Annotated in this window: 58 protein-coding genes and 2 other annotated features (2 of these 60 cut by a window edge); of the genes, 50 read left to right on the top strand and 8 right to left on the bottom strand. The window is 37.1% G+C overall.

The genetic code is table 11. The features are described 5' to 3' along the window. From hemC to ysxE, 6 genes are all read left to right on the top strand, one after another. Positions 1 to 364, top strand: the 3' end of a protein-coding gene (gene hemC, locus J2Z40_RS05755; RefSeq protein WP_066396437.1) for a hydroxymethylbilane synthase. 572 nt of this gene lie to the left of the window's left edge; 364 of the gene's 936 nt are visible here — the last part of the coding sequence; its start codon lies beyond the left edge, outside the window; it ends in the stop codon at positions 362 to 364. Beyond that, a complete protein-coding gene (locus tag J2Z40_RS05750) occupies positions 361 to 1140 on the top strand; it encodes a uroporphyrinogen-III synthase (protein WP_066396434.1) in 780 nt (259 codons plus the stop codon). The genes hemC and J2Z40_RS05750 overlap by 4 nt, the downstream gene beginning before the upstream one ends. 13 nt (positions 1141 to 1153) lie before the next feature. Continuing rightward, on the top strand, positions 1154 to 2131 hold the full coding sequence (gene hemB / locus J2Z40_RS05745; RefSeq protein WP_066396432.1) for a porphobilinogen synthase: 978 nt from the start codon (positions 1154 to 1156) through the stop codon (positions 2129 to 2131). Between the two features lie 223 nt (positions 2132 to 2354). Then, on the top strand, positions 2355 to 3644 hold the full coding sequence (gene hemL, locus J2Z40_RS05740; protein ID WP_066396429.1) for a glutamate-1-semialdehyde 2,1-aminomutase: 1290 nt from the start codon (positions 2355 to 2357) through the stop codon (positions 3642 to 3644). 231 nt (positions 3645 to 3875) lie between these two features. Continuing rightward, positions 3876 to 4979: a stage VI sporulation protein D gene (spoVID, locus tag J2Z40_RS05735; RefSeq protein WP_083953936.1), complete on the top strand. Its 1104-nt coding sequence runs from the start codon at positions 3876 to 3878 to the stop codon at positions 4977 to 4979. A 203-nt stretch (positions 4980 to 5182) separates the two neighbouring features. After that, positions 5183 to 6253 carry a spore coat protein YsxE gene (ysxE, locus tag J2Z40_RS05730; protein ID WP_066396426.1) on the top strand — a complete coding sequence of 357 codons (1071 nt, stop codon included), beginning with the start codon at positions 5183 to 5185 and terminating at the stop codon, positions 6251 to 6253. 16 nt (positions 6254 to 6269) lie between these two features. Here the strand turns inward: ysxE and J2Z40_RS19735 are convergent, their stop codons facing one another. Beyond that, complete coding sequence (locus J2Z40_RS19735; RefSeq protein ID WP_083953935.1) at positions 6270 to 6461, bottom strand: hypothetical protein; 192 nt, start codon at positions 6459 to 6461, stop codon at positions 6270 to 6272. A gap of 242 nt (positions 6462 to 6703) precedes the next feature. Next, positions 6704 to 7071, top strand: a binding site (T-box leader). Between the two features lie 68 nt (positions 7072 to 7139). Between J2Z40_RS19735 and J2Z40_RS05725 the strand changes: the two genes are divergently transcribed. From J2Z40_RS05725 to J2Z40_RS05710, 4 genes are all read left to right on the top strand, one after another. Beyond that, on the top strand, positions 7140 to 9785 hold the full coding sequence (locus J2Z40_RS05725; RefSeq protein ID WP_066396423.1) for a valine--tRNA ligase: 2646 nt from the start codon (positions 7140 to 7142) through the stop codon (positions 9783 to 9785). A 62-nt stretch (positions 9786 to 9847) separates the two neighbouring features. Next, positions 9848 to 11155, top strand: coding sequence for a bifunctional folylpolyglutamate synthase/dihydrofolate synthase (locus J2Z40_RS05720; RefSeq protein ID WP_066396421.1), 1308 nt, complete (start codon positions 9848 to 9850; stop codon positions 11153 to 11155). Between the two features lie 100 nt (positions 11156 to 11255). Continuing rightward, on the top strand, positions 11256 to 12971 hold the full coding sequence (locus J2Z40_RS05715) for a sensor domain-containing diguanylate cyclase (protein ID WP_083953934.1): 1716 nt from the start codon (positions 11256 to 11258) through the stop codon (positions 12969 to 12971). Between the two features lie 159 nt (positions 12972 to 13130). After that, positions 13131 to 15944: a VWA domain-containing protein gene (locus J2Z40_RS05710; RefSeq protein WP_157087839.1), complete on the top strand. Its 2814-nt coding sequence runs from the start codon at positions 13131 to 13133 to the stop codon at positions 15942 to 15944. Between the two features lie 56 nt (positions 15945 to 16000). On the opposite strand, the gene J2Z40_RS05705 is transcribed toward J2Z40_RS05710, so the two are convergent. From J2Z40_RS05705 to J2Z40_RS05695, 3 genes are read right to left on the bottom strand one after another with little or no spacing between them, the layout of a single operon-like run. Further along, complete coding sequence (locus J2Z40_RS05705; RefSeq protein WP_066396419.1) at positions 16001 to 18052, bottom strand: hypothetical protein; 2052 nt, start codon at positions 18050 to 18052, stop codon at positions 16001 to 16003. A gap of 14 nt (positions 18053 to 18066) precedes the next feature. After that, positions 18067 to 18624 carry a hypothetical protein gene (locus J2Z40_RS05700; RefSeq protein ID WP_066396417.1) on the bottom strand — a complete coding sequence of 186 codons (558 nt, stop codon included), beginning with the start codon at positions 18622 to 18624 and terminating at the stop codon, positions 18067 to 18069. Next, on the bottom strand, positions 18608 to 19105 hold the full coding sequence (locus tag J2Z40_RS05695) for a prepilin-type N-terminal cleavage/methylation domain-containing protein (RefSeq protein ID WP_066396415.1): 498 nt from the start codon (positions 19103 to 19105) through the stop codon (positions 18608 to 18610). Before J2Z40_RS05695 ends, J2Z40_RS05700 begins: the two co-directional genes overlap by 17 nt. 156 nt (positions 19106 to 19261) lie before the next feature. Here J2Z40_RS05695 and J2Z40_RS05690 point away from each other — a divergent pair, with 156 nt between their 5' ends. From J2Z40_RS05690 to J2Z40_RS20150, 31 genes are all read left to right on the top strand, one after another. Further along, positions 19262 to 20581 (top strand): hypothetical protein, encoded by a 1320-nt coding sequence (locus tag J2Z40_RS05690; protein ID WP_066396413.1) that lies wholly within the window; start codon positions 19262 to 19264, stop codon positions 20579 to 20581. A gap of 57 nt (positions 20582 to 20638) precedes the next feature. Continuing rightward, the gene (locus J2Z40_RS05685) at positions 20639 to 21403 is read left to right on the top strand and encodes a PRC-barrel domain-containing protein (RefSeq protein WP_066396411.1); all 765 of its coding nucleotides are present in this window, start codon (positions 20639 to 20641) and stop codon (positions 21401 to 21403) included. Positions 21404 to 21421: 18 nt separating this feature from the next. Beyond that, a complete protein-coding gene (locus J2Z40_RS05680) occupies positions 21422 to 22756 on the top strand; it encodes a VanW family protein (RefSeq protein WP_066396407.1) in 1335 nt (444 codons plus the stop codon). Positions 22757 to 22777: 21 nt separating this feature from the next. Further along, positions 22778 to 24439: a GspE/PulE family protein gene (locus J2Z40_RS05675; RefSeq protein ID WP_066396405.1), complete on the top strand. Its 1662-nt coding sequence runs from the start codon at positions 22778 to 22780 to the stop codon at positions 24437 to 24439. Between the two features lie 8 nt (positions 24440 to 24447). Continuing rightward, positions 24448 to 25506, top strand: coding sequence for a type IV pilus twitching motility protein PilT (locus tag J2Z40_RS05670; protein ID WP_245349993.1), 1059 nt, complete (start codon positions 24448 to 24450; stop codon positions 25504 to 25506). After that, positions 25493 to 26698, top strand: coding sequence for a type II secretion system F family protein (locus tag J2Z40_RS05665; protein ID WP_066396403.1), 1206 nt, complete (start codon positions 25493 to 25495; stop codon positions 26696 to 26698). Before J2Z40_RS05670 ends, J2Z40_RS05665 begins: the two co-directional genes overlap by 14 nt. Before the next feature lie 102 nt (positions 26699 to 26800). After that, complete coding sequence (locus tag J2Z40_RS05660) at positions 26801 to 27235, top strand: prepilin-type N-terminal cleavage/methylation domain-containing protein (protein ID WP_066396401.1); 435 nt, start codon at positions 26801 to 26803, stop codon at positions 27233 to 27235. After that, a complete protein-coding gene (locus J2Z40_RS05655; RefSeq protein WP_066396398.1) occupies positions 27235 to 27984 on the top strand; it encodes a prepilin peptidase in 750 nt (249 codons plus the stop codon). The genes J2Z40_RS05660 and J2Z40_RS05655 overlap by 1 nt, the downstream gene beginning before the upstream one ends. Before the next feature lie 12 nt (positions 27985 to 27996). Beyond that, positions 27997 to 28995, top strand: a complete 999-nt coding sequence (pilM, locus tag J2Z40_RS05650) for a type IV pilus biogenesis protein PilM (RefSeq protein ID WP_066396395.1) — start codon at positions 27997 to 27999, stop codon at positions 28993 to 28995. Then, the gene (locus tag J2Z40_RS05645; protein ID WP_157087838.1) at positions 28995 to 29657 is read left to right on the top strand and encodes a PilN domain-containing protein; all 663 of its coding nucleotides are present in this window, start codon (positions 28995 to 28997) and stop codon (positions 29655 to 29657) included. The genes pilM and J2Z40_RS05645 overlap by 1 nt, the downstream gene beginning before the upstream one ends. Continuing rightward, positions 29654 to 30406 carry a pilus assembly protein PilO gene (locus J2Z40_RS05640; RefSeq protein ID WP_066396392.1) on the top strand — a complete coding sequence of 251 codons (753 nt, stop codon included), beginning with the start codon at positions 29654 to 29656 and terminating at the stop codon, positions 30404 to 30406. The genes J2Z40_RS05645 and J2Z40_RS05640 overlap by 4 nt, the downstream gene beginning before the upstream one ends. Before the next feature lie 26 nt (positions 30407 to 30432). After that, positions 30433 to 30885, top strand: coding sequence for a type II secretion system protein (locus tag J2Z40_RS05635; RefSeq protein WP_066396391.1), 453 nt, complete (start codon positions 30433 to 30435; stop codon positions 30883 to 30885). Positions 30886 to 31000: 115 nt separating this feature from the next. Beyond that, complete coding sequence (locus J2Z40_RS05630; RefSeq protein WP_066396388.1) at positions 31001 to 32062, top strand: hypothetical protein; 1062 nt, start codon at positions 31001 to 31003, stop codon at positions 32060 to 32062. 217 nt (positions 32063 to 32279) lie between these two features. Next, positions 32280 to 32852: a Maf family protein gene (locus tag J2Z40_RS05625; protein WP_066396386.1), complete on the top strand. Its 573-nt coding sequence runs from the start codon at positions 32280 to 32282 to the stop codon at positions 32850 to 32852. Positions 32853 to 32903: 51 nt separating this feature from the next. Next, positions 32904 to 33593 carry a RadC family protein gene (gene radC / locus J2Z40_RS05620; protein WP_066396383.1) on the top strand — a complete coding sequence of 230 codons (690 nt, stop codon included), beginning with the start codon at positions 32904 to 32906 and terminating at the stop codon, positions 33591 to 33593. Between the two features lie 145 nt (positions 33594 to 33738). Next, a complete protein-coding gene (locus J2Z40_RS05615) occupies positions 33739 to 34755 on the top strand; it encodes a rod shape-determining protein (protein ID WP_066396381.1) in 1017 nt (338 codons plus the stop codon). 137 nt (positions 34756 to 34892) lie between these two features. After that, complete coding sequence (gene mreC / locus J2Z40_RS05610) at positions 34893 to 35777, top strand: rod shape-determining protein MreC (protein ID WP_066396379.1); 885 nt, start codon at positions 34893 to 34895, stop codon at positions 35775 to 35777. Continuing rightward, positions 35774 to 36289 (top strand): rod shape-determining protein MreD, encoded by a 516-nt coding sequence (mreD, locus tag J2Z40_RS05605; protein ID WP_066396375.1) that lies wholly within the window; start codon positions 35774 to 35776, stop codon positions 36287 to 36289. The genes mreC and mreD overlap by 4 nt, the downstream gene beginning before the upstream one ends. Before the next feature lie 209 nt (positions 36290 to 36498). Next, on the top strand, positions 36499 to 37176 hold the full coding sequence (minC, locus tag J2Z40_RS05600) for a septum site-determining protein MinC (RefSeq protein WP_066396372.1): 678 nt from the start codon (positions 36499 to 36501) through the stop codon (positions 37174 to 37176). A 1-nt stretch (position 37177) separates the two neighbouring features. Next, positions 37178 to 37981, top strand: coding sequence for a septum site-determining protein MinD (gene minD, locus J2Z40_RS05595; RefSeq protein WP_066396370.1), 804 nt, complete (start codon positions 37178 to 37180; stop codon positions 37979 to 37981). A 548-nt stretch (positions 37982 to 38529) separates the two neighbouring features. Beyond that, positions 38530 to 39312, top strand: a complete 783-nt coding sequence (locus J2Z40_RS05590; RefSeq protein ID WP_066396368.1) for a M23 family metallopeptidase — start codon at positions 38530 to 38532, stop codon at positions 39310 to 39312. After that, positions 39305 to 40171, top strand: a complete 867-nt coding sequence (locus J2Z40_RS05585) for a M50 family metallopeptidase (RefSeq protein WP_066396367.1) — start codon at positions 39305 to 39307, stop codon at positions 40169 to 40171. Before J2Z40_RS05590 ends, J2Z40_RS05585 begins: the two co-directional genes overlap by 8 nt. 20 nt (positions 40172 to 40191) lie before the next feature. Continuing rightward, the gene (locus J2Z40_RS05580; protein ID WP_066396366.1) at positions 40192 to 41640 is read left to right on the top strand and encodes an Rne/Rng family ribonuclease; all 1449 of its coding nucleotides are present in this window, start codon (positions 40192 to 40194) and stop codon (positions 41638 to 41640) included. 66 nt (positions 41641 to 41706) lie between these two features. Beyond that, positions 41707 to 41793 (top strand) — a sequence feature (ribosomal protein L21 leader region). A gap of 13 nt (positions 41794 to 41806) precedes the next feature. Continuing rightward, entirely contained in the window at positions 41807 to 42115 is a 309-nt protein-coding gene (rplU, locus tag J2Z40_RS05575; RefSeq protein WP_066396363.1) for a 50S ribosomal protein L21, read from the top strand. A gap of 11 nt (positions 42116 to 42126) precedes the next feature. Beyond that, positions 42127 to 42471 carry a ribosomal-processing cysteine protease Prp gene (locus J2Z40_RS05570; RefSeq protein ID WP_066396360.1) on the top strand — a complete coding sequence of 115 codons (345 nt, stop codon included), beginning with the start codon at positions 42127 to 42129 and terminating at the stop codon, positions 42469 to 42471. Next, positions 42472 to 42765, top strand: coding sequence for a 50S ribosomal protein L27 (rpmA, locus tag J2Z40_RS05565; RefSeq protein WP_066396359.1), 294 nt, complete (start codon positions 42472 to 42474; stop codon positions 42763 to 42765). A gap of 193 nt (positions 42766 to 42958) precedes the next feature. Further along, positions 42959 to 43492: a Spo0B C-terminal domain-containing protein gene (locus tag J2Z40_RS05560; protein WP_066396357.1), complete on the top strand. Its 534-nt coding sequence runs from the start codon at positions 42959 to 42961 to the stop codon at positions 43490 to 43492. Positions 43493 to 43541: 49 nt separating this feature from the next. Continuing rightward, a complete protein-coding gene (obgE, locus tag J2Z40_RS05555) occupies positions 43542 to 44831 on the top strand; it encodes a GTPase ObgE (RefSeq protein ID WP_066396355.1) in 1290 nt (429 codons plus the stop codon). 27 nt (positions 44832 to 44858) lie between these two features. After that, positions 44859 to 45314 (top strand): ACT domain-containing protein, encoded by a 456-nt coding sequence (locus J2Z40_RS05550; protein WP_066396352.1) that lies wholly within the window; start codon positions 44859 to 44861, stop codon positions 45312 to 45314. Positions 45315 to 45639: 325 nt separating this feature from the next. Continuing rightward, positions 45640 to 46548 carry a prephenate dehydratase gene (gene pheA / locus J2Z40_RS05545; protein WP_066396350.1) on the top strand — a complete coding sequence of 303 codons (909 nt, stop codon included), beginning with the start codon at positions 45640 to 45642 and terminating at the stop codon, positions 46546 to 46548. Further along, the gene (locus tag J2Z40_RS20150; RefSeq protein ID WP_083954021.1) at positions 46529 to 46648 is read left to right on the top strand and encodes an LPXTG cell wall anchor domain-containing protein; all 120 of its coding nucleotides are present in this window, start codon (positions 46529 to 46531) and stop codon (positions 46646 to 46648) included. The genes pheA and J2Z40_RS20150 overlap by 20 nt, the downstream gene beginning before the upstream one ends. Before the next feature lie 88 nt (positions 46649 to 46736). Here J2Z40_RS20150 and J2Z40_RS05535 read toward each other — a convergent pair whose 3' ends face one another. Then, complete coding sequence (locus tag J2Z40_RS05535; protein WP_066396349.1) at positions 46737 to 48134, bottom strand: trypsin-like peptidase domain-containing protein; 1398 nt, start codon at positions 48132 to 48134, stop codon at positions 46737 to 46739. 383 nt (positions 48135 to 48517) lie between these two features. On the opposite strand from J2Z40_RS05535, the gene J2Z40_RS05530 reads away from it, so the two are divergent. Further along, positions 48518 to 49240: a 3-ketoacyl-ACP reductase gene (locus tag J2Z40_RS05530; protein ID WP_066396347.1), complete on the top strand. Its 723-nt coding sequence runs from the start codon at positions 48518 to 48520 to the stop codon at positions 49238 to 49240. A gap of 43 nt (positions 49241 to 49283) precedes the next feature. Beyond that, a complete protein-coding gene (locus tag J2Z40_RS20145) occupies positions 49284 to 49427 on the top strand; it encodes a DUF4183 domain-containing protein (RefSeq protein ID WP_157087880.1) in 144 nt (47 codons plus the stop codon). A gap of 163 nt (positions 49428 to 49590) precedes the next feature. Here J2Z40_RS20145 and J2Z40_RS05520 read toward each other — a convergent pair whose 3' ends face one another. Together J2Z40_RS05520 and J2Z40_RS05515 are read right to left on the bottom strand one after the other, a co-directional pair. Next, positions 49591 to 50334: a type II toxin-antitoxin system Phd/YefM family antitoxin gene (locus J2Z40_RS05520; RefSeq protein WP_066396341.1), complete on the bottom strand. Its 744-nt coding sequence runs from the start codon at positions 50332 to 50334 to the stop codon at positions 49591 to 49593. 193 nt (positions 50335 to 50527) lie between these two features. Further along, positions 50528 to 51067, bottom strand: coding sequence for a transcription repressor NadR (locus J2Z40_RS05515; protein ID WP_066396339.1), 540 nt, complete (start codon positions 51065 to 51067; stop codon positions 50528 to 50530). 244 nt (positions 51068 to 51311) lie between these two features. Here J2Z40_RS05515 and safA point away from each other — a divergent pair, with 244 nt between their 5' ends. The 4 genes from safA to J2Z40_RS05495 all read left to right on the top strand — a co-directional run bounded on the left by safA (position 51312) and on the right by J2Z40_RS05495 (position 55237). Then, the gene (gene safA / locus J2Z40_RS05510; protein WP_066396337.1) at positions 51312 to 52778 is read left to right on the top strand and encodes a SafA/ExsA family spore coat assembly protein; all 1467 of its coding nucleotides are present in this window, start codon (positions 51312 to 51314) and stop codon (positions 52776 to 52778) included. Beyond that, positions 52753 to 53742, top strand: a complete 990-nt coding sequence (locus J2Z40_RS05505) for a phosphotransferase (protein WP_066396334.1) — start codon at positions 52753 to 52755, stop codon at positions 53740 to 53742. Before safA ends, J2Z40_RS05505 begins: the two co-directional genes overlap by 26 nt. Before the next feature lie 114 nt (positions 53743 to 53856). Next, positions 53857 to 54531, top strand: a complete 675-nt coding sequence (locus J2Z40_RS05500; RefSeq protein ID WP_066396332.1) for a YhcN/YlaJ family sporulation lipoprotein — start codon at positions 53857 to 53859, stop codon at positions 54529 to 54531. A 184-nt stretch (positions 54532 to 54715) separates the two neighbouring features. Next, positions 54716 to 55237 carry a BofC C-terminal domain-containing protein gene (locus tag J2Z40_RS05495; protein WP_066396330.1) on the top strand — a complete coding sequence of 174 codons (522 nt, stop codon included), beginning with the start codon at positions 54716 to 54718 and terminating at the stop codon, positions 55235 to 55237. Positions 55238 to 55307: 70 nt separating this feature from the next. Here the strand turns inward: J2Z40_RS05495 and J2Z40_RS05490 are convergent, their stop codons facing one another. Then, on the bottom strand, positions 55308 to 55811 hold the full coding sequence (locus tag J2Z40_RS05490; RefSeq protein ID WP_066396328.1) for an endonuclease: 504 nt from the start codon (positions 55809 to 55811) through the stop codon (positions 55308 to 55310). 136 nt (positions 55812 to 55947) lie between these two features. On the opposite strand from J2Z40_RS05490, the gene ruvA reads away from it, so the two are divergent. The 3 genes in view from ruvA to queA are tightly spaced (at most 40 nt apart) and all read left to right on the top strand, a layout consistent with a single transcriptional unit that may run on beyond the window. After that, entirely contained in the window at positions 55948 to 56559 is a 612-nt protein-coding gene (gene ruvA / locus J2Z40_RS05485) for a Holliday junction branch migration protein RuvA (protein WP_066399437.1), read from the top strand. Between the two features lie 40 nt (positions 56560 to 56599). Further along, complete coding sequence (gene ruvB, locus J2Z40_RS05480; RefSeq protein ID WP_066396324.1) at positions 56600 to 57604, top strand: Holliday junction branch migration DNA helicase RuvB; 1005 nt, start codon at positions 56600 to 56602, stop codon at positions 57602 to 57604. A gap of 21 nt (positions 57605 to 57625) precedes the next feature. Continuing rightward, a protein-coding gene (queA, locus tag J2Z40_RS05475; RefSeq protein ID WP_066396321.1) for a tRNA preQ1(34) S-adenosylmethionine ribosyltransferase-isomerase QueA crosses the window boundary here: on the top strand, positions 57626 to 57671 show its 5' portion. The gene runs 983 nt beyond the window's last position; 46 of the gene's 1029 nt are visible here — the first part of the coding sequence; its start codon is at positions 57626 to 57628; its stop codon lies beyond the right edge, outside the window.

Below are 57671 nucleotides of genomic sequence, written 5' to 3'. Positions count from 1 at the left end.
TTTACCTGCAATTGGGCAAGGTGCTTTATCGATTGAATGTCGCGGTGATGATGAGGAATTACTTGGATTATTGAAGAAATTCACATGTGAGACGACAAGTGTAACCGTTACGGCGGAAAGAGCGTTTCTTCATAAAATGGAAGGTGGCTGCCAAGTGCCGATCGCAGGTTATGCGGTCATCAATAGCAAGGGCGAAATCGTGCTTACATCACTTGTCGCATCACCTGATGGGAAAATTATTTACAAGGAACAAACAACAGGAACAGACCCTGAAGCAGTTGGAACGGAAGCTGCTAATGCGTTAATTAGTCTTGGTGGGAAAGAATTAATTGATCAAGTGAAAGCGGAGATGGATGGCGAATGAACGCCTCCGCCTCCCCTCTAAAGGGGAAGAATGTACTTGTACCTAGGAGCAGGGGACAGGCAAAATCATTTTCTGAGTTAATTAAAGGCTATGGCGGGAATCCTATTGAAATCCCGCTTATTGCCTTTAAGCCAGTCCATCCTTCCGAAGAAATCTTAGCAGTTATTCATCAATTGCATACATATGATTGGTTGATTTTCACTAGTAGCATAACGGTTGAATTATTTCTATCATTTGTCTCGCCATTAGAAAGAGGCAAACTTCCGAGAATTGCGGCAATAGGTACGAAAACGGCTAGCTTTATCGAGGCTCAAGGACTTCGTGTTGATTTTGTTCCAGAGAAATATGTTGCTGAGGAATTTGTAGAGGATTTTTTACCCCATGTTAAAAAGGGGATGAAAATACTCATTCCAAAAGGGAGCTTAGCAAGAAATTACATTGCTACTGCTTTTACAGCGCATGGGGCAATTGTTGATGAAATTGTTATATATGAAACGTATTTTCCAGAGGAGAGCAAGAAATTAATTGTTGAAGAGCTTTCTCGAGATAAATTGCATATTCTTACCTTTACGAGTCCATCTACGATTGATCATTTGATGAGTGTCGTGAAAGAGTACAATCTTTATAGGCATCTTGAAGGATGTATCATCGGTTGTATCGGACCAGTAACTAAGGCAAGAATTGAATCCTACGGTTTGCCAGTGCATAGTGCACCGGATGTATTTACTGTGAATCATATGATAAAAAGTATAATCAATTATTTAGAAAATGAATAGCGGAGGGTATGAAATGGATATACAATTCACACGCCATAGACGATTACGCCAGACTGCAAATATGCGTGCACTCGTACGTGAAAATCATTTAAGAACAGATGATTTCATCTATCCAATCTTTGTTGCAGAGGGAAAGGATATTAAGCGTGAAATCCCCTCAATGCCGGGAATTTATAATTTATCTTTAGATCATCTGGAAGAGGAAATGAATGAGGTTGTCGATTTAGGCATTAAATCGGTTCTTCTATTCGGTATTCCTCTAGAGAAAGATGAGTGTGGCGAACAAGCATATCATGATCATGGGATTGTTCAGGAAGCTACACGCTTTATAAAAGCTAAATATCCAGAGATGATCGTCGTTGCTGATACATGTCTTTGTGAATACACAAGCCATGGCCATTGCGGTTTAATTGAAGGGGATCAAGTATTAAATGATGCGTCTCTAGAATTACTTGTTCAAACAGCTGTCAGTCAAGCGAAGGCTGGAGCAGATATCATCGCTCCATCTAATATGATGGACGGATTTGTTGCGGCTATTCGTGCTGGATTAGATGAAGCAGGATTTGAAAATATTCCAATTATGTCTTATGCGGTGAAATACGCTTCAGCATTTTATGGTCCTTTCCGTGATGCAGCGGATAGTACCCCACAATTCGGTGATCGGAAGGCTTATCAAATGGACCCAGCAAACCGGATGGAAGCATTGCGTGAAGCAGAATCTGATTTAATGGAAGGTGCTGACTTCCTGATTGTGAAGCCTGGCATGCCTTATCTGGACATTGTTCGTGATGTGAAAAACAACTTTAATCTTCCGCTTGTTATTTATAATGTGAGCGGTGAGTATTCAATGGTTAAAGCAGCTGCGCAAAATGGCTGGATTGATGAAGAAAGAATTGTCATGGAAATGCTGACTGGTATGAAACGTGCAGGCTGTGACCTAATTATTACATACCACGCAAAAGATGCGGCAAGATGGCTGAAGGAACAGTAAATGTAAGCTTCAAATTTAGGTATGCATTTTAGGTGCGTTAAAAAATTAAGGCTCTTTACTAAAGGTTTGTTGCTTTTGAATCAAATGTTTGAATGAATATGATTGATTAACTAGGTCGGTTGATTGGAGCAACCTGGAGTGGAAATCAACCTTTACCAACTTTATCTTAATAAGCAACAATGTTTGCGAAAACAGCCAAAAATAATGAAAGAGGGGTTCATTCATGCGCTCATATGAGAAATCGATTCAGGCTTTTAAAGAAGCAAAAACATTAATGCCTGGAGGAGTAAATTCACCTGTTCGTGCATTTAAATCGGTAAACATGGATCCAATTTTTATGGAGCGAGGCAAAGGCTCAAAAATTTATGATATCGATGGCAATGAATATATTGACTATGTATTGTCATGGGGTCCACTTATTTTAGGACATACAAATGATCGTGTAGTTGAAGCATTAAAAAAGGTAGCAGAATTAGGTACAAGCTTTGGTGCACCGACGGTTACTGAGAACGAGTTAGCAAAATTAGTTATTGAACGAGTGCCATCGATCGAGATCATCCGCATGGTTTCATCTGGAACGGAAGCAACGATGAGTGCATTAAGATTAGCACGTGGCTATACAGGGCGTGACAAGATTCTAAAGTTTGAAGGCTGTTATCATGGCCATGGGGATTCACTCTTAATTAAAGCTGGATCAGGTGTTGCTACGCTTGGATTACCTGATAGCCCTGGCGTACCAGAAGGAATTGCTAAAAATACAATTACGGTTCCATACAATGATTTGAATAGTGTAAAGTATGCTTTTGAACAATTTGGAGAAGATATTGCCGGAATCATTGTTGAGCCTGTTGCTGGAAATATGGGACTTGTTCCACCACAGCCAGGATTTTTAGAAGGATTACGAGAAATTACGACTCAATATGGTGCGTTATTGATCTTTGATGAGGTTATGACTGGCTTCCGTGTTGGTTATAATTGTGCCCAAGGACATTTTAATGTGACGCCAGATCTTACATGTCTCGGAAAAGTAATTGGCGGTGGGCTTCCTGTCGGTGCTTATGGCGGAAAAGCAGAAATTATGGAGCAGATTGCGCCAAGTGGACCAATCTATCAAGCAGGTACTTTATCTGGAAATCCACTTGCAATGTCAGCAGGCTATGCAACATTAAGCCAGCTTACTCCTGAAAGTTATGTGGAATTTACGCGTTTAGGAGACATGCTTGAAGCTGGAATAAAAGCAAGTGCGGAAAAATATGATATTCCAAATACGTTCAATCGTGCAGGCTCTATGATCGGCTTCTTCTTTACAAATGAAAATGTCATTAACTATGAAAAAGCAAAAACATCAAATCTTGATTATTTTGCTGCATACTACCGTGAAATGGCTAATCAAGGGGTATTCCTGCCACCTTCACAATTTGAAGGCTTATTCTTATCAACAGCCCATACGGATGAAGATATTGAAAAGACACTTCAAGCTGTCGATATTGCTTTTTCAAAACTTAAAGGATAACCAATGTTAAAAACACTCATCTCCAACGGATGGGTGTTTTTTGTTTGTTAGAGACTTTAAAATAGTTGCTATCGATCCTTTCATAAGTCATGACAAATGCACTTTCACCCTCTGTAATCAAAATAGGGAAATTTACGACTTTTCCGGTCATAATTAATTCTATTTTTTCATAAATTGTAAATGACATAGTGATTATGTGTGATGTGTTATGTGATGAAAGGGGGAGTCGCTTTGTCTCAAGGGAATCCATCGTGTTTACGATTTTCATTAGAAGAGTCCGTCTGGTTTCAAAAAGGACAGGAAGTACTTGAGTTAGTATCCATATCGTTAGATCCAGATATTTTGATTCAGGAAAATGATCAATATGTTACGATTCAGGGAGCACTGGAGCTATCAGGTGAATATAAACGCAATGAAGAAGTAGAAGCGGAACAGAACGAAACATTTGCTACACCAAAATTTGTTCAAATCGTTGAGGAAAGAGAAGAAGGAATATGTGAGTTCTCTCACTTTTTTCCAGTAGATATTACGATCCCTAATAATCGAATTCAGAGCATTAATGACATTGATGTACAAGTGGAATCATTTGATTATGTTTTTCCAGAAAGAAGTTGTATGAAGCTTTCAGCGAATTTAATGATTATTGGCTTATACGGTGAACAGCAGCATGTTCCGGCAATGGAAGAAGAAGTCGTAGAAGTAGAACTTGAACCGCAATATCGATCAACATCAACTATTGAAGCAACAGAAAATCCTGTTGAAGTTAATGAACTTGAGAAAGAAGAGGAAAGAACAGAAATATTTGTAAGTCCTGCATTTAATGAAGAGGTAGAGCAGCCAGAGGATGAGGAAGCATATCTTCCATTTGAAGCAGAGGCAAGAAAACAGAATGAAGAGGAAGCGCCAGTAAAGGAAGACATTCAACTGGAACCGGAAATCTCATTTTCTGCGCAAAGAAGTGAGGAGCCACCTCCTTCAGCTAATGATGTTTTTGGCATTCCTGATGAGAGCCCTGCAATTGAAGAGTTGAATGAAATCATAGTAGAAGAAGTAGAAACTCCTGAAGTCGTTGAAGAAACAGCTGAAAAAGGTAGTAAGCCAAAGAAAAAGTCAAAGAAAAGTATGTCATTAACCGAATTTTTTGCCCGTAAGGAAGAATCAGAGAATGTGGCAAAATTGAAGGTATGCATTGTTCAAAATGGTGACACCATTGATCAAATTGCTGAAAGGTACGAAGTGGGTGTGCATCAATTATTAACTGTTAATCAATTGGAACTTAGCCAAGATATTTATGAAGGGCAAGTGCTATATATTCCGGTTGCTGTAGCCCGCTAGAAGAAAGCAAAAACAGGCTGGGCGGGTTGACGAACACCTGCTTAGGCTGTTTTTTCGTTATTGTGGATTGACTTATAAATGACTGAAACTGGCTGATAAGTCACAGGATTTTGCTGATAAACTACTAAATAAGATTAGTAGTGAGGGATCTTCAAGTTTAGCTAAGCTGTACTTCTGTTTTCAATGAAAGAGAGTGGATTCTTATGCCTAAAGAGAATCGTTTGAAAAAAGTGGCACCAATATTAAAGCATTACGCACTTGAACCGCATTTTGTCGAGGAGCTTGGCCGTATTAGAAAAATTTATACAAATAAAGGCATTTTTGCGTTAAAAAAAATTGACCCAAAGCATGGGGGCGATTTCATTCGGCATGTACAGGCATTGTTTCAAAAAGGCTATAACCGAATTGTCCCCATTTTTCCAACAGTTGATGGACGATATGCTGTTTTATATGAGAATGATCTGTATTATTTAATGCCATGGCTAGCAAATGTGGAAAAGGAAAATCGTTTTGAACGGCATCAGCAGCTTTTTCGTGAGTTGGCAAGACTTCACACATTATCAGTTAAAGAGGTCTCCATTAGCAGTGAGGAAAGAAAAGAGCATTATGAAAATACATTGCTTGAATGGGAAAAGGAAAGAGAGTTTTTAGAAGGTTTTATTGAAGTATGTGAGAAAAAAGAGTATTTATCCCCATTTGAATTGTTGTTTGCCCTTTATTACCATGAAATTAATCAGGCATTGCAATTTTCAGAGAAACGTTTAAAGACATGGTATGAAAAAACAAGTGAAGATGAGAAGGCAAGAATCGTAACAATTCATGGAAAAGTCTCAACAGAACATTTCCTGTTTGATGAGAAAGGCCATGGATATTTCACTAATTTTGAAAAATCAAGACAAGGTTCACCACTCCATGATTTATTGCCCTTTCTATCACGATCATTAAAAACCTATCCAAAACAATCAGACGAAAGTGTAGACTGGATTTATACGTATTTGAAATATTTCCCTTTTAAAGAAGAGGAATTATTGCTTTTTCAAAGCTATTTTGCGCATCCAGGAGGGGTCATTCACTCAGCAGAAAAATATTTTAGAGGAGAGAGTAAAGGAGGAGAACGAAAGTCGGTCAAAAACTTTCAGAGGCAATTTTGGCTACTGAAAAATACCGAATATGTCTTAATGAAAATTGAAGAAATTGAAGCAAAAAAAGCACAAGAAAAAGCGATGGCTGAAGCCCAAGCACAGGCTGAGGCACAAGAAGGAGCCCAAAATTAACGTTGATTTTGGGCTCTTATATTACGTTTAGATGCAAAGCTACTGCTAACAAAATTAAAAGAGTAAGTAAAAGTACGTCGAGCGTAAATGGAAATAAAATTGTTCGTATCCCCTGAAAGACACAAATAGGAATAATAAATTGTGCACATGCCCCTCTAACTTTTCTTAACCACGGCGGCAAAGTATATGGACTGTATTTCCTCTTCATTCCGCATGCCCCTTTTCTAAAAATCCCTTTCTACAATAATATGTGTAATCTACAAATATAGTGCCTATAATTTGTATATGCCCTATTAAATTAGTAAGGGTTATACATCTAAAGAGAGATAATGGACGTATTAGCCTGTGTAAAAAATGACACATTCAATATAGAAATGAATAAATTATTAATAATATGGAAATTAATATTGACTATAATCCGTATTCTTCGGTAGTATATGTATAATAAAATAATTAGCTATGATTGGGAAGAGTACAATAGCATTCGCTTTTAGAGAGGAAAACCATTAGCTGAAAGGTTTTCTAAGCAGAACTGTTGGAAGGTCGCCCTTGAGCTTCTTTTGTGAAAGGACTTCTTTGTCCAAGTAGTGAAAGACGGGAAATCCGTTATCTGTTTAAGAGTCAATCATGATGATTAAGAAATGTCCAGCTCCAGCGCCTAGGGACTCGAGGTCATAAGCCAATCTGTCAAGTAGGTTAAAGAGCAACCTTCTCGCCAGCTTGTCTTATGCTTGTCGTCCCTGGGCAAGGCGCTTCCGCTTTTCTTATGTGATTGAAAAAAAGGTGGTACCGCGAAGCAAACTCCATTCGTCCTTTTAAGGCGAATGGGGTTTTTTTATTTTCTTTGTGAATATTGAAAACATTTAATTAGAAAGGGAGATTGACGATGGAAACGAAAGAACTGACAATGCCGACAAAATATAATCCGCAGGCTATTGAGCAAGGACGCTATGATTGGTGGCTAAAGGGAAAATATTTTGAGGCGAAGGATGATCAAAAGAAAGACCCTTATACGATTGTTATTCCACCGCCTAACGTAACAGGAAGATTGCATCTTGGGCATGCCTGGGATACGACACTTCAAGATATTCTTACACGCATGAAGCGGATGCAGGGGTATGATGTATTGTGGCTGCCAGGAATGGACCATGCGGGAATCGCGACACAGGCAAAAGTGGAGGAAAAGCTCCGCAATGAAGGAAAGAGCCGATATGACTTAGGTCGTGAAAAATTTGTCGAAGAAACATGGAAATGGAAAGAGGAATATGCAAGCCATATCCGTCAGCAATGGTCGAAGCTTGGACTAGGTCTAGATTATAGCCGTGAGCGCTTTACGCTTGATGAAGGATTATCAAAGGCAGTTCGTGAAGTATTCGTATCACTATATAATAAAGGCCTTATTTACCGCGGTGAATACATCATTAATTGGGATCCATCAACGAAAACAGCTTTATCAGATATTGAGGTTATTCATAAAGATGTTCAAGGTGCGTTCTATCATATGAGATATCCGCTTGCTGACGGGTCAGGACATATCGAAATTGCAACAACACGTCCTGAAACAATGCTTGGAGATACGGCAGTAGCTGTTCATCCAGAAGATGAGCGCTATAAGCATTTAATTGGTAAAACAGTGAAGCTTCCAATTGTTGGCCGGGAAATTCCAATCGTTGCGGATGATTATGTTGATATGGAATTTGGTTCAGGAGCGGTGAAGATTACTCCAGCACATGATCCGAATGACTTTGAAATTGGCAATCGTCATAATCTTGAACGTGTTCTTGTAATGAATGAAGATGGCTCAATGAATGCAAAGGCTGAAAAATATCAAGGAATGGACCGTTTTGAATGCCGGAAGCAAATTGTGAAAGATCTCCAAGAGCAAGGTGTACTATTTAAAATTGAAGAACATATGCATTCGGTTGGCCACTCTGAGCGAAGCGGCGCAGTTGTTGAACCATATCTTTCTACTCAATGGTTTGTAAAAATGCAGCCGCTAGCAGATGAAGCAGTTGCCCTTCAATCGAAAGAAGATAAAGTAAACTTTGTTCCGAATCGATTTGAAAATACGTATCTTCGCTGGATGGAAAATATCCGCGACTGGTGTATCTCTCGTCAACTTTGGTGGGGACACAGAATTCCTGCTTGGTATCATAAAGAGACAGGTGAAGTTTTTGTAGGCAACGAAGCTCCAGCAGATATTGAAAACTGGGAACAGGATAAGGATGTTTTAGATACTTGGTTCAGTTCTGCATTATGGCCATTTTCAACAATGGGCTGGCCTGATACAGAAGCGGCTGATTACAAGCGTTATTATCCAACAGCTGCTCTAGTTACAGGGTATGACATTATTTTCTTCTGGGTTTCCCGGATGATTTTCCAAGGACTTGAATTTACAGGTGAACGTCCATTCAAAGATGTACTTATTCATGGATTAGTTCGTGATGCAGAAGGACGTAAGATGAGTAAGTCGCTTGGAAACGGTGTTGATCCAATGGATGTTATTGATAAGTATGGTGCGGATTCTCTACGCTACTTCTTATCGACAGGCAGCTCACCAGGCCAAGATTTACGTTTTAGCATGGAGAAGGTTGAAGCAACATGGAATTTCGCTAATAAAATTTGGAATGCTTCTCGTTTTGCTTTAATGAATATGAATGGATTAACGTATGATGAAATTGATTTAAGCGGTGAAAAGTCTGTTGCAGATAAGTGGATTTTAACACGATTAAATGAAACGATTGAAACAGTAACAAGATTATCTGACCGCTATGAATTTGGTGAAGTAGGCCGGGTTCTCTACAACTTCATTTGGGATGATTTCTGTGACTGGTATATTGAAATGGCGAAGCTCCCACTATATGGGGAAGACGAGGCAGCGAAGAAAACAACACGCTCGATCTTAGCATATGTGCTAGATAACACAATGCGCTTATTACATCCGTTCATGCCATTCATTACAGAGGAAATTTGGCAAAACCTACCTCATGCTGGGGAATCGATCACGAACTCAGCATGGCCAATAGTGAATGAAGAATTGACAGATGATCAAGCGGCAGGTGAAATGAAGCTTCTCGTTGAAATCATTCGCTCTGTTCGTAATAGCCGTGCAGAAGTGAATACACCAATGAGTAAGAAAATTAAAATGATATTAAAAGCGAAGGATGAAGAAATCCTTAAGACTCTTGAGAATAACCATGGCTATATTGAGCGTTTCTGTAATCCAGAAGAACTAATCATTGCAATGGAAGTGGAAACACCTGAAAAAGCAATGATAGCTGTTGTAACAGGAGCAGAAATCATCCTGCCACTCGAAGGATTAATTAATATCGAAGAAGAAGTCGCTCGCTTACAAAAAGAATGGGATAAACTGAATAAAGAAGTGGATCGTGTTCAGAAGAAACTGAGCAATGAGGGCTTTGTGAAAAAGGCACCAGAGAAAGTGATTGAAGAAGAAAGAGCGAAAGAAAAGGATTATAGTGAGAAGAGAGCAGCGGTAGAAGCTCGGATTAACGAATTAAAAGGTGAATAAATATGTTGAAGGCGAATTCAGTTAATGGATTCGTCTTCCTCATGTAAGTAGGAGGAGCTCGCATGTTTACAACATATGATGAGGCAATAGACTGGATACATTCTCGCTTGCGTCTTGGGGTTAAGCCAGGTTTGAAACGAATGGAATGGATGATGGAGAAACTGAACCATCCAGAAAGAAGAATAAAAACGATCCATATTGGTGGGACGAATGGAAAAGGTTCAACAGTCACTTACCTTCGCAATATTCTAGAGGAAGCGGGTTGCACGGTAGGAACATTCACTTCTCCTTATTTTGAGCAGTTTAATGAAAGAATTGCCTTAAATGGAGTACCGATAAAAGATGATGAGATTGTTGAATTGGCTAATGCCATTTATCCACTTTCTGAGGAATTAGAAACAACAGAACTTGGAGGTCCGACAGAATTTGAAATTATTACGGCAATGGCTCTCCAATATTTTGGTCATGTAAAGCCAGTAGACCTTGTATTGTTTGAAGTAGGACTTGGAGGAAGATTTGATTCAACAAATATCATTTTTCCGATTATGTCGATCATTACAAATATTGGGTTAGATCACACAAGTATACTCGGTGAAACCTATACTGAAATTGCTGGTGAGAAGGCTGGGATTATAAAACCTGGGACAAGTATAATCACAGCAGTAAAGCAAAACGAAGCAAAACAAGTCATTGAAAATAAGGCGATCGAGATGAAAGCCCCTTTCTATTGTCTTGACGATCAATTTAGTATTGAACATCATCATTCAACAGCAACAGGCGAAGTATTTACACAAAAAACTCCTTTTCAAAAGTGGAGCAACCTGGAGATTTCTATGGCGGGCAGACACCAAATAGAAAATGCCTCATTAGCAATTATGGCTGTAGAGCTTTTAAATAAGTATTATTCCTTTTTAATCGAGGATGGACATGTTTATGAGGGGCTCAAAAATGCCTATTGGCCAGGCCGATTCGAAGTAATAGCTAGTCATCCAACAACCATTATTGATGGTGCACATAATAATGAAGGGATTACAGCTTTAGTTAATGAGTTAAAAAAACGTTATGCTAATAAAAAGATGACAATCATTTTTGCTGCCCTTTCTGATAAAAAATTGGATCAAATGATTATGAAACTAGATGCCATTGCTGATAAGATCATCTTTGTTGAGTTTGATTTTCCAAGAGCTTCAAAAGCAGAGGATTTATTTATTATAAGCAAAAATAGTAATAAGCATTTTTCTAAAGATTGGCAGCGAGCGCTAAAAGCTGAAATGAATACACGATCAGCGGAGGAAATCCTTGTCATTACTGGTTCCCTCTATTTTCTTTCTGAGGCAAAGCCCTTTCTCTTAAATATGGTAAAAAGGTAAATATATGAAATTTTTATATGACAATAGTTGCAAAATTTGGTAAGATAGGAATAATGAACATGACTTATTTCCTAGGGAATAAAGAGGGGAAGGACTATAAATGATAAGTTCTAATAAGAAAAAGATCATTTGGTTACTTTGGATTATTATTTTTCCAATCGGCCTATGGTACACATATCAGCTATATCCCCCCCAACTTTCTGAACGAGGAATCGACTTAGTTATTTTTTTATTAATGACGGCATTTGTTGCTGCAACCCCGCTTGTGATCAATGGAAGTCCTATTTTCTTTATTCAGTGGGTTTCTTGGGCAACCTTTTTAATCTTTGGCCTATTTGTTGAGTTAGTGATGGCACAGCTAGCATTGATTGTGTTATTTACTAGAGTGAAACTGACGAAGGGAAATTATTTCCGCCTTCCATTAAATTCGTTAATGTTTTTCCTTGTTTCATTATTAAGTGGTGTTTTTTATTATATGATGGGTGGAAAGACAGGTTTGGCATTAAGTGATGTAACAGCTACATTTCCACTAGTTGTATCCTATCCAATCATTCATTATCTCTTAAATCATCTGATCATTATTTTGATTAATTATCTCTTCTACAATAATCAAAGAGAGAACTTTGGCAAGGAGTTTGTTTGGGAAACGGTTACAACATTGATCACCTTCCCTATTGGGTTTGTTCTTTATATATTATATGTTGAAGTGGGGCTAATCGCCTTATTATTTGTCGGTATCCCATTTATCAGTCTATCGATCATCTTAAACCTCTATTATTCTAGCGATAAAATTAATAGTTATTTACAAAAAGCTGCGGAAATTGGCCATCAGCTGGCTGAAAAGCTAATTGTAGATGAAGTAATTGATTTATTTATCGAAAAGATTACTGAACTGATTAATGTAGATTTTGCTTATCTTCTTGAAGTTGTTGATGAGAAAGAATTACATCTGCTTCGCTGTATTGAAAAAGGAGAGGTGAAGACGACAAATATTCATCCTCTTAAGAAAAATGAAGGCATCAGTGGGCTTGTATGGGACAAAGGGGAAGCGATGCTTTTCAATACAAAAAAGGAATGGAATCATATTGTTAGAGGGTATATGCCTGATACGATTGAAAGTGTGATTTGTGTGCCTATTGCCCGTAACAATATGATCACCGGCATAATCCTCCTCGCATCAAGCCAAAAAAGAGCTTATGAAAAGTCTCAGCTAGCGATCGTTGATATTCTTTGCTCCCATTTTGCTATTTCTATTGAAAATGCCAAACATTACGAGGAGACGAGGGAAAAAAGCGAACGCTGTGCATTAACAAGCCTTTTTAATTATCGTTATTTTGATCAACTATTGAATGATGAATATCGATTGCTCGAGCTGCACCAAAGAAAGCGCCTATCCCTTATCATTCTTGATATCGATCACTTCAAAAAAGTGAACGACACATATGGTCACCAAAGCGGCAATGAAATTCTAATCCAGCTTGCAAATAAATTAGTACATATAATTGATGACCAGGGCACAGTCGCACGTTTCGGAGGAGAAGAATTTGTCATCCTTCTTCCGGATACAACTAGAGAAGAAGCCCTTTTTATCGCAGAAACAATCAGACTGACAATCGCACAATATTCATTCATCCTTACACAGCATCTAGAACAATCCGAAATGCCAATTTCTGCAAAAATCACTGCTTCCTTCGGTGTTGCAACCGCTCCAGGAGATGGGGAAGACGCAATGAGCCTCATCCGCCATGCTGATCGAGCACTTTATGTTGGTGCGAAGAGAGCTGGACGGAATCGGGTGGCGGAGTATGTCGGGTAATAAAAAGACAAAAGTCTCATAAAAGTGAGGACTTTTGTCTTTTTTAGTAAAATGGAAGAATATTTTAAAGAATTATAGCAAATTACGCTATGGATTAAATAGGAAGATTGGTATAATAGTAGTTATAAAGACGCATAGACTTTTTAAGGAGGAGAGATTTTGAAGAATAAAGGAAAATGGCTTATTGTTTTACTCGCTTTTCATTTCATTTTGCACTTATCTTTTTCCTCATTAACTGTTTCAGCAAATGGTTTAGACACTCCTTCTATAGATTACACAGTTAAGCCTTCACAAAATGAAATCGTAAAGCCACAAAATAGTGATGCTGAGGGTAGTCTAGATTTTCATTTAACACCAAGTGGGAAGACTACAAATGTGAATAGAGATCCGATCGATGTTGTATTTATATTTGATAAATCTGGTTCGATGAAGGATTCAGGAAAATTACAAAGTGCAAAAAATGCAATGACAGAAGCAATTAATTTCTTTAAAGAAAATGCAGGACCTAAAGATAACTTTGCATTTATTCCATTTGGAAGTGATGTTGAAAGTATAGTTAATTTCTGGCCAGCAGATATAAAAAAGGGATTAGACGAAATTAATAAAAAGGCAAATAGTCTTTATGCCGAGGGTGGAACAAACTATACCCAATCTTTTGAAAAAGCACTTGAATTATTTAAAGGAAGTAATAATAACAAATATATCCTATTTATGACAGATGGAGAACCAACCTTTTCTAATAATAAAGAAGTAAGAACCTTCCAAAAAAGCTGTTTTTTTTGTTGGGGAAATAAGACAGTTACCGAAGAGGTACTAGTTAATTATGAGTTGTATGGTAGTAGTCCAAATTTTAGTAGTAGTAAAGTTTATTTTAAGTATGATGGTTCAACTTATAATTTAAATTTACGTATAAATGAAACGATACAAGCAATTAGGCAACACGGTGAAAAAAGAGCACAATTAATAGCAGAACAAAATATTAAGCTATACTCTATCGGTTTTGGCAGTAATAAAGATGTTGATATGGAATATTTACGGAAACTTTCAGCTATTACTGGTGTCAGTGCACGCCAAGCAACTCAGGATAATATTTCATCTATTTTCCGTGAAATTTCTGGAGACATGGACACCCCCTCCATTACTGGAGAGGTTAAAATTAATCTAGATAAATTTAAAGGAAATGTGAAACTGATTGAAGGATCAGATGCTACTTTAATAAATAATAAGGCAAGTATGAAATTTAATTTTAAATTCCCAATCAATCAAGAAGTATCACAGCCAATTGACCTTACGTTGCCTTTAAGTTTTTCTGAGATTGGCAAGTATACATTTGATGATATTACGATGTCATATATAAATCTTGACGGTGAGTTAGTGACGAAAAAACATGGACCAGTAACAATTGAAGTGAAGGCTGATGCTCCTCCTACATTTAGAGGAACGATGAGTTTAGAGGGAGTTATTAATACACCTGATAACCTCATTAAAGTTTCAGGTTCTGCGGAGAAGTCCAATCACTTTAAAGTGAATTATGCGTTAAATCCATTTGGATTAGTTGATAATAAAGTAACTGGTAAATTAACTAATATTAAGATTATTCAGCCGTTGCCAGACGGGGTATCACTTATCCCTTCCTCTGGGATTACAGCAATAACTACACCAGATGGAAAGAATGCGGCACAAATAAATTTATCTCATGAAATTAATTATAGTAGTGGGAAATTTAATCCTAGTCAACTGACTGCCTCTATCCAATTAAAGGGAGAATGGGCTATAAATAATGTGAAAATGCCACTGGCAACCGTCCATTACAAGGATAGCCGATTTGGTGACCATAGCAGTTCAATTGCTGCTTCAAATCAAGTGATCAATTTAAAGGTCAGATTAATGGAAATGCCAAATAATGCTTATGATGGTGAGGCTACTGGAATTATTTCAAAAATTGATTTAAACCAAAATGGAGCAAAACTCGCACAAACTGAGTTCCCGAATAACTATGGCCTAAAAAATAAAGCCATTAAAGACATGGCTTTTACTGGAGAAAAGAATACTGCTATTGAAGTGACTTATTTTGATAATGAGAAGGTAACGATTTATTTACAGCCTGATTACGAAATGATTGGTACGAAAACAGGTAATAAATATAAAAGTGGGGATAAAGCACTTGAAACGATTCATATCAAGCTCTCCAATCTTGTTGCTGGTAAAGGGGTAAAGTACTATTACTCCATTGATAATGATCAGGAAAATATCAGATGGACTGAATTTGATCCATCTCAGCTAATCGAAGTTGCTACATCGGGGTTAAACACGATTAAGGTGAAGGCAATTGGCGGATTTGCACTTGAGGACATTAAGATTACAAAAACGATAAAAATTGAAAAGCCAATTGAGAAAATCACGATTACTCCGAATCCAATTGAAGTAGAAGTAGATAAAACAAAGCCTTTCAAAATTGAAATCGAACCTCTTGACGCAACAAATAAAAAACTAGATATTACTATTGAAAATAGTGATAAAGCAGAATTAATTGATGAAAAAACAATACTTGGAAAAGAGGATGGCGAAACATATTTAATTGTTAAAACGACTGACGGTTCCGAGATTGAAGTGAAAATCAAAATCATTGTAAAAGATCCTTATATTGTATTAAAGGAAATAAAATTTACGAAACCTGTCTATAAGATTGAAAAGGGTAAAAAATTAGCAGTAAAAGACTTACTCATTTTTAACCCAATAAAAGCAACAAAAAGAGAACTAGAGAGTGTAACATCATCGATGCAAGCTCAAGTTGATATTGTTAATGAGAATGGGGAATGGTTTATTGTCGGGAAAGATATTGGCTATTCCACAATAACAGTTGAAGCGGAAGAGCAGAAAGATAAAACACAGCCTAAAGCTTCTGCTTTGTTTGAAATTTACACGGAAAAGGATGGAAATGATAACGGTCCTCCAGGGGGAGGAAAGTGGTAAAATAATATATAGTGAAACAAAAATGGTGCTGAACTTGATCAGCACCATTTTTGACTTTATTTAACTAGTAATTCATCAGAGAAAATTTGTAGATGTTCGACGATCGGCAATGCATCAATTTGTTTTAGCATGACATCTTGATCATAATTAACAATGAAACGGGAGAATTTATCTTCTTGAAATGAGGAGGAAGGAAGTTTATCAATACTATCGACTTCCCCTCGAATAGCATTAATCGTAAGTTTCCCTTTGGCAAATAGTCCACCTTCTATATAGAAAAGAGACCCAACCCCATATAATTCAGCATCTTGCTCCGTATAAAAGAATCCTTTTAAAGGTGTAATTTTATTATCTTCTATCGGTATATAAGGATGACCCTTTTCTTCTAATGAATCAAAATTATTAAATTCATTTATTCTAGTAATAAGTAGATCATTATTTGCTAATAAAATAAGCTGTTTCTTGTTATTGTCTGCCCCTAAAATATTCACATTAGAGATTTCAGCTTTGTTTCCAACATAAACAACAGAATCAAAGATTACCTCATCATCTTCCCCATTATTATCAAATTCATTTCCTTCGATTTTAAAATCGTAATTTGTAAAAATATTTTTATCTATCTCAATGGATGAATTCAGCGGCTTAATTGTAAAGTCTTTTCCTGAGATAATATCTCCTTTTAATTTTAAGCCATGAGAATCAAGTTTATTTTTGTTTTCCACATGCGATTCCGCAGTAATTGAATCTGCAGAAATTAAATTATTCTCTATCTGTAATTTGCCTCCATAATTTAGAAGATGTGTTTTTCCAGAGACATAGACATTACCAGTAATGTTTACATTCTGATTACCTACGATATATAGATCCCCTTCGATTATTACATTTCCATCAACCGAAATATCTGCATTGCTCTCTAAATATAAATCGCCGTCAACAGATAAATCATAAAATGAAACTGGATAAATCGTGCTTGTGACTACTAAATCTCCCTGTATTTCAATCGATCCTAGATTAACGGAGTTTTTATCACTTTTAATACAATTTCCTTCTACTACAGTATTTGAGGATCTATTTTTTTCATGATCCTCATTTTCTTCGTCCTCATTTTCCTCATCGTCTTCTTTGCAATTATTAATCGTTCCCGTAGGTGACTTGAGTCCCCCGATTTCTGCTGCTAAATCTTGTGAAAAGGCTGAATTTGAATCATATCGTTCTGTGCGTAATCCACTGTTAGTCAATACAATATTCGTATTTTCATTCATCGTTTTATTAAATTCTATATTTACAAACTGGCTATCATGCTTGAGTTTAGGAACTGATTCTTTATAAAAATTTTCCCCCTCTAAAATATCTATAATTGTTGCATATTGACTATATAAATCTCCATTAATTGATGGCAATGGCGTATCATTTAATAATAAATTTCCATTCTTTGAATAATATTTAGCATTCTTATCAATTGATAAGGACTTGGCAAAAACATTGCCATAAAAATTAGGTGAACCATTTAATATAAGTTCATCATCTGATCCAGCTGCATATTTCAAAAAGCTAGGTAATGGGGATAATATTATTCTTTTCGTAATTGTACGAGAAATTTTTCCTTCAATTTTAGATGGATTATTCGTCACTAGAACAATATCAAAAACTCTCGTAAAATCTTTATCCTTCTCAATATTGTAATGATCATAATCTGTTAGACTTCCTGCACATTCATCTGATCCATCAATATAACTTGGATTGTCATTGCTAAGATCAATAATGTTGATACACGATAAGGTTAATTTTTGTTCTCTATTTGGTTTAATCAGTATTTCAATTAACTCATTATATAAATCGCTATCAAAACTGCTTGATACTCTTAGATTATTATTGAATCCTGTACGGTAATCTTCCAAAAGGATCCCGTTCAATAGCAAAGCAAGATCTGACGTCATTTGATCAACTAACTTAATAGAATCATAAGTAATCAAAACATCGCTTTCCCTTGTTTCTGTTTTTTTTGCACCGCTTAAGGATGAGGCAACAATAGCCATGCCAAGTACAGCAAAGATGAGAGAGGCTAAGAGAACGGTAATTAAGGTGTTTCCACGATCATTATGAATCATTTCCTATAGCCTCCTTAAAATCCAAATTGGCTTTTCAGTTCTAATGGTTTTTTTAATCGTTGATCATCTAAAATTAATTTTAAGGAAATCATTCCTTCCTCACATTCACTGCATGATAAAGAGAGTTCTGAATTGTTGAGATCGGAGGTGACATCAATTGGCTTGCCGTCGATTAAAAAAGCATTCTGACTTTTGCCGTTTTTTTCAACTTCATCTAACTCAAGTCTAATTATTACTTCTTCTCCCAACTCTTCTTTTTGATTAATATTGTAAAAGTTTTTACCCTCCACTTGATTTATTGCTGTTTTCGTCTGATCTACTAATTCAATACAGTTCGCCTTGCTATCTCCACACTCTTTTACATAATCAAATGGAAAGGAATAAAAAGTATTCATAATCATTGTAGCTGTGTAATCTGCATCATCCCTTAATTGTCCTTCTACTTGAATTTTGTTATACAGCTTTACACCAGAAGAAAAGACACCATAAATAACCGGTAGAACAATCATTGAAATAACTAAGGTGGCTAATAATTCATATAAAGTAATTCCTCTTTCATCGAATATCTTCACTTTTTATAGCACCATCCAATTCTGTGGTATGTTCTTTTCGATTAATTGTCCAGTGAACATTTACTTTTAAAGGGACATAGAATGAATAGGTAGAATCATGCGGATCTAGTATTTTATCAGCCCGAATGCTTACATTATATTTAACATTATTAATTGTAATATCCTCACAGCTGGAATCAATCGGTTTATCTTTCCAAAAGCTTTTATACTTTTGCTCACAAATTTTTATCGTTAATTCTTCATCAGGATTTTTTTCAAATACATCTCTTACTATAATAAAATTTTCCTTTTCGATATACATCAATGCATTTCTCGCCACATTAACAGCAGCTGTTTTCTTTTGATTCATATTCGTATATGTGTAAGCTTGGGAAAAAAATTGCATCGACCCGATGATGATAATACCGAGAATTGTTAGGGATAATAATATTTCAATTAATGTAAATCCTCTAGAATTGGCAAAGATTTTCTTGTAATTCATTATTCTCCCCTTCTTTCAAAATAACTTATCTTATTATACAATATTTTGTAGTCTGTTTTTGCTATAATAGGTCTAAATACGTAGTTTATTGAAAATTGTCATAAAATTTAACAGTGTCATATGGACTATCCATATATAATTGAAAGGGGTGAAACTTTGAATATTTATTTATTTGCGATTGCATCATTAATTTTGGTTGTACCTATTATTTATTTCCTTCCACTCGGTTTAACTAAAAAAGGGAAAATAATTGTTGTTTCTGTGTCCTTTGTCCTATCACTTATTGGGGTATCTGCCAACAGTCTGTTTGAATGGTGGAAGTTAGCTTTACTCGTTTTCGTTCTTGTAATTCTTAGTTCTTATTTACTAGATAGAAAAATGAAAGATTTATTTTTGGTTAGTGAGCATGACAATGCAATAAATCAATTGGATTTTACCTCCCCTCCTGTTGAGATTTCATTGGAAAAGGAAAGGAATGAAATTGAAGAAAGTAATTATCAGGATAATATGGCCAATATGAGTCATTTTGAAGAGGAAATTGAAGAAATAAATGTCGAAAATGAAGATGCTCATTATGTTGAAAGTAGTGAAATTTCTATTATTGATAATCAAGAAGAGGATTTACTGGCAGAATTGTTTTTAGATACTGAAATAATTAAAAAGATGGATGAAGAAAGTGAACATGTATTAATTGAAGAAGAGACTTCTAATCATTCTAGTATAGAAATAGTGGATAACACTGATAATGGATATTTATCTGAACTTGAAAAAATGATGCTAGATGACCCTAAGGAATCCTCTTTCACAATGAGTAAGTTTGAAGAAGCAGAGGAAAAGAATTCATTATTATTTAATGAATTAAAGGAAAACATTCAGGAGCAGGACGCTGATTTGTTAGAAGTTTTTTCTCAGTTTGAGGATAAAGAACAAATAACAGAGATGAATGTGTTGACACAGGAAATGCCGAATATTGAAAGTCAACAGCAGGAGGATACAGAAGATTATCTTGAAGTTCTAACACAATTTGAACTTTCTAAAAATGAGGCTGCAAGTACAAATGAGCAGGCACTAAATATAGAGCCTGATTCTTTAGTAGTCGAGGAGTTAATTGAAGAGGAACAGCAGAGTGAGACTTCGATTCAACCAATTGAAATTCAATCTTTAACGTTTATAAAAAAGGAAAAGAATCACTTACAAAAACAAATAATAAGCACTTTATTGGATCAAGTGAAGTTAGCAAAGGAAACATTAGATCGTAATAAATATGAACAATTATTAAAAGAATGTATGCATCCGAGTATGCCTAAGTTGGAGTATTTTACCTTTGCGAGTTTATTAATCGAGCATTATATTTCAACAAAAGATGTGATTAAGCTACAAAATTTATTAGAAAGCTTAGAAATGAAATATATCGAATATCCAATATTGATGCAACAGATCCAGTTTTTACAAACCGTATATTCAGAAGAATTATGACGAAAAAAGTGAAAAGTATCTTATAATAAGAAAAAATAGTCAGGTGTGGTGGAGAAGATGAAGAAAAGCTCACAAATTACAAATTTACCAATTATTAGTATTGCTAATGGTCAACAGGTAGGAAAAGTGAAATCTTTAGTTATAAATCCAGATAAAGGTTCAATCGAGTTTTTAACAATTGAAAACGAAGAATGGCAAGTAAGTGTGAAAGCTATTCCATTTAAAAGAGTCGTTGGAATTGGCGAATACGCTGTTACAATTGAGAGCGATCATGCAGTAATTGATCTAAATGAGATCCCGGTAGCCAATCAATTAGTTAATAAGAAAATTAAAATTACAAATACAAAAGTAATGACAAGAAAAGGCGAGCTAATAGGTGAAGTAACAGAATTCTATGCTGACGAAGAAACAGGGACGATTCTTGGAATGGATTTGCAACTTGGAAATAAAGCAGTTGTCTTATTATCAAGTTATGTTCTTACATTCGGTAAAGATATAATTATTGTTAAGGAAGATGTTAGTGAAGGATATTTAGAAAATGCTGAACAGCTTGACTCAAACAATAAAGTTGAGGCTGAACAAGCAGAGATTTTCGAAGATCCTATTGCAGAACCTTTCTTCGATCGAACGAAAGATGAAAATTTATTAATTGAGAAACAAATTGAACTATTAACAGGAAAACGCGTATTAAAAGATATAGTAGATCTAAATGGGAATGTGATTATTCCATCAGAAACTGTTTTAACTCGTCATGAGATTGAATTGGCACAGGAAGAAGGACCGAGCGTTGTTGTCGAGTTATCTATGAATGTGGAAGCCTAATCAAAGTAGGTGGGTCGTATGAAAAGTAAAATCAATCTAAAGTTGTACATGCTATTAATTTTATGTACCACATTTATATTTGGTTTTTCATATATTGGAAATGTTGTTTATGGAAAAGCGTTTAATAATAGTGATGATTTTGCCATGAATACTAAAATTGGCTCCATAGATATTTCAGAGATGTCTCGTGTCGAAGCACTTCAACACTTAATAAATGAAAAGAAGAAGTGGGACGAGGAAACAAAAATCACATTGCAATATAAAGAAAAATCAGCACAAATCGATATGATCATATATGATATTCAACTAGATAAATCCATTGAAAGCTCCAAATCTGGTATGGAAAATTCATTAATTGTACAAGTAGATGAGGATAGACTTGAAAACTTCCTTATTGAAATATCATCAGAATTGGCGAATGATGCCTTTGACATTCAACAGTTGAAAATGGATCTTTTAATCTATGCAGAAAGACTGGAGAACGGAAATCATTTATTAAATCTCTTAGACTATTTGCCGTATGAGATGGATGAGGAAATTGTTTCAGAAGCAACAGCTAAGCTAGATGGCGTAGATCATGCAATAACAAAATGGACGAACAAACTGTCTGTAATTGATATTCAGCCACATGCTCAAGTTTCATTACTGGAAATATTAGAAGAACATAAACTCACATCACTTAATCAAAATACGTTAAGTATTATTTCTTCGACCATATATCGAACCTTGCTTTCTACAAACTTTGAAATAACCGAAAGACATATTAGTAGATCGAAGCCAAACGATGTAGAGGCTGGGTACGAAGCGAAGATCGATCAACAGAAAAATATGGATTTTATTTTTATGAATCCAAATGATCAAAAGTATAGTTTAGAATTTAAATATCTTGATAACTTACTATATGTTTCACTGAAAGGATCAAAATTCCTTTATCAGTATAATATTTCAATTACAGATAGTGAGACATTTCAACCGAAGAGAATTGTTCAATATGATGCGAAGCTTCCTCTTAATACTGAAAAAACAGTACGAGAAGGTGTACCTGGTGTGATTGTTAAGGTGTCTCGTGAAATATTGGATGATGCTGGACAACCATTAAAAAAAGAAAGCATTTCTGAAGATTTTTACCTGCCGATTCATGAAGTCATTGTTAGTAGTCTTTATGTTAAAGAGAAGAATGCAAATTCTGCTGATGAGCCATTTGAGAATGGTGCAGATCAAAATAATAATGACGAAGAATCAGATCAAAATCCATCAGACAATGATCAAGATGAAATAGAAGAGCAACTTGGTGATGACGTTCAAGATAATGAATCTGATTTATGGGGAAAGCCGAATGAATCATTAAAATAACTCATAAAAGCAGGGATTAATATGAATCAAATTCGAAAGCGTCTCGGAGACTTATTAGTTGATGCTGGATTGATTACAGAGGAGCAGCTTCAGCTAGCTTTAAAAGAAAAAAGTGATGGGCAAAGACTTGGGGATGTGTTACTCCAAAGAGGATATATCACAGAGCAGCAATTGATTGAAGTGCTGGAGTTTCAGCTAGGGATTCCCCATGTCAGCCTATATCGATATCCATTTGACGTAAAGCTCTTTTCGATCGTTCCAAAAGAAATGGCAAAACGGAATTTAATTATTCCCTTGAAAAAAGAAGGGGAAAAGCTATTTGTTGCGATGGCGGATCCGATGGACTTCTATACAATCGATGATTTACGTCTTTCCACAGGATTCCATATTGAAACGGCCATTGCGACAAAAGATGATATTCTGCGTGCGATTAATAAGTACTATGATATGGATGAAGGTTTTGAAGAGCTATTTGGTACATCAACCAGTACGGAAAAAGTGGAAGAAAATACGATCGTTGACCAAGATTCACCGATTGTTCGCTTAGTCAATCAAGTGTTAGCAAATGCGGCAACAATTAAGGCAAGTGACGTGCATATTGACCCCCATGAGACAAAAGTTGTGATTAGATATAGAGTGGATGGGGTGTTAAGAACGGAGCGCACACTGCCAAAGCATATGCAATCTGTACTTATAGCAAGAATCAAAATTATGGCAAATCTAGACATTACTGAGCATCGGATCCCACAAGATGGACGCATCAAAATGAATCTAGATTTTCATCCAATTGATTTAAGGGTATCAACTTTACCGACAGTCTTTGGAGAAAAAATCGTTATGCGACTCTTAGATCTTGGAAGTGCATTAAATGACTTGAATAAACTAGGGTTTAATAAAGTGAACTTACATCGGTTTACAGAGATGATTGAAAAACCTACTGGAATTGTGTTACTTACTGGTCCAACTGGTTCAGGGAAATCTTCAACATTATACGCTGCACTTAATCGTTTAAATAGCGAAGAGGTAAATATTATTACCGTAGAAGACCCTGTTGAATATCAGCTAGAAGGAATTAATCAAATTCATGTCAATGCAAATGTTGGGATGACCTTTGCCACAGGGCTAAGGGCGATATTACGTCAGGATCCGAATATTATTATGGTTGGGGAAATTCGTGATAAAGAGACAGCTGAGGTCGCAATTAGGGCTTCTTTAACGGGGCATCTCGTCCTAAGCACGCTGCATACAAATGATTCCCTTGGTTCGATTACTCGTTTAATGGATATGGGTGTTGAACCATTCCTTGTTGCATCTTCAGTTACTGGCATTGTTGCCCAACGACTTGTACGAAGGGTTTGCCGTGATTGTGAACAGGAACAAGAGCCTACTAAAAGAGAAGTAGAAATATTTGCTAGGCGTGGGATGAAGATTGAGCGGATTGTTCGTGGACGAGGGTGTTCATCCTGTAATATGACAGGATATAAAGGCCGTATTGCCATCCATGAAGTGCTTGTAATAGATGATGAGATTAGAAGAGTCATCATGAATGGCGAGTCTTTTTCGAAATTAAGAGAGATCGCTATTCGAAATAAAACGATTTTCTTAATCGATGATGGGCTTTTAAAAGTAAAGCAAGGCATTACAACAACAGAGGAAGTTTTGCGTGTAGCAATCCCTGATTAGGAGTGAGAATGGTGAAAAATAATATTGATCTTCTGCTTAGGGCTGGCTTTGAATTAAAAGCTTCCGATATTCATTTAACTGTTGGTGTGCCACCTGTTATGCGGTTAAATGGCGACTTAAAAAGATATGGGAAGGAAAATCTCCTGCCAGCAGATACGGAAGGCATGGCAAGGGCGATCATTCCAGATCATATGTGGGAAGCATTTAAAGAAAAAGGGGAGCTTGATTTTTCTTATGGGTTGCCAGGTATTTCTAGGTTTCGAGTGAATGCATACTTTCAGCGTTCTTGTATTGCAATGGCCATTCGCGTCATTCCAACGATCATTCCGACATTGGATGACTTAGAACTGCCTGAAGTGTTAAAGAAAATAGCACAGAAGCCTCAGGGGCTTTTTCTTGTAACTGGACCGACTGGAAGTGGGAAATCCACTACATTAGCCGCTATTATTTCTTATATGAATGAAACGATGAGGAAGCATATTATTACGCTTGAGGATCCAATTGAATATCTTCATAAACATGGGAAAAGCATTATTGATCAGAGGGAAGTCGGATTTGATACGAATAATTTTGCCAACGGATTAAGAGCTGCACTTAGACAAGATCCTGACGTCATTCTTGTTGGCGAAATGCGCGATCTTGAAACAATTCAGACTGCGATCACTGCAGCAGAGACAGGACATCTCGTTTTGGGTACCTTGCATACATCAAGTGCACCTGCAACGATTAACCGGATTATCGATGTCTTTCCACCGTCCCAACAAGCCCAAATTCGGATTCAGCTAGCATCCGTACTCGTATCAATTATGTCACAAAGATTATTTCCAATCGTGGATAAGAAAGGCAGAAAAGCAGCAACTGAAATTTTAATTAATAATTCTGCAGTAGCCAATTTAATCCGCAATGAGAAGATTTATCAAATTGTCAATGTGATGCAGACTTCTCGTGCGCAAGGGATGCACACATTAGAAGCAAGTATTAAAGAGCTCGTGCAATCAGGAACGATTTCGAGGGAATTAGGATTGCCTTATCTTCAAGAAAAGGTGATTGAAAATGCCGAGGTATAAGTATAGCGGAAAAGATCGAAGTGGGAATAAGTCAGGAATCATTACAGCTCCCTCCAAACGAGAGGCAGTTATTCAATTAAAGAATAAAGGCATTCGTGTCATGGAATGTAAGGAAATGCCAGAAACCCTTCTCACGAAAGAAATCGTAATCGGGAATCCCGTAAAACTGCAGGATTTCGTTATTTATTTACGTCAATTTTCGACTTTGTTAAGGGCTGGTGTTTCTGTAGTTGATTCAACTGCCATTTTAGCACAGCAAACAGAAAGCAAAGCATTGCGAAAGGCACTGCTTGTCGTCGAACAGGATTTACGTGAAGGGAATCCTTTATCAGATGCAGCATCCAAGCATAAAAAGATCTTTACTCCAATGTTTATTAACATGATTAAGGCAGGTGAGGCTGGCGGAAATATCGATGAAACACTAGAGGAGCTTGCCGTCCATTTTGAGAAACAGCATTTTACAAAGCAAAAGATTGTTTCAGCACTTGCTTATCCAATTGCCGTAGCCATTATAGCGGTTGCTGTTGTTATATTCTTACTTGTTTCCGTTGTCCCAACGTTTGTGGAAATGTTTCAAGATTTCGGCGGAGAATTACCGGCTATTACACAATTTGTCTTAAATTCTAGTGAATTTATGCAGAAGTTCTGGTGGTTTGTTGTACTCGTATTTATTTTACTATTTATTGCGATTGTCTTAATTAGAAATAACAAAAAATCAAAGTATTATTTGGATTATGCCTTATTAAGGATGCCTATTTTCGGCAAAATGCTCCAAAAAGCTGCTTTAGCAAGAATGACCAGAACATTAAGTTCCCTATTTGCAAGCTCAGTACCGATCTTACAGGCGATGAGCATAGTAGAAAAAATTGTCGAGAATGAAGTAGTAGCTAAAGTTGTGAAGAAATCAAGGGATTCCCTCGAACAAGGGAGATCTCTTACTGAACCGATGAGAAGCCATTGGGTCTTTCCTCCTCTCGTTTCCCATATGATTGCGATAGGGGAAGAAACAGGGTCTTTAGATACAATGCTTGCAAAGGTTGCTGACTTTTATGAAAAAGAAGTAGAAAGTGCGACCGATCGTTTGAAGTCATTAATTGAACCACTAATGATTGTCTTCCTGGCAGGCATTGTAGGAACGATTGTCACAGCTATTTTAGTGCCAATGTTCGAGATTTTTCAACATGTTGGCTAATAATTTGCAAAATATTAACAATTTTGTCTTTTACTATTTTAATAATCTTGTATAATTAGAACTAGGTAAAAAATCACAAATAAACAAAAGGAGAGAAATAAAATGTTACAGAAATTAGGAAAAAAACTTAAAAATGAAAAAGGTCTAACATTAATTGAATTACTAGCTGTTATTGTTATTTTAGGAATTATCGCTGCGATTGCGATTCCGAGTATTGGTGGGATTATTCAGAAGTCGAAGGAAGATGCTGTGAGAGCTGATGCGATTCAGATTCTGAATGCTGCTAAGTTGCATGTGTCTTCTACTGGAATTGATGAAGATGAAACATCTGATACATTAACTAAAGCTGTATTGCAACAGTATATGGAGGGTTCTTCATTTAAAGAAGAGTATACAGTAGAAGTTACATTGCCTGCAGATGGAAAAGAAACAGTATTTGCACTAACTGGATCAGCTAAAGCTGGTAAAAAAACAATGACATTTAAAGAGGCAACTCTTGATAACATTAATAAAAATGAGAATATTGAAATTAAATAATGATAATTAATGTAATAACCTTTATTTATGGACTAATCTTTGGCTCCTTCTACAACGTCGTCGGCCTACGCGTCCCGATGAAAGAATCAATCGTCAAACCGCGGTCCCATTGCCCAAAATGCAATCACATATTAGGGCCGCTTGAATTAATTCCAGTCGTATCCTATTTAATACAAGGTGGAAAATGCCGGCGCTGTAAAGCGCCGGTTTCTCCACTATATCCGGTGATGGAACTTGTGACCGGCCTATTATTTGCAGCAGCACCGTTAATTATCGGATGGAGCTATGAGCTCATTATTGCTTGGACGCTTATTTCATTATTGGTCATTATCTTTGTATCAGATTTTTCGTACATGCTTATTCCAGATAAAGTACTGCTAGTTTTTACGGGCCTCTTTTTAGTAGAAAGAATATTTTTGCCACTAAGCCCATGGTGGGATTCAGCAGCTGGTGCAGCTGTTGGTTTTATTCTCCTCTTATTTATTGCCATCATTAGTAAAGGTGGAATGGGTGGCGGGGATATTAAGCTTTTTGCAGTAATTGGTTTTGCTTTAGGGGTCAAACTTGTATTGCTGTCGTTTTTCTTGGCGACTTTATTCGGTGCCCTATTTGGTTTAGTTGGCATGTTACTTGGCAAGGTGAAGAAGGGCAAGCCAATCCCGTTTGGGCCATATATTGCTATTGGTACAATTGTTGCTTATTTTTTTGGTGATGTAATCCTGCAATGGTATCTCTATTCATTTATTTAAGGAGTTTTCAGAATGGCCTTTCGTTTACAGCTTGGAAAGCAACGCGCAATTAATTTAATAATCAAAGACCATGTTATTCGTTTCACAGAGTTCAAGAACTCGGATGGGATTCAAATTCATAGGTGTGAAGAACGATTTTTACCATCAGGTATTATTAAGGAAGGGAAAATAGTCGATCATGAAACGCTTATAATGATCCTTGAAGAATGTGTTTCTGATTGGAAACTTAAGAATCGTATGGTCTCCTTTCTTGTGCCTGATCCGTATATCGTATTAAGAAGAATAAAAGTACCTGCTGAGTTGGAAGAGGACGAAATTAAAGGTTATTTGTTTATGGAATTAGGTTCAAGCATTCATTTGCCTTTCGAAGATCCTGTATTTGACTTTCATCTATTAGAACAAAATAATAGCAATGAAATGGAAATCATTTTATTTGCAGCACCAGAGGATATTGTGACAGATTATACTTCCGTTTTGGAGGAAGTGAAATTAAGACCAGTAGCCGCAGATGTTTCCTCATTAGCACTTTATCGCTTATTTCATAAATTAAATTCAAGTCATATAACGGATAGCCTAATGATGATTCAATTTGATTTAACAACTGTGAATGTAAGTATTTTTGAGAATCATCAGCCAGTATTTATGCGGCATTTAGTTATGGATATCGACCCGACAGATTGGATCATAACAAAAAATGAGCGTAATTCGGGTCAATTACTTGCCTATTCTGGTGAACGGATTGAAGTGTTAAATTCGTTGAAGGACATTTATTCGGAAATTGATAAAGTCATGAATTTTTATCGATACTCGATTAAACAAGGAAAACAGCAAATTACAAAAGTTTTTCTAGATGGGGATCATCCTTGGCTCACTGATATCTATACTGAAATGAAGGAGAGTATGGAAGTTCCAGTCACTCAACTAGACAATCGTACTCTTCAAATGAACGGCGAAATTCATAACCTGTCTTCTTTCCATCTCAATTTTGGACTAGGTTTAAAAGAGGTGTAATGATGCTTGTTGATATAAACCTACTCCCCCAAAAAGAAAAAAAATCGAAACTCTCATTAATCATCATTGGATGTGCCATCTTTCTTTTGCTATTAGGAGCGACCATCTTTTATTTATTTCTGCAAAATAAAAATCAAGAGTTATCGAGTTTAGAAAATCAAATTACACAAACAAATATCATTCTTGAAGCACAGCGGAAAAAATTGAATACGTTTGAGAATTCAACATCTGTAAAGGATCTTGAAAATGCAATAAGATGGGCAAATGAGCAGCCAGTCAATCTCATTTTTGCTTTACAGGAAATCACAAAATTGCTGCCAGAGCGTGGCTTTGTCATCGAGTTTGAGATGGACGAAGAAAATAAGATTAACCAGATTGTCCAATTTGATACGAAAAGTGAGGCTGCCTATTATCTGCACGCATTAATGTCTTTAGAATGGATTGAAGATGCAGTGATTAGCGAAGCAAAATCAACAGCAATTTCAATGGATAAAGATCAAGAGAGTAGCGAGGGAGATGAAAATATTGTTCCTCGTTATGTTGCTCAATATGAGCTAATTATTGATATGCCTTTATTAAAAAAGATCAATAATGATAAATTAGAAGATGATGAGAAAGAGACTAGCACAAGTCAAGATGAGGAAGGGAGCAAATCTCCATGAATCTCCAATTCTCAAAAAAACAAATAAGTATCATTGTGCTAACGATTCTTTTAATTGGAGTTCTTTTTGCAGGTGCCTATTATTTGTTCATACAGCCTGTTGTTGATAAGCTTGATCAAAAGAAAATAGAGCTGAATATGGCCAATCAAGAATTGACTATTATAGAAAACTCTTTAAGGCAGGCCAATGAACAAGTAATCGTAAGTTCGATGGAACTTCAAAAAGAAGTACCTGTAAAACGTCTGCTAGACCAATTATTGCTTGATATAGAAAAAGCTGAGGTCATTTCTGATACGAATATTTTCGAGGTGAAACTTAACGGATCACAGAAAGATGAAGAGGTTAAATTCACAGAAAAAAGTGAGCAGGAAACGGATGAATCAGACGAAGAATCTGGATCAATGAATGAAGAGGTTTTACCGAATGGCATAAAGAAGGTAACAATCGCATTGAATGGGGAAGCTAAAACCTATTTTGAATTAGAGAAGTTCCTTTCGAGCTTGAAGGAGTTAAAGAGAATCGTCAAGGTAGATGAATTAAAATATTCGGGCTTTGATGAAGTTTACTCCGTCGAACAGGATAAGAAATTAGTAGAATTTGAAGTAAAATTGGCTGCCTATTATTTTCCTAAGTTGGAAGATTTACAAGATGAAATTCCGCCATTAGACTCACCTAAAGCTTCTAATAAGAGAAATCCGCTCAGTACTTTTGCTGATGATGTGGAAGATGAGGAGCAGGATCAGCCATAATAGATGGATGAAATGAGGCCTAGTCTATGATTAGGAAAGCTAGCCTAAATGAACGAGGACTTACATTAATAGAATTATTAGCTGTTATCGTTATTCTAGGTGTAATCGCAATGATTGCGATTATTGCAGTTACAAATGTGATTCAAACGATGAAAGATCGGGCATTCATTGGTAATGCAATTGCAATGAAGGAAGCAGCATCTTTTTATATTAGACAAGAAGTGACAAGCGGCAATCCATTACCTGAAAAAATAACATATAAGACTTTAGTTGAATATCAATTTATCGAACCATTTAAGGATCCTGATACGAGCAGTTATTTACCTGCATCAGAAAACACTTATGTTACTGTCAAAGGTACTAATGTAAATGCAGTTTGTTTAATTGCGGATAAGCGAAGTCTTTGCTCGATTGATGGCATTCAAAAACCAATCCCATTTAACGAACTAACGACGGATCATTTAACAAAGAACGAATAAAAAATTTGACGAAAATCCCGCATAACAAGACGACAAAAGTCTTGTTATTTTTTTTTGTCGTTATGATAGGATGGAACAAAATCAGCAATCGATAGAGAAGAGGGGAGGATATTTAGTGGACAGGCAGAACAAAGGAAAAACAATTACAATCAAAATAAATGGCACAAATCAAACTTATCAAGAAACGAAAGCGAAGGAAAAAGAAATAGAAGTAGATCGCTTCGAAGCAAATAATGATCGTTACATCTCTACTAATGAAACTGCCGCTACAAAAGAAGTAGGGGATGATGAAAACTTTGATTGGATATTACCTGATGATTCCACTGATGAAGAAATAGAAATAGAAGAATACAAAATAGCAAAACCATCGAAAAAAAAAGAAACGAAAACATTTGGAGCACTGAGTGTAAACTTTAAAAGGAAGAACCGGAATGGAATGCTTACATCTGTGTTTATAACCGTTTTTTTTGCGATTTTATTAGGGACAAGCTTTGGATTACTTTTGCTGAAGCTTGTGACAACTGAAAATCCTGTAGAAAATGAGCTGCCTGTCGTGGCGGATCCGGTAGTCGAGGAACCTGTTAATCAAACGGATGGGGAAGAAACGCTCACTCTTGAAGCATTATCGACCTTTATTGTTCAGGGAGGAGTGTTTTCAACTAAGGAATCAGCTGAGGGGATGAAAGAAACGACCATTCAATTAGGTGCACCTGCTCAAGTAATAGAAAGCAATGGTCAATTCATTTTGTATTTAAGTGTTGCTGATCGTATTGAATATGCGAAAGAAATAGGTGAGAAACTTAAGAGTCAAGGTTTAGAGGTTTTTGCTAAGCCGATTTCCTTTGATTCCAAGTCATTAGATGGACTCCAGCCTGAAGAAAAAAAAGTAATGGAATCCATACAAAAGTTATATCAATCATTGACAACTGCCGTTTCCGAGGCACAAGTAGCAATGTCCATTTCAGCACCGACATTTGAAAATATTGAAAAAAACAGTGCTGAATTATCAGGAATAGAAAATAGCAAGCTACAAATAGAGGAAATCATTCAATTGAAAGCGGAAGTAGATCAAGCGATCCAACAAGTAAATGCATTGAAGCAATCCCCTGATCAAGCAACTGCAATGAAGCTACAGCAGCGTTTACTAAGTTTCCTTGCAATTTATCAATCGTTATAAAACGATGATTGCTTCGATTCGAATATTTTCTAGGAAATAATACAAAATAATGGAGTCTGTTCGATATTTCTCGACAGGCTCTTTGTCTATTTTAAATCTATTAAAATGGATAAGAAAATTAGCGAATTTAATCGACTAAAAATTGTTTGTCCGATTAATTTTTGGTACGATGAAAGTGTATCTCCCGAAATACAAAAAAGTAAGGTAAGGTGATGAAATGCAAAACCTCATTTTGGCCTCTTCTTCTCCACGACGAAAAGAACTTCTTGAAAACCTTCAATTAACATTTGAAGTTTCCAGCAGTGATGTTGATGAAAGCTTTGATCCAGCACTAACACCAGGGGAAATAGTTATGGAGCTGAGCAGAAGAAAAGCTAGAGCAGTTAGCAAGGACAATGCAGCTTCGTTTGTGATTGGCGCAGATACTGTCGTTGTTCTTGATGGGACTGTATTAGGAAAACCCCTTGACAAAGCAGATGCATTTACGATGCTTAAGGCGCTATCAGGAAAAGAGCATTCGGTTTACACAGGTGTATCGATTATTGCTCAAGGAAAAGAAAAGACTTTTAATGTAAAAACAAATGTGGTGTTTTGGGAGCTGTCAGATGAAGAGATTCATGCTTACATTCACACCGGTGAGCCGTTTGATAAAGCAGGTTCATACGGCATTCAAGGTTTCGGCAGTGTCCTTGTCAAAGAAATTAAAGGAGACTACTTTTCGATTGTCGGTTTGCCTGTTTCAAGAACTGTTCGAGAATTAAGGAATGCGGGGTTTTACTTTCCTGGATAATATTTTTTCATCTTCACTCCCTTACACCGTATAAAGGGAGGAGAAATATTTATGCAAAAGGAATCTTTAATGATTAGGGATTTCCCACAGGATGAGCGCCCACGCGAGCGCTTTATCCAAAATGGTCCACAAAGTTTGTCTACTCATGAACTCATTGCGATTCTACTTCGGACAGGAACAAAAGATGAATCTGTTCTGCAATTAGCCAACCGGCTCATTACACATTTTGAAGGTCTCCGATTATTGAAAGATGCATCATTAGATGAAATCACATCTATTAAAGGAATTGGGAAGGCAAAAGCGATTCAATTGCTAGCAGCAGTTGAAATTGGCAGAAGAATTGCCAATTTATCCTTTGATGAGCGATATGTCATTCGTTCCCCAGAGGATGGAGCAAAATATATGATGCATGAAATGCGATTCCTTTCACAAGAACACTTCATTTGCCTGTACTTAAACACGAAAAACCAAGTGATTCACAAACAAACAATTTTTATCGGGAGCTTAAATGCCTCAATCGTACACCCAAGGGAGGTGTACAAAGAAGCTTTCAGAAGATCAGCAGCTTCCATTATTTGCCTTCATAACCATCCTTCAGGGGATCCATCACCGAGCAAAGAGGACATCGAAGTGACAAAGCGTCTCGTAGAATGTGGGAAAATTATTGGCATTGAAGTACTCGATCATCTCATTATCGGGGATAATAAATATGTGAGTTTGAAGGAAAAAGGTTATTTATAATCCTTTTGTTTTAATAGCTGATAAGCTATAATAATGTTTATGCTTTTTGACATTAAAAATTTAAAAAAATGTATAATGAGCGGTTAAAATTACTATTAAATAATCTTATTTTACTGGATTTTGTATCAGAAAGGGAGATACACTTATGTTTGGAACAAAGGACCTTGGAATTGATTTGGGGACTGCTAATACACTCGTTTATATTAAAGGAAAAGGGATTGTCGTTAGGGAACCATCTGTTGTTGCTTTACAGACGGATACGAAGAACATTGTAGCGGTTGGAAATGACGCGAAGAATATGATCGGACGGACACCTGGAAATATTGTTGCTCTTCGTCCAATGAAGGATGGCGTGATTGCTGATTATGAAACAACTGCTGTCATGATGAAATATTATATTAATCAAGCAATTAAATCGAAGGGACTTTTCTCTGGAAAGCCATATGTCATGGTTTGTGTGCCATCTGGAATTACCGCTGTTGAACAGCGTGCAGTAATAGATGCGACTCGCCAAGCTGGTGCAAGAGATGCCTATCCGATTGAAGAGCCATTTGCAGCAGCAATCGGTGCGAACTTGCCTGTATGGGAGCCAACAGGAAGTATGGTTGTTGATATTGGTGGGGGAACAACGGAAGTAGCAATCATTTCCTTAGGCGGCATTGTGACAAGCCAGTCTGTTCGAGTAGCAGGTAATGAAATGGACGACTCCATCATTAATTATATTCGAAAGCATTATAATTTATTAATTGGGGACCGGACAGCTGAAATTATTAAGATGGAAATTGGATCAGCTGGTGAGCCTGATGGAATTGATAATATTGAAATTCGTGGTCGTGACCTGTTAACTGGATTGCCAAAAACAATCGAAATTACTGCAGAAGAAATAGCAAAAGCATTGCATGATACGGTATACTCTATTGTGGAGGCTGTTAAGGTCACACTTGAAAAAACACCGCCTGAATTAGCAGCAGATATTATGGATCGCGGGATCGTTCTGACGGGTGGAGGCGCATTGTTGCGTAACCTTGACAGAGTGATTAGTGAAGAGACAAACATGCCAGTACTCATTGCTGAAAATCCACTTGATTGTGTGGCAATTGGAACAGGAAAAGCATTAGATCATATTGACTTATTTAAGAATAAATCAAGGGATTCACGTTAATCTAGTGAATCGATCATTAAAATTTTGAGTTTGTGTTATGGGGTATACGGTTTATTTGAAGAAATCGGTGAGTATGCTGATTTCTTCTCATTTTAACATCTAACCTCCATTTAACATTTAGAATCGAGGTGTAAGAAATGCCACAATTCTTTTTGAATAAACGCCTGATTATTTTGCTTGTCAGTATCATTATTCTCGTGGCATTGATTGGTTTTTCTTTAAGTGGGCGTTCTAAATTGACTTGGCCAGAGCAATTTATTAAAGATACAACAGGATGGGTACAGACAGCTGTTTCGAGACCCACGCATTATATTGTAGGTTTTTTTGGAAATCTGAAAGACTTGCAAAATACATACACAGAAAATAAAGAGTTGAAATCTAGACTGGACGAGCTTGCACGTCTAGAATCAGAATTGCAAATGGTAAAGAAGGATAATACAGAACTTCGTGAAATTCTTGATAAAAAGGATGCACTAAGCGCATTTGAACCGAAACAGGCAACCGTTATTGGGAGGAATCCTGATAAGTGGACAGAATTGCTCATTATTAATAAAGGAACGAATAATGGGATTGTAAATAATATGCCTGTAATTACAGCAAATGGGTTAATTGGAAAAGTGAAAAATAGTAACCCATTTACTTCAACGGTTCAGCTATTAAGCTCCATGGACCCGACGAATCGAATATCAGCAGAAATTCAGTCAGAAAATGAAAGTGTTTTTGGTTTTATTGAAGGCTATGATAATGAAAAAGGCCTCTTAATGATGAAACGCATTCCATCTGATGTAAAGGTTGAAAAGGATCAAACGGTTATTAGTTCAGGAAAAGGCGGGGTATTCCCTAAAGGTTTGCTTATTGGCAAGGTAGTAGAGGTCGTTCCTGCTGAATATGGCCTTACCCAAACCGCATATGTTGAACCAGGAGCAAAATTTCATGATATTGAGCATGTAATGGTTGTGAAAAGAAGCTCTATACAACCAGAGTTACAAGATATGATTGATGATCAGGAGGAGGAACTGTGAGAAAATTCCTTCTTCCCCCGCTTATTGTACTCTTTTTTATCATGGAAAGTTTATTTGTTGAATTTGTTCCACCGACTGTCTTTGCTGGCAATTATATTCTTGTCCCACATTTTCTAATAAGTGTGATTCTCCTCTTAACGATCTACGGTCCAAAGAACTATGGTGTTCTTTATGGATTTCTATTTGGTTTAATATTTGATATCGTCTACACGGAGATTATCGGAATTTATTTGCTGTTATTTCCTTTAGTAGCATACATATGCTATCGATTAATGAAAATTCTGCAAAATAATATGATCATTGCCGTACTGATTTCAATAGTTGGGATTGCCCTGCTAGAGCTTGGTGCATATGAAATGAATGTACTTATTAATCGGACGAATATGTCCTTTACTATCTTTAGTGCGGATCGTTTATTGCCAACATTGATCATGAATTTTGCTTTTATTGTCATCGTTGTTTATCCACTGAAAAAACATTTTGAAAAATTAGTATTAAGTTTAGATTCCTAATCACTGAAGTAAAGCTATGAATGTTTGACTAATTTATTTTTTGTAAAGAAGGATTTTTCAATCTTTCTGTCGAAATGTAGTAAAATAAAGCTAAGGGACAAAGGGATTGATAGAAGACTACATATATAGCCATTTCTTCTATCTAACCTCTAACCATGACTTCAGATAAAACGCTTGAGCGTTTTTTCTTATGAGGTGAACATCTTGCTATGAAGAAGACTCAAAATGTAACAATTAAAGGAACGAAGGATGGGTTAACATTACATCTTGATGATTCCTGTTCCTATGAAGAATTAAAGGAAGAAATAGACCATAAACTTTCTGATAGTGCTAGATCTCGTGAAGATCGCCTTCTCTCAGTTCATGTCCAGGTAGGAAATCGTTATTTAACGACTGAACAGGAGGAAGAGATCAAAGAACTAGTGAGACAAAAGAAAAACCTTGTTGTTGATTCGATTAGTTCCAATGTGATAACGAAAGAAGAAGCAGAGCAAATAAAAAAGGAAAATGAAGTTGTTCCGGTTGCTCGAATTATTCGCTCAGGACAAGTTCTGCAAGTACCAGGGGATCTTCTGCTTGTAGGTGATGTTAACCCTGGAGGGACTGTTATTGCGGGCGGAAATATATATATTATGGGCGTTCTAAGAGGCGTTGCACATGCTGGCTTCAATGGGGATAAAGAAGCGATTGTAACAGCGTCTGTGATGAAGCCATCTCAAATTCGGATTAGTGATTGCATTACGAGAGCACCTGATCATTATCAGGATGATGATAAAAGAGAAATGGAATGTGCATACATAAATGATTCAGATCAAATTACCGTTGATAGATTGCAAATGTTAATGCATCTTAGACCGAATATTACTAGATTGGAAGGGGGATACTAGAATGGGTGAAGCGATTGTAATTACATCTGGCAAGGGAGGAGTCGGCAAAACAACGACTAGTGCCAATGTTGGAACAGCGTTAGCTTTACAAGGGAAGAAGGTTTGCCTTGTCGATACAGATATTGGTCTTCGAAATTTAGATGTAGTGATGGGTCTTGAAAATCGCATTATTTATGATTTAGTTGATGTGCTGGAAGGACGCTGTAAAGTACATCAAGCACTCGTGAAAGATAAGCGATTTGAAGACATGCTCTACTTATTGCCTGCTGCCCAAACAAGTGATAAGACAGCGGTAACACCGGAGCAAATGAAAGAATTAATTAGTAATTTGAAGCAGGATTATGATTATATCATTATTGATTGCCCTGCAGGAATTGAACATGGATACCGCAATGCGGTTGCAGGTGCAGATCGAGCAATCGTTGTAACAACACCAGAGGTATCAGCTGTAAGAGATGCGGACCGAATTATTGGCCTCTTGGAAAAAGAGGAAAATGTCGAGTCTCCAAAACTCATTATTAACCGAATCCGCAATCAAATGATGAAAAATGGAGATATGCTTGATGTAGACGAAATTGCTACACATTTATCGATTGATTTGATTGGGATTGTAGCTGATGATGATGAAGTGATCAGAGCTTCTAATCACGGAGAGCCGATTGCATTAAACCCGAACAGCAAGGCAGCCATTGCCTACCGCAACATAGCCCGACGTATACTTGGAGAGTCCATTCCACTCCAGCCACTTGAAGATGAAGCACCAGGTGTTTTTTCCAAACTAAAAAAATTCTTCGGTGTAAAATAAAGCAAAAGTCAGGAGCTCCTGGCTTTTTTTGTTTATAAGATTCTGTTAGTATTCACTGTTGATTTTCGTAAATGTATGAGGCGAAATAAGCGGAGAAATTCCGCTTATTTCATAAAAAGAAGGTTGAAGAAGCCGAAATAAGCGGAGAATTTCCGCTTAACTGGGCTAAATCAGACAAAATCCATAGATTTAAATCAAATAAGCGGAAAAACTCCCCTTATTTTTAAGGAAATAGGGATATTTCCCAATATAGCCGGAATTTCTCCGCTTATTTTTCAAACATATTATTAGGATCGTTATTAAAAACATAGAAATCCTCGTCCTATGCTTGTCGCCCCTGACCAAGCCGTTCCGCTTTTCTATTGTCCAGCTCCAGTGGCTACCCCCTCGAGGTCACAAGCCGATCTGGCTAGAAGGTTAAAGAACAACCTGCCATCCAGCCCGTCTTGTGCTTGTCGGGGGTAAACAAGCCGCTTGCGCTTTTCTTGTCATACTCTAATTGGACAACTCATAAACTTGTACAAAAGACGGTAGAGGAATGGTGAGAGATGAAGACGAGAGCGGATGAGATTCGGAAGCGGGTTGCCCGGAGGAAACGTGAGCGGGAAAGAATGACTAAAAATATCAATCATACTTTATCATGGGCAGAGGATGAAGAACGGTATGGTTATGATAAAATGACGACATATGATGGGAAGAGTGATGAAGGCAGTCATCCTTTATTTCGAAAAGAATGGTTTTTATTTAAGCTGCTTGCGTCTGCCTGTTTATTTCTTATCATTGCCATCATGTTTAAAAATGAGGCCTCTTCCTTTGATCAAGCAAGAAGTTTTGTTCGAACTGCTATGGAGAAGGACTTTCAATTTGTTGCTGTTTCGAATTGGTATGAGGAGCAATTTGGGAAGCCGCTAGCTCTACTGCCAGTGAAAAATGAGAAAAATGAAGATGAAAAGAATGGAAATACGCCAAGCACTATGTATGCCTTGCCAGCTTCAGCGAAAATTCTTGAGGAGTTCGATAAGAATGGACAAAGAATTACGATTGAAACAGAGAAAGATGCAGCCGTTGAAGCAATGAGTGAAGGGCTAGTCACTTTTGCAGGGAAAAAAGAAGGTTTTGGAAAAACCGTAATCATTAAGCATGCCGATAATAGTGAATCCTGGTATGGAAATCTAGCAGATATTCGCGTGAAATTTATGGATTATATTAATAAAGGCGAAGAAGTAGGTGTTTCAACGGATACAGAGGATGGCAATAATGGGCTCTTTTATTTTGCAATTAAAAAGGATGATGATTTCATTGACCCTATCCAGGTGATGCCGTTTGATTAAATTAACGGGATTGATAAAATATATTCATATCCACCCGCTCCTTTGGGTAGTAATTGGATTAGCAGTTATGACTGCTCATTTTATTGAGCTGTCTCTTTTGCTGTTCATTATTTTTATCCATGAACTTGGACATGCAGGAGCTGCATCTTTTTTTTCGTGGCGAATCAAAAGAATTGCCCTTCTGCCATTTGGGGGAGTAGCCGAAATGGAGGAACATGGCAATCGTCCATTAAAGGAAGAGTTAATTGTTATTCTCTCTGGCCCTTTACAGCATCTTTGGATGATGGGATTAGCTTATATTCTCTTTCAATTTTCCATAATACCGGAAGATCTATTTCAGCTTTTTATCCAATTTAACTTAATGGTATTGCTATTCAATCTTTTGCCAATTTGGCCGCTAGATGGAGGAAAGCTTATTTTCCTTTGGCTTTCTATTTATTATGCTTTTCCTGTTGCCCATCGGAAGATTATCCAGATTTCTATAGGCAGCATGCTTGCTTTTATTATCGTGACCCTTCTTACTGCACCAATAAATTTAAATATTTGGGTTGTTGTATCCTTTCTACTCTTTTCGATTTTTCATGAATGGAAGCAAAGCAGGTATATTTTTATGCGGTTTCTCCTTGAAAGATATTATGGGAAAAGCGCTAGCATTCCCATCTTAAAGCCGCTTATTGTAAAAGAAGAGGAAATGGTCATCCATGTGCTTGAAAAATTCCAAAGGGGCTGTAAACACCCAATTATCATTGAAAAAGATGGGAAAGAAAAAGGAACCTTAGATGAAAATGAATTATTACATGCCTATTTTTCGGAAAAAGTGATCACTGCACGCATTGGCGATTTGCTTTATGCTTATTAAATGAGAATAGAGGAAGGTAATTGAAGTCAATTATTATTAACAATACAACCCGTGAACAGCGGTATGCTGTTTTACATGATCAAACAGTTGAAACACTTGTGATTAATCAGCCAAAACAACATTCTACTGTTGGGAATATTTATTTAGGAATTGTCGAAAAGGTACTGCCAGGAATGAATGCTGCATTTGTTGACATTGGGGAGGGGAAGAGTGGCTATTTACATAGAGATAAGCTCGCCTCCTTTCTTGCATCGAATGAAGAAAAGGAAGTAAAGGCCTCACGAAGCATTTCTTCGTATGTCCATCAGGGTGAAAGGATTCTTGTCCAGGTTGAAAAAGATGCTACTGGTACGAAGGGACCGAAGCTTACAGGTGTGATTGAGCTCCAAGGCAATTATTTAATTTATATGCCAAGTGGTCGTTACGTAGCGATATCCAAAAAAATAGAAAACAACCAAATGAGAGAAAAATGGCGTCAATGGGGGTATCAAATTAAAGCAGAGGCAGAGGGACTTATTCTGCGTACTACATCCATCGAACAATCGGAAGAAACGTTGATTTCAGAATTAAATCAGCTTCGGGATGAATATAATGAGCTATTCTTAAAGTCAAAAGCGATGAAAAAAACGGGTAAAGTATATGAGCGCAATACTTTTATCGATGAAATTTTGAATCTCACAAAGGGAAATGAAGCAGGAGAAATCATAGTAGATGATGTAAGTACAAAGGCAATTCTTGAAAAAAATAGTCAGCTGCCTGTTCGCTTGTATAGTGGCAAGGAGAATATTTTCTCTGCCTATAGGATTGAGCATGAAGTAGAAAAGGCATTAAAACGAATTGTTTGGCTGGAAAATGGAGCCTATTTAATTTTTGATGAAGCAGAGGCATTAACGGTCATTGATGTGAATACAGGAAAGTTTGCGGGAAAGTCGAATTACGAAGAAACGGTTCTAAAAACAAATGAATGGGCTGCTGTTGAAGTGGCAAGACAAATCCGTCTTCGTGATATCGGGGGCATCATATTGATTGACTTTATTGATATGAAAGAGGAAAGCAGCAGGAAACGTATTTTTCATAAAATAAAGGAAGAATTATCGAAAGATGAGCGAAGAACAAATGTCATTGGATTTACCCCACTCGGCATTCTTCAATTAACAAGAAAAAAGACAAAGCCTGCCATATTGGAAGCACTAACAGATAAATGTCCGACATGTGAAGGAAGTGGCCGGATTCTAAGTGCGGAGACAATGGCCTTTCGATTAGAGAGAGAGCTATGGGAATATCGAATCAATGATTCGGAAGCGATACATATTCATACAACTGAAGAAGTAGCAAGAATTTTTTCAGGAGAGCAACATGTCCATAAAAAGCGGATGGAAGAGATCATCGGAATGAAAATCATTTTTACTGTCATTGATACGAATATGCCTTTCTATGAAATTCGCCAGTTTGGGGAAAAGGCCGAGTAGAAAGGAAAATATATTGACATAATGGAATCGATTATGATAATATTTTCATGTTATGTTTGTAGCGCACCCGTGCTACAACCGCACAGAACAGGTAATAAGCTTTTGCTCATTAACCGAGTAGAACGCCTGCGAATGGCGAGTCTTAGTCTAAGAGGAGGTGCAGTTCATGTACGCAATTATTGAAACTGGTGGTAAGCAAGTACGTGTAGAAGAAGGTCAAGCTATCTACATTGAAAAGCTAAATGCTGAAGCAGGCGAAACAGTTACTTTTGATAAAGTTCTTTTCGTTGGCGGAGATAGTGTAAAAGTAGGAAGCCCTGTTGTTGAAGGTGCTACTGTTACAGCTAAAGTTGAAAAACAAGGTCGCGCGAAAAAGATCATTGTTTTCAAGTATAAAGCAAAGAAAAACTATCGCAAAAAGCAAGGTCATCGTCAGCCATACACTAAAGTTGTGATTGAAAAAATCAACGCTTAAGGTGCTATGTGATGATCGAAGTTACGGTTATTCGTAATAAATCCGAGCTGATTCAATCATTTACGATTAGCGGCCATGCTTTCTTTGCAAAGCGTGGAAAGGATATTGTCTGTGCAGGCGTATCTGCTGTATCGGTTGGTGCGATTAATGCGGTTCATGCTCTTACAGGGGTGACACCTTTAATCGAACAAAAGGAAGATGGGTTTCTCAGCTGCACAATTCCGGATCAACTTTCGGATGAGGCAAATGCGAAAGTACAACTTCTTCTCCAAGGAATGATTGTCTCATTACAGACGATTGAAGAAGAATATGGACAGCATATAAAAATAACCTTCAAAAAGCAGGAGGTGGAATAAATGTTACTAAAATTAGATCTTCAGTTATTTGCTTCTAAAAAAGGAGTAGGTTCTACAAAGAATGGTCGTGATTCAATCTCTAAGCGTCTAGGCGCTAAGCGTGCGGATGGACAATTCGTAACTGGTGGCTCTATCCTTTACCGTCAGCGTGGAACAAAAATCTACCCTGGAGTGAACGTAGGTAGAGGTGGCGACGATACACTTTTCGCAAAAGTTGATGGCGTTGTTAAATTTGAACGTCTTGGCCGTGACCGCAAACAAGTGAGCGTATATCCAGTAGCTCAAGAAGCATAAGCGTTTGATGGGAAAACTCTAACCATTAAGGTTAGAGTTTTCCTTTTTTGGAAGATAGAAAATAAAGCGTTTTAAGTACAGGTTGTTTTTTGAACTCTTTAATTAGATCAAAATTGTTGCTTACGATTTCTCATCTTTTTGTTATACTTACAACAGGCAGTCTTCACAAAAAAAGCGGTGTAGGAGTGCATGTATGAATAAGGATTGGAACATTATTGAGGTGTTGCGATATGCACGCCATGATTGGTTAAATAAAATTCAATTAATACAAGGAAATCTTGCTCTAAATAAGATGGATAGGGCAAAAGAAATTATTCACGAAATTATTGATGATGCCATGCAGGAAGCAAAGCTGTCTAATTTAAATATTCCTCAATTTGCCTCGCTGATTCTTACACATAATTGGGAAAATCATTTGTTTCAATTAAAATTCGATGTGATGGATGGTTCAAAAGGTGATCATTTAGATGATGAATGGCTTACTAAATGGACAGTTACCTTTTTTGAATATGTAAATGCATCCATTAAACGCTTTTATGATAATCAATTATCGATTATAATTGAGCCTCAAATTGAAGGAACTCGTTTCTTTTTTGATTTTAGAGGAATAATAACGAATATGGAACATCTGGAAGGCTTCTTTAAAGAAACAGCTACAGCTCCAAAAATTACTATTCACCATTTATCAGATCAAGAATTCTCACTAGAGCTATATCTACATAAGTAGTTTTTGTTGTTTTTCGTTTGAAGTTGAACAACAAGACAGGAGGAATAAGATGTTTGTCGATCGAGTCAAAATATATGTGAAAGGCGGAGATGGAGGCAATGGAATGGTTGCCTTTCGCCGTGAAAAATATGTTCCCAACGGAGGACCAGCTGGCGGGGATGGAGGAAAAGGATCAGATGTTGTCTTTGAAGTAAATGAAGGCTTAAGAACATTGATGGACTTCCGCTATCAGCGCCATTTTAAAGCACCTCGTGGGGAACATGGCATGTCGAAAAATATGCATGGCAGAAACTCAAAGGATATGATTGTAAAGGTTCCACCTGGCACAGTGATTACAGATGTAGAAACAAATGTAGTCATTGCTGATTTGGTTGAACATGGGCAAAGGGCTGTTATTGCTAAAGGCGGCCGAGGCGGCCGAGGCAATACTCGTTTCGCAACGCCAGCAAATCCAGCACCCGAACTATCTGAACATGGAGAGCCGGGTGTGGAGAGAGAAATAGCCTTAGAGTTGAAGCTTTTGGCTGATGCAGGCTTAGTAGGCTTTCCGAGTGTTGGGAAATCAACCTTGCTTTCTGTGGTGTCATCTGCAAGACCAAAAATTGCTGAATATCACTTCACGACCATTGCACCGAATCTAGGAATGGTGGAAACCGAGGACAATCGAAGCTTCGTATTAGCTGATTTGCCAGGGCTTATTGAAGGTGCACATTCAGGTGTCGGACTAGGCCATCAATTTTTAAGACATATCGAGCGGACACGTGTTATTGTTCATGTCATTGATATGGCTGCAATTGAAGGTAGAGATCCATTTGAAGATTATTTAACGATTAATAAGGAATTAAAAGAATATAATATGCGCTTGACTGAAAGACCGCAAGTAATTGTTGCGAATAAGATGGAAATGCCTGGAGCAGAGGAAAATCTAGAAAAATTTAAAGAGCAGTTAGAAGAGGATTATCCAATTTTTCCAATCTCAGCAATTACTAGACAAGGCTTGAGAGATTTATTATTTGCAATCGCGAATAAAATTGAGGAAACACCTGAATTCCCGCTTATTGAAGAGGAAGAAGAGACTGGTGTACATCGAGTCCTTTATAAGCATGAGGCGGAACAGACAGAGTTTGTCATTACTCGTGATTCTGCTGGTGACTTCATTGTTTCTGGTGATGCGATTGAAAAGCTCTTTAAGATGACTGACTTTTCAAGAGATGAGTCTGTAAGACGTTTTTCAAGGCAGCTTCGTGGCATGGGCGTTGATGATGCTCTCCGTGCAAAAGGGGCAAAAGATGGAGATATTGTGAAACTGCTTGAGTATGAATTTGAATTTATTGAGTAGTCACGATCGGGTACATGGGGTGGACATATGAGACATGAGAAGGTAGATAGAAAATTCTTCTTAGTTCGCGAGGATGTTTTACCAGAAGCGATGAAGAAAACATTAGAAGCAAAGGAAATGATAGAAAGAGGAAAAGCAGAATCTGTTTGGGATGCTGCCCAAAAAGTCGATTTAAGCAGAAGTGCATTTTATAAATATCGAGACACTGTTTTTCCTTTTCACACTGTTATAAAAGAGCGGTTAATTTCACTGTTTTTCCATTTAGAAGATCGTTCAGGAACATTGTCACATTTATTAAGTGTCGTTGCGTCATCTGGATGCAATGTATTGACAATTCACCAGACGATCCCGTTAATGGGGAGAGCCAATGTGACGCTATCATTAAATATTGCTAGTATGGATATTGAAATTGAAGAATTATTAACAAGACTGCGAAGATTAGAATTTGTTGAAAAAGTAGAAGTGCTTGGTTCCGGTGCATAATTTGATGTGCTGGACCAGGCTTTTTTTATTTTTTAGGAAACTATAAAATCGCGTAATGTATATAACTTTATGAGTAGTTTAGTCTACGTCCAGCTTCGATGCCTATCGCCTATCAAACTTCAGCACTGCTCCGCAACGATTGCGTCAAGCACGGTATCGCTATCGCTCACCATGTTTCCTTTATTAGGAGGGACGTGGTTATCCACTTTGTACGGTGAGACCTTAGGCGCTTTCGCTTTTGCACTTTTACATATTTATTGCAAAGTGTTAAAGTAAGAGTTATTAGAAATTTCAATATTAGTGTTTTAAGGGAGGGGAAATTGCCATGATGATTGGTTTTTTAGGACCGAAAGCAACATTTACGGATATTGCTGTTCGTGAAATGTTTTCTATGGATGTAACTGTTCCTTATTCAACAATTCCAGATTGCTTTGATGCTCTGATGAGGGATGAAATTGAACTAGCAGTCGTGCCATTAGAAAATGCATTAGAAGGTTCAGTAAATATTACCCTGGATTATTTAGTACATGAAGTTGATTTACCGATTATTGGTGAAATAATTTCCCCAATTCGCCAGCATTTTATGGTGCATCCAGAGAATGAGGTGTTGTGGAAGGAAACGTCGATTATATATAGTCATTCACATGCCATCGCTCAATGTCATAAATTTTTACATAAAGAGCTAAAAGGAATTCGGTGTGAAAGTACAACTTCTACAGCAGCAGCTGCTCAATATATAAAGGAGCATCCAGAATTAAAAGCCGGGGCAATTGCCAATGAACTCGCTGCAAAAGAGTATGGGCTTTCAATTGTTCGTGAGGATATCCATGATGTCCATTATAATCATACGCGATTTATCATTTTGTCAAAAACCCGTCTGCCTGTAAATAAGAATCAGCCATCCTTTAAAGGATATAAAACAACAGTCATGGTGACATTGCCGGCGGATCGTGCAGGTGCACTTCATCAAGTTTTATCTGCATTTGCATGGAGGAAGCTGAATCTATCGAAAATCGAATCCCGGCCAATGAAAACAGGATTAGGCAATTATTTCTTTATTATTGATGTCGACATGAAACAGGATGATGTACTCATTCCAGGTGTTGTCGCTGAATTAGAGGCATTGGATTGCAAAGTGAAGATATTAGGGAGTTACCCGTTTTTTCAGTTAGGGCTTGAGGAGGCACTAACTAACGGGATGACAGAAATGGCTAATAGAGGATTTAACGGGTAGGCAAAACGGAAGTCAATGGTTTATATGGGTTGCAGCCGTTTTGGCAATTAGCGTTATATTAATCTTCCTTTTAATGAGACGTAAGAAAAATAATAAATAATTTGAGTCTATATTATAGAAGGAAAAGGCACTTGCCGAAGAGCATACAAATCCACCGCTTCATCTCTGAAGCGGTGGATTTGATTATGTTAATTCCTGTGTTCAATAAAGTTCTGGGCGAAAAAATATATTTTTTCGGAAGGCACGGCTAGATTGAGGTTTTGGCCACTATCAAAACCTGCTGTTATCAAGCCAACAAGTCTTCCATACATATCTAGTAATGCACCGCCAGAGCTTCCATTAGAAATCGGTGCAGTGAATTGAATCATGGAAAAATTAGTAATCTCTCTAAAACCAGAAACAATGCCGTCCGAAACGGAATTGAATAAACCTAATGGGCTGCCGATGGCGACAATTTTCTGACCTCTAACCAATTCACCATCTGACTTAACAATTAAAGGGGAACAGTGTTTATCCACTTTAATAATAGCTAAGTCATATTGCTGGTGATATTTAATGAAATGATCCGTTATATATTCCTCTGTTTCATTTTCATAGAGTACTGAAAAAAGGTGTCCCCCTTCAATCACGTGTAAATTCGTTAAAATATATCCCTTACTATGAATAACCACTCCAGAACCATAGCATAATACCTTATTTTCATTATCATAAACTTTAATCATCACAACGGAGTTTGATAGAGCAGCCAACTGCTCATAACTCAGTTCTTCAGCCTGTAATCGGTTCTGGATCTGTTTTACAGGATGGATGATCTTGAGTTGGGAAATAATATTTGGCCTTGAGGGCAAGGGTGTATTTACTGCAATGGGCACTGGTGAAAAGTCAGGTAACTGTACATGTTCTGAGTATAAGGTACTGCATTTATACAATGTTGAATATTTCTCAACTTCGGGATGCGAATGGACGATGTCTTCTTTAGGATTCATATAGCAGATGTCACATCCAAGTCTAGATAGGAAATACAAAAATAATAATTCATGCTGTTTAATATCACCGATAAACATGACTTTCGGTGATATTCTTGTAGTCGTAAATAGCTTCGGCAAATAGATTTCCATCCAATTTAAAAATTTAATTACGAAGTTTTTCATTAGACTAGGATTCGTATTCGGATGGGTTTGTGTATACATTGAAAGGACTTGAATAAAAGTAAGCTTTTTCGTCCATTCAAGGGTCTCGTTTGTTAATGGAGCACACAGAGGTGTTTGATAAAAAGAATTTGAGTTATTTGTAGAAGGTGAAGCCGCTGTTTTCCAATTCTCCCAAACACTTGCTAGCCTATTAATATCATTAGTATTTGCAATAATTTCAAGCCCTTGTAATCGTAGATAGGGGGCCGAGGACAAATGCTGATCTATTTTTAGAATCGTATCCGTGTAATGTTTAATGGATTCAGGAATACCAATATATCTTACAAAAAGAACTTCTTTTGTAACGGACTCATTTTTATTTAAAGTCATAAAATCCTCTAGAGGGCTATTTGTTGCTTTCAATTTTACCTTTAAAGGTTTCGTTCGTACAATCATAAATCAGTCTCCTGTTTCCGGTTATTTGTATAATGTAATTATAAGGAAATTCTTGGAAAGTTCATAGGGATAAATTTTAATAACTATATATTTACATAGGTAAAGGATAATATTGCCTCTACAACGATTTTATTAGATTAATGAAGAAATGGAAATCATCCAAATGGTATATTTTAGGGATAAGGGAACAGGGCCTGGACAAACTTCCGAGATGAAGGATTACAACTGCCCTTTTAAAGCAGTGGGACGAGGGGAAAGAAGCTCTCGTCTCAAAAGCAACTTGCTTGATTACATAACTGTAAAGGAATAGAATATATAAATCTTCTTTTATGATGAATTTTAGAATAGAAGTGCAAGATATATATGGAAAGGGGACGGTTATATTGTCACAGTCATTAAAAGGAAAAGTAGCGATTGTCACAGGAGCTGGCCGAGGGATTGGCCGAGCAATTGCGACTGCGCTGGCTAAAGAAGGGGTTCATGTTGGTTTGCTTGCAAGAACTGAAGATGCTTTGAAAGAGGTTGCAGATGAAGTTGAGGGATTAGGTGTTAAAGCGGCATACGCAACTGTCGATGTTTCATCAATGGAGCAAGTTGAACAAGCAGTTAAAGAATTGACAAGCAAGCTAGGTACAGTTGATATCCTTGTAAATAATGCAGGAACTGGGAAATTTGCGTCTCTATTAGAAATGGATCCAGAAGAATGGAAGAGAACCATTGATGTTAATTTAATGGGCCCTTATTATGTAACGCGAGCAGTTCTTCCGCAATTGATCGAAAAAAATGGTGGGGACATCATTAATATTTCTTCTACAAATGGGTTAAATGGAGCGGCTACATCAAGTGCATATAGTGCATCAAAATTTGGGCTGATTGGTTTAACTGAGTCGCTGGCGCAAGAAGTCCGCAGAAATAACATCCGTGTAACTGCATTGGCTCCAAGCACAGTTGCCACAGAACTTGCTGCTCAAAGCAACCTAATCAATGGAAATGAAGAGAAATATATGCAGCCGGAAGATATTGCAGAATTTGTTGTATCACAATTGCAATTGCATCCGCGAATTTATGTGAAAACAGCGACGCTATTAGGTACGAATCCATTCTAATAGGATATGGCATAGTTAATATCGTTGAAATCCGAGTTTCTTTATTGATACTCGGATTTTTATTAATGGGGTGCTGCAGCTACCGAATGTTTATGATGTTAAAAAAGGATATCTGCATATCAACACAAGTGATATGCAGCGAAGGAATGTACCGATTATCCTTCAATTTATAGCAATTTACAATTAAGAAGATAAAGGATTGATGAATTGTCCACATTGCCACCATGTGATAAAAAAGTGAGGGGATATTAGTAAATGACATTTCGATAGCCTCTCTGAATAGAGGAACAAGAAACCTGATCATTTTGAAGCATGTATTCAGATGATTCAGTTTTTTTGCTGTGTAAAAGTTATATTCTAAAAATCCTTCTGATCTCAGCGCTAAGTCCTTCAAAAATGAAGGATTGTACCGCCTCATTATTTTTGTAAGTGGCATTATTACTAATATTTTTATCTTCAAAAAGATAAACGGTGACTTCTTTGTTATCTGGATTTACAATCCAGTACTCCTTCACACCACAAGACATATAAAGATCAAGCTTTTTAATCATGTCCTTTCTTCGTGTACTTTTTGATAGGACTTCTACAATAAGGGAGGGGACACCTTTATAATAATCATCTTCATTTAACTTTTCCTCTAGGTCACAAATAAACATAATATCGGGCTGAACGATATTAAAGCTCTCTGGCGATTTTTTAAGCTCGATATCATAGGGGGCAATCATTGGTGTACACTCTTTTCCTTGAAAGAAATGATAAAATATGACAAACAACTCGGTTAAAGCAATTTGATGAGCAGTTCTTGGCGAAGCGAGTAAATAGATTTCTCCATCAATATATTCATATCTTTCTTCGGATTCCTGATGCAATTGGAGAAACTCTTCAAAAGTTGCCTTTTTCCCGTCAGAGCTATACTCTGGTGCTTTTTCCCGAACTTGTTCCGCCATAGCAGAACGATTCGCTGTCGATGCATGCTTAGCTGAGGTTAGCTTGGCGATTTCTGTTCCGTTTCGTGTAATGATAATATCTTCTTGTGAGGCAAGCATTAAATACTTACCAAAATTATTTTGTAATTCAGTTGAGTTAATGATCATATCGACACCTCCAAATTAGCTAAGATAGCTATTTTAGCTAATTAAATTATAAGAATCTTCTAACTGGCTGTCAATATGTGAGGAAATTGACAAGTCATCCACTTGATTAAAAAATGACAAAGAAGCAGCTATCATACTCAATGCAGATAGGCTGCTTCTTTACTGGCAATATTCAGTAGGAAAATGCTCGCTTTTACTCAACTAAAAAATTTGCTTGTTTCAATGCAGCTTCTGCTTCGTCCAGTTTTTCTTTTGTTGCAGCTGAAATGGTATGTAGGTGAATTCCACCTGTAAGCTCAGATAAATAGGAGGCATTCGTTTTTTTGATTTTTTTCATAAATTGGCTAACTTCTTTTCGATTTGAAACCATGACGGATGCTGTCAAATCTCCATATACAGGATGCTCAATTCGTACATCCTTTACAGTGACTCCATAATCAACAAGAATATTAAGTTCTTCCTCTGTTTGCTCAGGAGAGTGGCTGCTTGCGATTGTTCGCTCGACCATCGGCAGATTTGCTCCACCTTGGGATAAATACATATAGCCTTGGCTAGTAGCTAAAATAGGTTCTCCCTTTGCTTTTAAAAGGGTAATATCTCCAACAATAATTTGTCTGCTTACATTGGCCATAGTAGCAAGCTCATTGCCAGTAATTGGTTCCCCCTTTTCCAATAAAAGCTGGAGGATCATTTCTCTTCGTTTTTCACCGAGCACCTTTCGCTGATTTTTCATTATATGAACTCCCTTACATCCTAATTATCATTTATTTTATCATATTTAAATGCTGAGTTTAACCGATTGTATGTACATGTTCAAAACCTTATATGCGGATGTATTTATGATTCTCAAAAGCCTATGATAGCCGTTCCTTAAACATATTTTTCATGATAAAAGCATAAGTTTTTATGTAAAGTATTAGCAATTTGCCTATTTCATCATACACTATATGGACTTATGACTAGTAGGAGGGATCAGAGTGAAGATCCATATCGTACAAAAAGGGGATACTCTTTGGAAGATCGCCAAAAAGTACGGCGTGAATTTTGAAGAGCTGAAAAAGATGAATACACAGCTCAGCAACCCTGATATGATTATGCCCGGTATGAAAATAAAAGTTCCTGGATCTGGGGGTTCAATTAAGAAGGAAGCTCCTATTGGGGGCATGCCGGATACCAAAATCAATATGGGTGCAAAAAAAGAAATGCCGAAAGCGGAACACCCTTTTGCCAAAGAAAAGCCGATTACATTACCTGTTGTCGAAGCGCCAAAAGTGCCGGTGAAGGAAGCGCCAAAAAAGGAAGCACCAAAAGTAACTGCACCACAGGTTGAAGCACCGAAAGAAGTACCAAAGAAGCCATTTATTCCGAAAATGCCAAAACCAATTATGCCGGAAATTGATATTAATAATTACTATATGCTAAATATGGCGAATCTTGGTGTGCAGCAGCCAGCTCCGCAATTGCCGCCAAAGCCAGTAAATCTTCTACCTGAAACAAAACCAATCGCTAAATCAAAACCAATTGCTGAAACAAAGCCAATTGCAGAAAAAAAACCAAAAGCTGTGAAAAAGGAAGTAGCAGCAGAAACAAATCAAGGGGGTAAAGAACAAACCATGAATCCATATTATCCAAAAAATTTATATCCTGCTTCTCCTGGTATGCCTTATCCGCAAGTGCAAGGAGCGGCTACAATGCCTATGCAGCAAATGCCTCATAATTACGGCTTGGCTGGAGTGGAAAGCCCAGGGTATGATGAATCACCATATTACTCAAATCATCAGCTTCCGCACCAAATGCCAGCACCTGTTATGGGTGTAGAAGATACTGGTCAGCATCAATTGCCACTTCAACCAACGTACACAGCTCCAGTTATGCAGCAGCAGCCGTTCTTTAACCCTTGTGTTCCGCTATATCCAATTTCACCAATTATGCCTGGGTCAGGATTTTGTGGACCCATCCCATATGGTCAAATGGCATATGGATATCCACAAATGGCGCCCCAAGTTCAAGGTGTAATGGATGAGTCACCTGGAATGGCACAAATGCCATTAATGCCAACAGGGCATCAAATGCCGTTAATGCCAATAGAAAATCAAATGCCATTAATGCCAACGCAAAATCAAATGCCATTAATGCCAACGCAAAATCAAATGCCGTTAATGCCAACACAAAGTCAAATGCCATTAATGCCGACTGAAGGAGTTAAAGGAGCAGAGGCAGATTGTGGCTGTGGAGGAGGAGCACCACAAATGGCTCCATATGGATATGGGCAAGGCTTCCCTCATGCAGGCCATGGTGCTTTCCCGTACGGTGCACCTTATGGGCATCAAATGGGTTATGGTCAGCCAATGCAAATGATGAATCCTTATGGATATGGGCCAATGGGAGGGCAAGCATTCGGCATGCCTCGTGGCTTTGATGAAAGCAGTGAATTTGACGTATAAAAATGGTGGAGACGATTTATTCCTAAATCGTCTCTTCGCCTATTTACAATATAAATTGACAGTTCAGATTGAGGATATTGTTCCAATTAGAAAGCGAGTATTCAAAGTAAAAACAGTAGATTTTGATTTTATCTTGAAAGGCTATTCTTCTTATCATCAGTTAATCGTTCAAGATGAATTTACTGCATCTTTAAAGAAAGAAGGGTTTTTACAAACATACAATTTTCATCCATTAATCGTGGAAGGACCTTTATTCATGGACCAATGGTATTTTGGCTGTCTTGAATATCTTCCTCCTTCTGAAAATGTTTTTTCCTTTCATAAGAAGCAGGATCGAATACAAGGTCTTGAATTGCTTGCAAAATTCCATGACGCCACTGAAGAAATAGCTGAGCAATCACGAATAAGAGTCCCTGTCTTTAATCAACTTGAAAAATGGCAAGAAAGAACTGCTATTTTTCTAAGTAATCTTCCTATTATTCGTTATTATGTTCAAAAGGAAATTATCAATGAATGGCTTATTTGGGCAGATTGGTCATTAAAGGGGCTGCATAAAGAAGACATTTTTGAAAAAGGGAGGCGTGTGATCCTTCACGGAGATGTTGCCCATCATAATTTTTTACGCGTAATGAATGAGGATCTTTACTTAATTGATTTTGATCTTATTAGCCTCGGACATCCACTTTCTGATTACCTTCAATATGCCAATCGCATCCTTCCATTTCTTAATTGGTCATTGGATGAATTGTCTAATCTTTGTGCGTTCGAGAAATACTTGGATGAAAAAGCATTTATTTATGCACTTGCATTTCCAACAGATATTTTCAGGGAGTGGAATCGTGCCATTATGGAAAAAACATACGTGCAACCAGAAAAAATAAAACAATTATTAAAAGCAACCGTTGCTCCATTTCAACAACGTCAAAATTTTTTCTACCAACTTCAACAGTTACAGGAAATCTAAGTCGAATCCTCCTTCGTTATTAATGATTCATTCAAGCATGAAAGCCCTCTATTTAGGCAAACTATATTTGAGCAACTCGCTCAAAATGGTTTCAATTGCGAAGGAGGGTAATCATTGAATAAAAAGCTTGCCGTACTTCCATTTGCAGCTTTTCTAACTTTGGGGCTGGCAGGATGTGGAGCAAATGATGAATCAGCTAGTCGAAATATCAACCAAACACAGCCGTTAGGTTATTACTCCAATGAAAATCATCAAAATCGTGGGGGAAATGCTCAACTCCTTGATGGTGCTGATAATGATGGCCCAGTAACTGAAATCATGGACCATTCACTAGGGGCAGAAGGCAAAAACAAATATGTTCGTGTACGAAATGATGGGACACAGGAACCACATCTTTTTAGCAGAGAAGATAAAAATTATCATGGACATCTCGGCAACAACGTACGCCCAGCTAGAAATTCCTACTATGAAGCATATAGCGGGGAGCTAGTCGAGAAAATTAATATGGCTGCAAATTCTGTGACGAATGTAAAAGATTCACAAACCGTTGTCAATGGAGAGCATGTGATCATTGCCGCAAGAATAAATGATGCGAATCGAACAGCACAAACGAAAGCAAGAATTCGTGAAGCTGTCTATCCGTATCTAAAAGGAAAAAATGTTAAAATTGTAACGGATGAGAGCACATATAATCGCCTAAGAAATATTGACAATGATCTTAGAGATGGCGGTCCAAAAGACCAGCTCTATTTAGATGTAAAAAATATGATTCATCAAATGACTGACTAAAATATAAGGTCCTTTTCAATTAGCAGCATTGATTGCGATAACAGCCAAATATAAAGAGGCAAAGCAAAGAAGCTTTGCCTCTTTTACTTTTTTGCGAAAATATTCGGATAAGCTTGGAAAAAATGGCTACAATAAATATTGAGAAAAAGATAATGTTCCATATCTATAATTGAGGTGATCAAATATGAGAACCAAATGGGTTTTTGCCATATTCGTATTTTTAGTCGCGATCCTATATATTCCATTACACAGTACATCTGCCTTTGAATCTGTTGCATTTGCAGAGGAGCCTCCACAACAAATGAATGTCATTTTAGAAAGAGTGTATGTGGATGGGGACATCAGTCAGGAATCTGTTATCGAATGGATAACGAAGGAAGAGCTATTGGAGAAATATGGAGAATGGCAGCTCGCAAGTATGGATGATGGGAAAATGATCTTTCGAATCGTAGTAGATGATATTTCTCCATTATTAAAAGCAAATGGATACTTTGGCATTACAGACGAAGGTGTCTTAACCATCTTTAATGGCCGACCACAGAAAGCAAATATTATCCAATCATTTTTTCAAATTGATTTAGGCCGCCTTGAAAGTAAGAAATGTGAGGAGTTAAAAAAGGGCATTCCCATTAAAACAAAGGAAAAATATGTCGAGGTGCTGGAAACCTTTAAAACCTATTCGAAATTTGATAAGCAAGCAAAATGACTTTATAAATACAAAAGCAGATGAATGAAAACAATTCGTTTTCACCCATCTGCTTTCTTTCATGGATCCATTATTTTATGGATGTAATTACATATTGGTCTGCTTGTAATTCGAGTTGATATGTATGATCTGCTGTTTTGATAGTTGCTTTCGTTTCATTTCCTTCAATTGTTACATCTTCCTGATTCGTTTCAAGGAATGAAGGAGTAAAATACGGCTCTTTTTTAATGATCATTTGATTTTCAGCCGTTTTTTCATCTGTAGCATAGTAAGAATACATATCCTTCGCTATTTCTTCACTATAGTAATTGGATAAAAAGGCAACTGTTTTTTCTTCCTCTGCAAAATTAGCATTGATGATTGGGGTTTCTCCATCTTCTGCAACTTCTTTATGGAATACTTCATTGACTTTTAATTCTGCTACTCGCACCGAGTTATATACTTTGGATTTGATTGAATCCGTTAACTCTGCAACCTTATCTTCAGTTTCAGCTGGTTCATCTTTTGAGTCTGTGCATCCTGCAACTGTAAAAAGGATTGAAAAAATGGTTAAAAACGCTAAAAACTTCTTCATTTCGTACCCTCCAATGATGTTTTGAAAACATCTGTAATTATAATTAGTCTTGATCCCTGTTTGCAACTGTTTTTTTCTTCGAACCTAAATTAAAGTATGGTACAATGAGGTATTGAAATTTAGAGGAGCGAGAATGTTGTTTGAATTTATTAAAGGACGAGTAGACTATATCGGTCCAGCATTTGTTGTAATCGAAGCGAATGGAGTTGGGTTCCAGATTTCTACGCCAAATCCATTTAGCTTTAAACAGGAAGTTGGACAAGTTGTGAAGATATATACGTATCATCATGTTAGGCAAGATTTCATGGCTTTATACGGTTTTCACTCTCGTGAAGAAAAAACGTTATTTATTAAACTATTAGATGTGACGGGAATCGGGCCGAAGGGTGCGTTAGCCATCCTTGCTGCTGGAGAGCCTGAGCAAGTCGTTCAAGCAATCGAAAATGAGGATGAAGCGTTTCTTGTTAAATTCCCTGGGGTAGGAAAGAAAACAGCGAGACAAATTATCCTTGATTTAAAAGGAAAGCTGCAAAACATTGTTCCGGATTTCTTTCCAAATTTATTCTCTGCTGATCAAATTCCCGATATGGATAGTGGGAAATTGCAGGAGTTTGAAGAAGCGATGCTCGCTTTACAAGCACTTGGCTATTCAGAAAAAGAAATAAAGAAAATTTCTCCAGCCCTTAAAAAGGAAAAGCTTACAACTGACCAGTACATAAAAAAAGCATTGCAAATGCTTTTGCGATAAATGAACAAGAATCGTTTACCAATAGGCGGTGAAAAGATAAATGGAAGAGCGGATCATTTCAGGTGAGGCTGACATTCAGGAAATATCTTTTGAACAGAGCTTACGGCCGCAAAATTTAAAACAATATATTGGACAGGACCAAGTGAAGAAAAACTTGGAAATTTTCATTCAGGCAGCAAAGCTTCGGCAGGAAACACTTGATCATGTCCTATTATATGGGCCTCCCGGTTTAGGAAAAACAACGTTAGCAGCAATTATTGCAAACGAGATGGGTGTCCAAATGCGTACGACTGCTGGGCCAGCCATTGAAAGACCAGGTGACTTGGCTGCTATTCTAACAGCATTGGAGCCAGGGGATGTCTTATTTATAGATGAAATTCATCGTCTGCCGAGAACCATTGAGGAAGTGCTATATCCTGCAATGGAGGATTTTTGCCTGGATATTGTGATAGGCAAAGGTCCAAGTGCTCGATCAGTGAGACTGGATCTTCCTCCATTTACATTAGTGGGAGCAACAACAAGGGCTGGTTCCTTGTCAGCACCATTAAGGGATCGATTTGGTGTGCTTAGTAGACTGGAATATTATACAGAAGCACAGCTAACAGATATTGTAATAAGAACAGCGGAAGTGTTAGATACGGAAATCGAAGACGATGCAGCTATTGAAGTGGCGAGAAGATCAAGGGGAACACCACGAATTGCTAACAGACTGTTAAGAAGAGTTAGAGATTTTGCCCAAGTGAAAGGAAATGGTCATATTCATAATGAGCTTGCGAATGAAGCATTAGAGCTTTTACAGGTTGACCGTTTAGGGCTTGATCATATTGACCATAAATTATTAATAGGGATTATCGAAAAGTTTCGTGGCGGGCCTGTAGGTCTCGAAACAATTGCAGCTACAATTGGGGAAGAAGCACACACGATTGAAGATGTTTACGAACCCTATTTATTGCAAATTGGTTTTCTTCAGCGTACGCCGAGGGGCAGAGTAGTAACAGATTTAGTATACAGACATTTTCAATTGGAAGTTCCGAAAATAGAATAATAATAATAAAGTTGGTGCAGTATGAAAGTTGATTTATTTGATTTCCATTTACCAGAGGAGTTAATTG

The sequence above is a fragment of the Cytobacillus eiseniae genome (assembly GCF_017874625.1).
GTDB lineage: Bacteria > Bacillota > Bacilli > Bacillales > Cytobacillaceae > Cytobacillus > Cytobacillus eiseniae.
This window is presented reverse-complemented; position numbering and strand designations above follow the sequence as displayed.

Excerpts from the sequence above, each read along its gene's own strand:
- hemB (WP_066396432.1), top strand. The coding sequence starts at position 1,154 with ATGGATATACAATTCACACGCCATAGACGATTACGCCAGACTGCAAAT.
- J2Z40_RS05615 (WP_066396381.1), top strand. The coding sequence starts at position 33,739 with ATGTTTGGAACAAAGGACCTTGGAATTGATTTGGGGACTGCTAATACA.
- minD (WP_066396370.1), top strand. The coding sequence starts at position 37,178 with ATGGGTGAAGCGATTGTAATTACATCTGGCAAGGGAGGAGTCGGCAAA.
- J2Z40_RS05725 (WP_066396423.1), top strand. The coding sequence starts at position 7,140 with ATGGAAACGAAAGAACTGACAATGCCGACAAAATATAATCCGCAGGCT.
- J2Z40_RS05645 (WP_157087838.1), top strand. The coding sequence starts at position 28,995 with ATGATGCTTGTTGATATAAACCTACTCCCCCAAAAAGAAAAAAAATCG.
- J2Z40_RS05590 (WP_066396368.1), top strand. The coding sequence starts at position 38,530 with ATGAAGACGAGAGCGGATGAGATTCGGAAGCGGGTTGCCCGGAGGAAA.
- J2Z40_RS05705 (WP_066396419.1), bottom strand. The coding sequence starts at position 18,052 with ATGATTCATAATGATCGTGGAAACACCTTAATTACCGTTCTCTTAGCC.
- J2Z40_RS05660 (WP_066396401.1), top strand. The coding sequence starts at position 26,801 with ATGTTACAGAAATTAGGAAAAAAACTTAAAAATGAAAAAGGTCTAACA.
- obgE (WP_066396355.1), top strand. The coding sequence starts at position 43,542 with ATGTTTGTCGATCGAGTCAAAATATATGTGAAAGGCGGAGATGGAGGC.
- J2Z40_RS19735 (WP_083953935.1), bottom strand. The coding sequence starts at position 6,461 with ATGAAGAGGAAATACAGTCCATATACTTTGCCGCCGTGGTTAAGAAAA.
- J2Z40_RS05675 (WP_066396405.1), top strand. The coding sequence starts at position 22,778 with ATGAATCAAATTCGAAAGCGTCTCGGAGACTTATTAGTTGATGCTGGA.
- J2Z40_RS05570 (WP_066396360.1), top strand. The coding sequence starts at position 42,127 with ATGATCGAAGTTACGGTTATTCGTAATAAATCCGAGCTGATTCAATCA.
- J2Z40_RS05640 (WP_066396392.1), top strand. The coding sequence starts at position 29,654 with ATGAATCTCCAATTCTCAAAAAAACAAATAAGTATCATTGTGCTAACG.
- J2Z40_RS05715 (WP_083953934.1), top strand. The coding sequence starts at position 11,256 with ATGATAAGTTCTAATAAGAAAAAGATCATTTGGTTACTTTGGATTATT.
- minC (WP_066396372.1), top strand. The coding sequence starts at position 36,499 with ATGAAGAAGACTCAAAATGTAACAATTAAAGGAACGAAGGATGGGTTA.
- J2Z40_RS05520 (WP_066396341.1), bottom strand. The coding sequence starts at position 50,334 with ATGATCATTAACTCAACTGAATTACAAAATAATTTTGGTAAGTATTTA.
- radC (WP_066396383.1), top strand. The coding sequence starts at position 32,904 with ATGCAAAAGGAATCTTTAATGATTAGGGATTTCCCACAGGATGAGCGC.
- J2Z40_RS05625 (WP_066396386.1), top strand. The coding sequence starts at position 32,280 with ATGCAAAACCTCATTTTGGCCTCTTCTTCTCCACGACGAAAAGAACTT.
- rplU (WP_066396363.1), top strand. The coding sequence starts at position 41,807 with ATGTACGCAATTATTGAAACTGGTGGTAAGCAAGTACGTGTAGAAGAA.
- pilM (WP_066396395.1), top strand. The coding sequence starts at position 27,997 with ATGGCCTTTCGTTTACAGCTTGGAAAGCAACGCGCAATTAATTTAATA.
- J2Z40_RS05750 (WP_066396434.1), top strand. The coding sequence starts at position 361 with ATGAACGCCTCCGCCTCCCCTCTAAAGGGGAAGAATGTACTTGTACCT.
- J2Z40_RS05635 (WP_066396391.1), top strand. The coding sequence starts at position 30,433 with ATGATTAGGAAAGCTAGCCTAAATGAACGAGGACTTACATTAATAGAA.
- J2Z40_RS05535 (WP_066396349.1), bottom strand. The coding sequence starts at position 48,134 with ATGATTGTACGAACGAAACCTTTAAAGGTAAAATTGAAAGCAACAAAT.
- ruvB (WP_066396324.1), top strand. The coding sequence starts at position 56,600 with ATGGAAGAGCGGATCATTTCAGGTGAGGCTGACATTCAGGAAATATCT.
- J2Z40_RS05560 (WP_066396357.1), top strand. The coding sequence starts at position 42,959 with ATGAATAAGGATTGGAACATTATTGAGGTGTTGCGATATGCACGCCAT.
- J2Z40_RS05655 (WP_066396398.1), top strand. The coding sequence starts at position 27,235 with ATGATAATTAATGTAATAACCTTTATTTATGGACTAATCTTTGGCTCC.
- J2Z40_RS05550 (WP_066396352.1), top strand. The coding sequence starts at position 44,859 with ATGAGACATGAGAAGGTAGATAGAAAATTCTTCTTAGTTCGCGAGGAT.
- J2Z40_RS05665 (WP_066396403.1), top strand. The coding sequence starts at position 25,493 with ATGCCGAGGTATAAGTATAGCGGAAAAGATCGAAGTGGGAATAAGTCA.
- J2Z40_RS05685 (WP_066396411.1), top strand. The coding sequence starts at position 20,639 with ATGAAGAAAAGCTCACAAATTACAAATTTACCAATTATTAGTATTGCT.
- J2Z40_RS05490 (WP_066396328.1), bottom strand. The coding sequence starts at position 55,811 with ATGAAGAAGTTTTTAGCGTTTTTAACCATTTTTTCAATCCTTTTTACA.
- J2Z40_RS05515 (WP_066396339.1), bottom strand. The coding sequence starts at position 51,067 with ATGAAAAATCAGCGAAAGGTGCTCGGTGAAAAACGAAGAGAAATGATC.
- J2Z40_RS05695 (WP_066396415.1), bottom strand. The coding sequence starts at position 19,105 with ATGAATTACAAGAAAATCTTTGCCAATTCTAGAGGATTTACATTAATT.
- ysxE (WP_066396426.1), top strand. The coding sequence starts at position 5,183 with ATGCCTAAAGAGAATCGTTTGAAAAAAGTGGCACCAATATTAAAGCAT.
- hemL (WP_066396429.1), top strand. The coding sequence starts at position 2,355 with ATGCGCTCATATGAGAAATCGATTCAGGCTTTTAAAGAAGCAAAAACA.
- J2Z40_RS05670 (WP_245349993.1), top strand. The coding sequence starts at position 24,448 with ATGGTGAAAAATAATATTGATCTTCTGCTTAGGGCTGGCTTTGAATTA.
- J2Z40_RS05720 (WP_066396421.1), top strand. The coding sequence starts at position 9,848 with ATGTTTACAACATATGATGAGGCAATAGACTGGATACATTCTCGCTTG.
- mreC (WP_066396379.1), top strand. The coding sequence starts at position 34,893 with ATGCCACAATTCTTTTTGAATAAACGCCTGATTATTTTGCTTGTCAGT.
- pheA (WP_066396350.1), top strand. The coding sequence starts at position 45,640 with ATGATGATTGGTTTTTTAGGACCGAAAGCAACATTTACGGATATTGCT.
- J2Z40_RS05505 (WP_066396334.1), top strand. The coding sequence starts at position 52,753 with ATGAAAGCAGTGAATTTGACGTATAAAAATGGTGGAGACGATTTATTC.
- rpmA (WP_066396359.1), top strand. The coding sequence starts at position 42,472 with ATGTTACTAAAATTAGATCTTCAGTTATTTGCTTCTAAAAAAGGAGTA.
- J2Z40_RS05495 (WP_066396330.1), top strand. The coding sequence starts at position 54,716 with ATGAGAACCAAATGGGTTTTTGCCATATTCGTATTTTTAGTCGCGATC.
- J2Z40_RS05680 (WP_066396407.1), top strand. The coding sequence starts at position 21,422 with ATGAAAAGTAAAATCAATCTAAAGTTGTACATGCTATTAATTTTATGT.